Source organism: Aestuariivirga litoralis (genome assembly GCF_015714715.1).
Lineage (GTDB): Bacteria > Pseudomonadota > Alphaproteobacteria > Rhizobiales > Aestuariivirgaceae > Aestuariivirga > Aestuariivirga litoralis_A.
In genome coordinates this window covers 951668-1007280 of the sequence record NZ_WAHS01000002.1, presented here as the reverse complement: position 1 = coordinate 1007280, position 55613 = coordinate 951668, and the positions used below count along the sequence as shown (strand labels likewise).

General features: G+C 58.4%; 47 protein-coding genes, 2 tRNA genes and 1 pseudogene (1 of these 50 cut by a window edge). 22 read left to right on the top strand and 28 right to left on the bottom strand.

Going from position 1 to position 55613, the window contains the following annotated elements; genetic code table 11:
* Positions 1-774, top strand: a 774-nt coding sequence (locus F8B91_RS16690) for a glycosyltransferase family 2 protein (protein WP_196504966.1), incomplete at its 5' end; no start/stop codon positions are given.
* Here the strand turns inward: F8B91_RS16690 and F8B91_RS16685 are convergent.
* The 8 genes from F8B91_RS16685 to F8B91_RS16650 form a co-directional block, all read right to left on the bottom strand.
* Positions 771-1748, bottom strand: coding sequence for a type II secretion system F family protein (locus F8B91_RS16685; protein WP_196504965.1), 978 nt, complete (start codon positions 1746-1748; stop codon positions 771-773). The genes F8B91_RS16690 and F8B91_RS16685 overlap by 4 nt on opposite strands.
* Positions 1749-1758: 10 nt before the next feature.
* A complete protein-coding gene (locus F8B91_RS16680) occupies positions 1759-2751 on the bottom strand; it encodes a type II secretion system F family protein (RefSeq protein WP_196504964.1) in 993 nt (330 codons plus the stop codon).
* 17 nt (positions 2752-2768) lie between these two features.
* Entirely contained in the window at positions 2769-4241 is a 1473-nt protein-coding gene (locus F8B91_RS16675) for a CpaF family protein (protein ID WP_196504963.1), read from the bottom strand.
* 3 nt (positions 4242-4244) lie between these two features.
* On the bottom strand, positions 4245-5501 hold the full coding sequence (locus tag F8B91_RS16670) for an AAA family ATPase (RefSeq protein ID WP_196504962.1): 1257 nt from the start codon (positions 5499-5501) through the stop codon (positions 4245-4247).
* A 20-nt stretch (positions 5502-5521) separates the two neighbouring features.
* Positions 5522-6199 (bottom strand): CpaD family pilus assembly protein, encoded by a 678-nt coding sequence (locus F8B91_RS16665; RefSeq protein ID WP_196504961.1) that lies wholly within the window; start codon positions 6197-6199, stop codon positions 5522-5524.
* 13 nt (positions 6200-6212) lie between these two features.
* Positions 6213-7691: a type II and III secretion system protein family protein gene (locus tag F8B91_RS16660; RefSeq protein WP_196504960.1), complete on the bottom strand. Its 1479-nt coding sequence runs from the start codon at positions 7689-7691 to the stop codon at positions 6213-6215.
* A 26-nt stretch (positions 7692-7717) separates the two neighbouring features.
* Positions 7718-8545, bottom strand: a complete 828-nt coding sequence (gene cpaB, locus F8B91_RS16655; RefSeq protein ID WP_196504959.1) for a Flp pilus assembly protein CpaB — start codon at positions 8543-8545, stop codon at positions 7718-7720.
* Positions 8546-8664: 119 nt separating this feature from the next.
* Positions 8665-9180 carry an A24 family peptidase gene (locus F8B91_RS16650; protein ID WP_196504958.1) on the bottom strand — a complete coding sequence of 172 codons (516 nt, stop codon included), beginning with the start codon at positions 9178-9180 and terminating at the stop codon, positions 8665-8667.
* A gap of 161 nt (positions 9181-9341) precedes the next feature.
* Between F8B91_RS16650 and F8B91_RS16645 the strand changes: the two genes are divergently transcribed.
* The 3 genes from F8B91_RS16645 to F8B91_RS16635 all read left to right on the top strand — a co-directional run bounded on the left by F8B91_RS16645 (position 9342) and on the right by F8B91_RS16635 (position 11133).
* Entirely contained in the window at positions 9342-9860 is a 519-nt protein-coding gene (locus tag F8B91_RS16645; protein WP_196504957.1) for a pilus assembly protein N-terminal domain-containing protein, read from the top strand.
* A gap of 116 nt (positions 9861-9976) precedes the next feature.
* The gene (locus tag F8B91_RS16640) at positions 9977-10555 is read left to right on the top strand and encodes a TadE/TadG family type IV pilus assembly protein (protein ID WP_196504956.1); all 579 of its coding nucleotides are present in this window, start codon (positions 9977-9979) and stop codon (positions 10553-10555) included.
* Positions 10555-11133, top strand: a complete 579-nt coding sequence (locus F8B91_RS16635; RefSeq protein ID WP_196504955.1) for a TadE/TadG family type IV pilus assembly protein — start codon at positions 10555-10557, stop codon at positions 11131-11133. The genes F8B91_RS16640 and F8B91_RS16635 overlap by 1 nt, the downstream gene beginning before the upstream one ends.
* Positions 11134-11137: 4 nt before the next feature.
* Here F8B91_RS16635 and F8B91_RS16630 read toward each other — a convergent pair whose 3' ends face one another.
* A complete protein-coding gene (locus tag F8B91_RS16630; protein ID WP_196504954.1) occupies positions 11138-11713 on the bottom strand; it encodes a MarR family winged helix-turn-helix transcriptional regulator in 576 nt (191 codons plus the stop codon).
* A gap of 177 nt (positions 11714-11890) precedes the next feature.
* On the opposite strand from F8B91_RS16630, the gene F8B91_RS16625 reads away from it, so the two are divergent.
* The 15 genes from F8B91_RS16625 to F8B91_RS16555 all read left to right on the top strand — a co-directional run bounded on the left by F8B91_RS16625 (position 11891) and on the right by F8B91_RS16555 (position 27504).
* A tRNA-Ser gene (locus tag F8B91_RS16625) sits at positions 11891-11980 on the top strand.
* 199 nt (positions 11981-12179) lie between these two features.
* Complete coding sequence (locus tag F8B91_RS16620) at positions 12180-13919, top strand: adenylate/guanylate cyclase domain-containing protein (protein ID WP_246715311.1); 1740 nt, start codon at positions 12180-12182, stop codon at positions 13917-13919.
* 147 nt (positions 13920-14066) lie between these two features.
* The gene (locus F8B91_RS16615) at positions 14067-14906 is read left to right on the top strand and encodes an undecaprenyl-diphosphate phosphatase (RefSeq protein ID WP_196504952.1); all 840 of its coding nucleotides are present in this window, start codon (positions 14067-14069) and stop codon (positions 14904-14906) included.
* A 257-nt stretch (positions 14907-15163) separates the two neighbouring features.
* Positions 15164-16915 carry a 30S ribosomal protein S1 gene (rpsA, locus tag F8B91_RS16610; protein WP_196504951.1) on the top strand — a complete coding sequence of 584 codons (1752 nt, stop codon included), beginning with the start codon at positions 15164-15166 and terminating at the stop codon, positions 16913-16915.
* 199 nt (positions 16916-17114) lie between these two features.
* Positions 17115-17399 (top strand): integration host factor subunit beta, encoded by a 285-nt coding sequence (gene ihfB / locus F8B91_RS16605; RefSeq protein ID WP_196504950.1) that lies wholly within the window; start codon positions 17115-17117, stop codon positions 17397-17399.
* Positions 17400-17401: 2 nt separating this feature from the next.
* On the top strand, positions 17402-17749 hold the full coding sequence (locus F8B91_RS16600) for a lipopolysaccharide assembly protein LapA domain-containing protein (protein WP_246715309.1): 348 nt from the start codon (positions 17402-17404) through the stop codon (positions 17747-17749).
* Positions 17746-18651, top strand: a complete 906-nt coding sequence (locus F8B91_RS16595) for an ornithine cyclodeaminase family protein (protein ID WP_196504949.1) — start codon at positions 17746-17748, stop codon at positions 18649-18651. Before F8B91_RS16600 ends, F8B91_RS16595 begins: the two co-directional genes overlap by 4 nt.
* Before the next feature lie 20 nt (positions 18652-18671).
* A complete protein-coding gene (gene pyrF, locus F8B91_RS16590; RefSeq protein WP_196504948.1) occupies positions 18672-19367 on the top strand; it encodes an orotidine-5'-phosphate decarboxylase in 696 nt (231 codons plus the stop codon).
* Positions 19364-19996, top strand: a complete 633-nt coding sequence (locus F8B91_RS16585) for a phosphoribosylanthranilate isomerase (protein WP_196504947.1) — start codon at positions 19364-19366, stop codon at positions 19994-19996. Before pyrF ends, F8B91_RS16585 begins: the two co-directional genes overlap by 4 nt.
* A 9-nt stretch (positions 19997-20005) precedes the next feature.
* Positions 20006-21217, top strand: coding sequence for a tryptophan synthase subunit beta (trpB, locus tag F8B91_RS16580; RefSeq protein ID WP_196504946.1), 1212 nt, complete (start codon positions 20006-20008; stop codon positions 21215-21217).
* Complete coding sequence (gene trpA, locus F8B91_RS16575; protein WP_196504945.1) at positions 21214-22032, top strand: tryptophan synthase subunit alpha; 819 nt, start codon at positions 21214-21216, stop codon at positions 22030-22032. The genes trpB and trpA overlap by 4 nt, the downstream gene beginning before the upstream one ends.
* Positions 22029-22922: an acetyl-CoA carboxylase, carboxyltransferase subunit beta gene (accD, locus tag F8B91_RS16570; protein ID WP_196504944.1), complete on the top strand. Its 894-nt coding sequence runs from the start codon at positions 22029-22031 to the stop codon at positions 22920-22922. The genes trpA and accD overlap by 4 nt, the downstream gene beginning before the upstream one ends.
* Before the next feature lie 332 nt (positions 22923-23254).
* Positions 23255-25816 (top strand): GcvT family protein, encoded by a 2562-nt coding sequence (locus F8B91_RS16565; protein ID WP_196504943.1) that lies wholly within the window; start codon positions 23255-23257, stop codon positions 25814-25816.
* Positions 25817-25820: 4 nt separating this feature from the next.
* Complete coding sequence (locus F8B91_RS16560) at positions 25821-26207, top strand: nuclear transport factor 2 family protein (RefSeq protein ID WP_196504942.1); 387 nt, start codon at positions 25821-25823, stop codon at positions 26205-26207.
* A complete protein-coding gene (locus F8B91_RS16555; RefSeq protein ID WP_196504941.1) occupies positions 26197-27504 on the top strand; it encodes a bifunctional folylpolyglutamate synthase/dihydrofolate synthase in 1308 nt (435 codons plus the stop codon). The genes F8B91_RS16560 and F8B91_RS16555 overlap by 11 nt, the downstream gene beginning before the upstream one ends.
* Here the strand turns inward: F8B91_RS16555 and trxA are convergent.
* From trxA to F8B91_RS16510, 9 genes and pseudogenes are all read right to left on the bottom strand, one after another.
* Positions 27501-27821 (bottom strand): thioredoxin, encoded by a 321-nt coding sequence (gene trxA, locus F8B91_RS16550; RefSeq protein ID WP_196504940.1) that lies wholly within the window; start codon positions 27819-27821, stop codon positions 27501-27503. The genes F8B91_RS16555 and trxA overlap by 4 nt on opposite strands.
* Positions 27822-27958: 137 nt before the next feature.
* Positions 27959-31168 (bottom strand): annotated as a pseudogene (gene addA, locus F8B91_RS16545) (double-strand break repair helicase AddA); the annotation flags it as partial.
* Positions 31165-34158 carry a double-strand break repair protein AddB gene (addB, locus tag F8B91_RS16540; protein WP_196504938.1) on the bottom strand — a complete coding sequence of 998 codons (2994 nt, stop codon included), beginning with the start codon at positions 34156-34158 and terminating at the stop codon, positions 31165-31167. The gene addB and the pseudogene addA, both read right to left, overlap by 4 nt.
* A 3-nt stretch (positions 34159-34161) precedes the next feature.
* Positions 34162-34869 (bottom strand): nucleotidyltransferase family protein, encoded by a 708-nt coding sequence (locus F8B91_RS16535; RefSeq protein WP_246715308.1) that lies wholly within the window; start codon positions 34867-34869, stop codon positions 34162-34164.
* Entirely contained in the window at positions 34859-36328 is a 1470-nt protein-coding gene (gene tsaE, locus F8B91_RS16530) for a tRNA (adenosine(37)-N6)-threonylcarbamoyltransferase complex ATPase subunit type 1 TsaE (protein ID WP_196504936.1), read from the bottom strand. The genes F8B91_RS16535 and tsaE overlap by 11 nt, the downstream gene beginning before the upstream one ends.
* A 5-nt stretch (positions 36329-36333) precedes the next feature.
* Positions 36334-38265, bottom strand: a complete 1932-nt coding sequence (locus F8B91_RS16525; protein WP_432432047.1) for an ATP-binding protein — start codon at positions 38263-38265, stop codon at positions 36334-36336.
* A gap of 656 nt (positions 38266-38921) precedes the next feature.
* Positions 38922-40640 (bottom strand): ATP-binding cassette domain-containing protein, encoded by a 1719-nt coding sequence (locus tag F8B91_RS16520; protein ID WP_196504934.1) that lies wholly within the window; start codon positions 40638-40640, stop codon positions 38922-38924.
* Positions 40633-41598, bottom strand: coding sequence for a DUF6492 family protein (locus F8B91_RS16515; protein WP_196504933.1), 966 nt, complete (start codon positions 41596-41598; stop codon positions 40633-40635). The genes F8B91_RS16520 and F8B91_RS16515 overlap by 8 nt, the downstream gene beginning before the upstream one ends.
* Positions 41591-43084 carry a glycosyltransferase gene (locus tag F8B91_RS16510; protein ID WP_196504932.1) on the bottom strand — a complete coding sequence of 498 codons (1494 nt, stop codon included), beginning with the start codon at positions 43082-43084 and terminating at the stop codon, positions 41591-41593. The genes F8B91_RS16515 and F8B91_RS16510 overlap by 8 nt, the downstream gene beginning before the upstream one ends.
* Before the next feature lie 300 nt (positions 43085-43384).
* Between F8B91_RS16510 and F8B91_RS16505 the strand changes: the two genes are divergently transcribed.
* Positions 43385-44554: an LptF/LptG family permease gene (locus tag F8B91_RS16505; protein WP_196504931.1), complete on the top strand. Its 1170-nt coding sequence runs from the start codon at positions 43385-43387 to the stop codon at positions 44552-44554.
* Here the strand turns inward: F8B91_RS16505 and cmk are convergent.
* Positions 44551-45156 carry a (d)CMP kinase gene (gene cmk / locus F8B91_RS16500; RefSeq protein WP_196504930.1) on the bottom strand — a complete coding sequence of 202 codons (606 nt, stop codon included), beginning with the start codon at positions 45154-45156 and terminating at the stop codon, positions 44551-44553. The two genes, F8B91_RS16505 and cmk, sit on opposite strands and share 4 nt — an antisense overlap.
* Positions 45153-46493 carry a 3-phosphoshikimate 1-carboxyvinyltransferase gene (aroA, locus tag F8B91_RS16495; RefSeq protein WP_196504929.1) on the bottom strand — a complete coding sequence of 447 codons (1341 nt, stop codon included), beginning with the start codon at positions 46491-46493 and terminating at the stop codon, positions 45153-45155. Before aroA ends, cmk begins: the two co-directional genes overlap by 4 nt.
* A 147-nt stretch (positions 46494-46640) precedes the next feature.
* Here aroA and F8B91_RS16490 point away from each other — a divergent pair, with 147 nt between their 5' ends.
* Both F8B91_RS16490 and F8B91_RS16485 read left to right on the top strand, forming a co-directional pair.
* On the top strand, positions 46641-47063 hold the full coding sequence (locus F8B91_RS16490) for a TIGR02300 family protein (RefSeq protein WP_196504928.1): 423 nt from the start codon (positions 46641-46643) through the stop codon (positions 47061-47063).
* Between the two features lie 142 nt (positions 47064-47205).
* A tRNA-Ala gene (locus F8B91_RS16485) sits at positions 47206-47281 on the top strand.
* A gap of 374 nt (positions 47282-47655) precedes the next feature.
* On the opposite strand, the gene F8B91_RS16480 is transcribed toward F8B91_RS16485, so the two are convergent.
* From F8B91_RS16480 to F8B91_RS16445, 8 genes are all read right to left on the bottom strand, one after another.
* Positions 47656-48642: an SIS domain-containing protein gene (locus F8B91_RS16480; RefSeq protein ID WP_196504927.1), complete on the bottom strand. Its 987-nt coding sequence runs from the start codon at positions 48640-48642 to the stop codon at positions 47656-47658.
* Between the two features lie 23 nt (positions 48643-48665).
* Complete coding sequence (locus F8B91_RS16475; RefSeq protein ID WP_196504926.1) at positions 48666-49403, bottom strand: ATP-binding cassette domain-containing protein; 738 nt, start codon at positions 49401-49403, stop codon at positions 48666-48668.
* Positions 49404-49412: 9 nt separating this feature from the next.
* Complete coding sequence (locus tag F8B91_RS16470) at positions 49413-50618, bottom strand: alanine racemase (RefSeq protein ID WP_196504925.1); 1206 nt, start codon at positions 50616-50618, stop codon at positions 49413-49415.
* A 10-nt stretch (positions 50619-50628) separates the two neighbouring features.
* A complete protein-coding gene (locus tag F8B91_RS16465; protein ID WP_196504924.1) occupies positions 50629-51579 on the bottom strand; it encodes an ABC transporter permease in 951 nt (316 codons plus the stop codon).
* 67 nt (positions 51580-51646) lie between these two features.
* Positions 51647-52711, bottom strand: coding sequence for a substrate-binding domain-containing protein (locus F8B91_RS16460; RefSeq protein WP_246715307.1), 1065 nt, complete (start codon positions 52709-52711; stop codon positions 51647-51649).
* Between the two features lie 16 nt (positions 52712-52727).
* The gene (locus F8B91_RS16455) at positions 52728-53786 is read right to left on the bottom strand and encodes a substrate-binding domain-containing protein (RefSeq protein WP_196504923.1); all 1059 of its coding nucleotides are present in this window, start codon (positions 53784-53786) and stop codon (positions 52728-52730) included.
* Between the two features lie 22 nt (positions 53787-53808).
* Positions 53809-54963, bottom strand: a complete 1155-nt coding sequence (locus F8B91_RS16450) for a M20 family metallopeptidase (RefSeq protein WP_348641812.1) — start codon at positions 54961-54963, stop codon at positions 53809-53811.
* A gap of 107 nt (positions 54964-55070) precedes the next feature.
* Positions 55071-55613, bottom strand: the 3' portion of a protein-coding gene (locus F8B91_RS16445) for an ROK family protein (protein WP_246715306.1). Its footprint extends 564 nt past the window's final position; 543 of the gene's 1107 nt are visible here — the last part of the coding sequence; its start codon lies off the right edge, out of view; its stop codon occupies positions 55071-55073.

The following is a 55613-nucleotide window of genomic DNA, read 5'->3' as shown; positions in this document are numbered from 1 at the left end:
TTGGCCCGGCATTTCGCCGTGGAATATGCGGTGCAATTCCGTTTGATCCTTCCCGCCCTGGCGCGCTACCGAATGCCCCTGCCATTAGGCGGCACGTCAAACCATTTCCGCAGTTTCGTGTTGCGCGACATTGGGGGATGGGACCCCTTCAACGTAACAGAGGACGCCGATATCGGCCTGCGCCTGGCACGGCTGGGCTACCGGACCAGCGTGCTGCATAGCATCACCTATGAAGAAGCCAATATAAGACTGGGCAACTGGCTGGCGCAGCGCGCACGCTGGCTCAAAGGTTTCATGCAGACCTGGCTGGTTCATATGAGATCGCCGCGGCGCCTCCTGCGCGAATTTGGGTGGATGGGCTTTCTTGCTGTACAATCCACCTTGTTCGGCGTGGCCCTGTCGGCATTGGTCCACCCGGTCTTTGTGGCCATCATGATCTGGCAGATCAGCCAGGGCAATTTCCTGCATCCCGGCCTTATTTCGCCTTGGCGCGAACTCAGTTATTTCTATCTAGGCACTCTGGGCCTGAGTTATGGATTGATGATGACATGCGGCGCTGCGGCGAGCCGTGGAATCAGGCTGTCCGGTCGGGTCTTCGTCATCGCGACAATGCCCTTTTATTTTCTGCTCACCAGTGTAGCCGGATGGATGGCGCTATGGCAGCTTATCCGGAATCCATATCATTGGAACAAGACACGGCACGGTCTCTCGCGGATGGCGCCGATGCAAATGAGCCGCGTGCCCCTGATCCGGAGCCAGCGTATTTCGAGCTAGTGCTTGATCGCCATGACCATGATGACGGATGGGCCCAGAATGACGATGAAAATCACCGGCAGGAAGAACAGGATCATCGGCACGGTCAGTTTAGGTGACAGGGCTGCGGCCTTACGCTCGGCTTCAGCCATGCGTTCTTTGCGGTTTTCTTCAGCAAGAACACGCAAGGCTGAACCCAGTGGCGTACCATAGCGTTCCGACTGGATCAGCGCGGTCACCACTGATTTCACGGTTTCCAGATTGGTGCGCTTGGCCAGGTTTTCCAGCGCCTTGCGGCGGTCTGGCAGATAGGCCAATTCGGCCACGGTGAGCTGCATTTCCTCGGCCAACGGAATGGACTGCGTGCCGATTTCTTTGGCGACGCGCTGCATGGCGGGCTCCAGCGCCATGCCGGACTCAATACAGATGAGCATCAAGTCCAGTGCATCAGACCAGCCCTTTTTAATGGATTTGGCCCGCTTGGACGAAATGTTCCTGACCACGATGCCGGGAATATAGGAGCCGAAAATAATGGCACCCATCACACAGAGCAAACGCATGCTGAGTGTCATGGTGCTGCCGGTCACACTGGACGTATAAACCAGCACGCCAATGGCGCCGACAATCGGAACAATTGCGCGCAGAGCCAGGAACATCGTCAAGTGGCGTTCGCGGCGCAGGCCCGCCGACTTCAGCATGTCCATCGTGCCTTCGGCTTCGAAGGCTTTACGCAGATTAAGCTTGGCCACAAGCTGAGCATAGATGCCGACGTTTTTCTTTTCACGCAGGCGCGTGGTTGAAAGTTCAAGCGTGGCCTTCTGCGCGGCACGCAGTCGATCACGTTCCGAAGATACGATCTTGACGCGCGCACCCAATTTGTCGGTTTCAAGATAGGGCGAAACGATTGTGTAAGCGGTGGCGAAGGCTGCCAGCGAGGCAAACAGAATGACTAGGCCTTCGGTTTGGGTCACGAGTGAAATGAGATCTGAGAACATCGCTTCTGCCTCAGATCTCGAAATTGATCATTTTGCGCATGATCAGAATACCGATGCACATCCATACACCGCTGCCGATCAGCAGCATATGCCCGGTGGAGGTGTTGAACAAAGGTGCCAGATAATTCGGATTGAAGAAGGCCATCATGCCGCAGACGATGAAAGGCAATGAGCCGATGATGGCGGCGGAAGACTTGGCTTCCTGCGACACGGACCTGATCTTCTGCTTCATCTTCTTGCGGTCACGCAGCACCTTTGAGAGGTTGCTCAAAGCTTCCGAGAGATTGCCGCCGCTCTTGGATTGAATGGCCATCACGATGGCCAGGAAGTTCACTTCCGGCAAAGGAATACGCTGGGTCATGCGCTCAATGCCCTGATCGATGGTGATGCCTACGCGTTGGCCTTCCACCACTTCGACAAATTCCGGACCTACAGGCGGGCCCTGTTCAGTGGCGATGATCTTCATCGCTTCGTTCACCGGCAGACCAGAACGCAGGCCACGCACCAGTACGTCGATCGCATCAGCGAAATCGTTGAGGAACTTGTTCTGGCGGCGGCCACGCAGATAGCCCAGCACCCAGCGCGGCAAGCCGAATACACCGGTAAAGCCGATCAAGCCCACGGCCCACAGTGGCGCACCAAAAACGAAGGACCCGGCGGCCAGCATGAAGCCCGACACTGCAGAGAACAGGATAAATGTGCGCGGTGAAATCTCAAGACCCGCCTGTTCGAGACGTTCTGTCAGGTTGAGGCGCTTCTTCTTGCCAGCCACCTGATCGAGACTGTCCTGAATTTGCTTTCGGCGAGAATCCTTGTTTTCCTCGGCATTGCGGCGCGCCTTGCCACCACCGTCGATGCGTGAATTGTTGGCGACAGCCTTTACGCGGCTGGTGGCGGGAGAGCCGCTGAACAGCGGAAACAGAATGGCGAAAATCAGCCCGCCTGCCGCTACCGCGACAACCAGGATGAAAACGGTGCCTGTCAGGTCATCTCCAAAGAACATGGTTCAACCTTATCCCGTTACTTGCGGCCCGCCGCGTCATTGCGCGCTTCAGCCTTTTCCATGGCTTCAGCCAAGCGGCGTTCTTCGCCATAATAACGTGCCTTGTCCCAGAAGGCGGGGCGGGCAATGCCGGTGGAGCGATGCGCACCAGCCACCTTGCCGTCAGACGCTTCGCCTTCGATTTCATAGACGAACAGATCCTGAGTGATGATCACATCACCTTCCATGCCCGTCACTTCGGTGATGTGGGTGATCTTGCGCGAACCGTCGCGCAGGCGGCTGGCCTGGATGATAATGTCGATTGAGCCGACGATCATTTCCTTGATGGTCTTGGACGGCAGCGAGAAGCCGCCCATGGTGATCATCGATTCCACACGGCTGATGGCTTCGCGTGGGCTGTTGGCGTGAAGCGTACCCATTGAGCCGTCATGGCCGGTATTCATCGCCTGAAGCAAATCGAAGGCTTCAGGTCCACGGACTTCGCCAACGATGATGCGTTCGGGGCGCATACGCAGGCAGTTCTTCACCAGATCGCGCATGGTGATGGCGCCTTCGCCTTCCAGATTGGGCGGGCGGGTTTCAAGACGCACGACATGGGGCTGCTGCAGCTGAAGTTCGGCTGCGTCTTCGCAGGTAATGATGCGTTCATCCGAGTCGATCGAACCGGTCATGCAATTCAGCAAAGTGGTTTTGCCGGAGCCGGTACCGCCGGAAATCAGGATGTTGCAGCGGACGCGGCCTATGATTTCGAGAATCGTGGCACCTTCCGGCGTGATCGAATTGAACTTGACCAGATTGGCCAGCTTCAAGCGATCCTTCTTGAACTTACGAATGGTGAGGGCGCAGCCATCGAGCGAAAGCGGTGGTGCGATCACGTTGACACGTGAACCATCGGGCAAGCGCGCGTCGCAGATGGGGCTTGCTTCATCGACACGACGACCGACTTGCGAAACGATGCGCTGGCAGACGTTGAGAAGCTGGGCATTGTCGCGGAAGCGCACGCCGGTCTTCTGCATCTTGCCATCGACTTCGATGAACACATCATTGGCACCATTGACCATGATATCTGCGATGTCGTCGCGTGCCAGCAAGGGCTCCAGAGGGCCGTAACCCAGCACGTCGTTACAAATGTCTTCGAGCAGTTCTTCCTGCTCGGCAATCGACATGACCACGTCTTTGAGTGAAATGATTTCGTTGACGATGTCGCGGATTTCATCGCGCGCCGCGCCACGGTCAAGCTGGCCGAGCTGCGTCAAGTCAATCGCGTCGATCAGCGCGTTGAAGATGGTGGTTTTGATATCATAGTAGGATTCAGATTTCTGCCGCTCGATTGACACGGCAGGCGCTGCTGCCACGGCCGGGCGCGCGGTGGGCTTCACATCAGGGATGCTGGGTGCTGCTGCGGCAGGATGCGGGGCAGCCGGCTGGGCCGCCGGTGCGGGCGGAAGCCTGAATGATGGTGCGCCTTCTTCGGACTTCTTGCCGAACATGAATTAGGCTTCCTTCTTTTTCAGCATCGAGAGTACCGATGACAGGCCGGATTTCTTGCCCGCCTTGGCAGCGGATTTTGGCGAGCCAACCAGACGTTCGCTGAGATGGCCGAGCAGTTCAGCGGATTTGGATTTGGGTGCCACTTCCAGGATCATCTGGCCGTTGCCCTGTGCGAGGCCAAAGGTTTGCGGATCATGCGGGATTGAAGCTACCGGCTCGAGGCCGAGCGCCTTGGCAAATTCGCTTGCTGGAATTTCCGGCCGCTTGGGCATGCCAACCTGATTGAGCACCAACAACGGCTGACGGTCATTGGGGCGCGCCGGCTTGAGCAAATCGAGAATATTCTTGGTGTTGCGCAGCGACGGCAATTCCGGCGTGGCGGTGACCACAATTTCATCGGCGTTCAGCAGCGTGTGCTTGACCCAGGGCGACCAGGCATTGGGCACATCGAGCACGATGACGGGCGCTGCCTGGCGCAACACGCCGAGCACGGTTTCCACCGCGTTGGATTCAATGCTCATGTCACGGTCGAGGGCACCCGAACCATTGAGCAGATTGAGCTTCTTGCCGAGGCGCGACATCAGGCGTTCCAGCAGGATCGAGTCCACGCGGTCCGGTGAAGCGAGCGCTTCATAGAACGAGCCGCCACCGTCCTGATTGTAGTTCAAGGCTGCCGTGCCGAATGAGAGATCGAGATCGGTGAGGATGGTTTCCAAATCAAAGCTATTGGATGTGGCATAGGCCACGTTGTGGGCCAAAGTTGACGAGCCCACACCGCCCTTGGCGCCAACAAAGGCGATTACCCGGCCCAAAGGTGCGGCCTTGGGATCATTATAGAGGGCAGCGACTGATTCAATGATGCGCAGCGAGTCGAGCGGCGCCACCAGGTAATCGCTGACGTGATTTTTCATCAGCTCGCGGAACAGCACGATGTCATTAACGTGACCGATCACCACCACCTTGGTGCCGGCGCTGCAAACTTCAGCCAGCTGGGCCAGTTGGTCCATGATCACGGCGGATGCGCCGCGCGATTCCACTATTACCAGATTGGGCGTGGTTTCATTGGCATAGTGTGCCGCCGCACCGAGGATGCCGCCGGAATGAATTTCAACATGGGCTCTCGACATGCGCCGGTCAGCGGCGGCCGAGGCCATCGCGTTTTCGGTGCGCGGGTCTTCACAGAACACGCCGATATTGATGCGCGGCACGATGGCCACGGGCAGAAGGTCGGATGCGGTGTGTTCAGCAGCGATGCTCATATCAAGTGATCCGGTAATGCTTATGGGGTGTAGCCATAGTTGGAAGGAATGGTGACTTCGTTGACCGAGCGCTCCTGGCGCTGGACAGCGAGAACAGAAGTGCCAGCCTGCTTGATGCTTGCCGGCTTCGGAACGTCCAAAGTTTCAGGATTGGCCACCATGGCGGCAATGTTGGACTGCACGGCGCAACCCAGATTGGGATAGCCATCATTGCTGGCCGTGGTGGTCAGGTCCTCACTCCAGTCGCCGCAGGTCTTGGTCTTGGCATAGGAAGAGACAAAGGAAATCCGCACCGGACCATTGCCGGCGCCGCGATAGGTTTCAAAATGAACTCGGTCCTGCTGAACGCCTTCTTCCGAGAGGACGCGGGCAACTTCGCCTGCGATCTGGAAGGACGGCCCCTTGCCGGAGGGGCGCGACACGGTCATCGGCGTGACACCGGCGGCCTGCGCCTGATGCACAAAGGAACGGACCGCATTGGTCTGTTCAAGGCTCAATCTGCCGCCGCGGGCATCGATCTGGAGGATCTGCGGGCCTTTCACCACTTCAATCGGGAAACGGTCTGAACCGCGCGATGGGGCAGGATCAGTTGATCCGGTCATCATCTGGTCAGCCATGCAGCCCGAAAGCGTGAACAGCGAAGCCACGAGTAGGAGCGAGGTGGTGAAGCGAGAGAAGGAAACTGTGTGATGTTGCATTTTCATTCCTCACTCACTCAACAATGTAGCCAACCTGGCCACCGTAACGGCCACGCGGAGCCTCTTTATCCTTGGAGCCATAGACGCGGTTCAGGCGGCCAAAGAGAACCGACTGCACGTCGGTTGCGTCATTAAAATTCTTCGCGGGAGATTCGAGCTGCTTCTGCGCCACGCTGCGTACAATGTGCGGCGTGACCAGCACGACGAGCTCCGTCTGGTTGCTGATGAATTCACGGCTGCGGAAAAGTGCACCGAGGATCGGGAGCTTCTTCAGGCCCGGCGTGCCATTGATATTCTGGCGCGTCGTGTCGCGAATCAGACCGGCCAGCATCATCGAGCCGCCATCCGGAATTTCAAGAACGGTGTCAGCAGCGCGGGTGGTGAGCGCGGGGACGCCACCGGCCTTGTCCAGCGAACCAAACTGCGGCTGGGTCAATTCGCTCACCGCTGTGTGGATCTTGAGATTGATGCGGCCCTCGGTCAGCACCGTGGGGGTGAAATCAAGGCCCACGCCATAGGGCTTGAATTCGATCGAGCACTGGCGGTCAGTGTTTGAGATATGGCAGGTCTGGTAGGGAAATTCGCCACCGGCTTTGAAAGAAGCCGCCTGGCCAGAAACGGCTGTCAGGTTTGGTTCGGCCAGCATGCGCAGCACGCCATCGCCTTCCATCGCACGGATGATGCTGGTGAAGCTGTTGCCAGCACTGTCGGCGGTGCTGATCCCATAGCCGGCACCCGGTGCCATTTCGACATTGGTGAAGGGATTGATGTTGGACAGGTTGAAGGCGAAGGAGCCGGCATTGATGGCAGCGCCGAAATTCACGCCCCACTGCTTCAGCACGTCACGCTGGATTTCGACGATCTTCACCTGCAGCATCACCTGGTCTTCACCGGCGATCTTGATAGTGTTGACGATCAGGCCACCGCCCGTGGTGGTGGTTGATGTGCTGGTGACGGTGACTTCGGCCTGGGCAATATATTGATTGGCCAGGTCGATGGCGGTTTTCGCTTCCTGGGCATTCATGGCGATGCCGCCCAGCACCACATTGGCGCCCAGCACATCAACGGTGATGTGGGTGCCAGGCAGCGTGCGGCGGATCAGGTTCTGCAGGGCCATGGTATCAACCGCGACCTCAAGGTCGAGCGCCATGATCTGCTGGCCACTGCCATCAAAGAAGAAAATGTTGGTGGAGCCCATCTTGCGGGCAAACAGATAAGCCGTGCTCTTGTTCTTGACGATCACGTCGACAATTTCATTGTTGCCGATCACCACGTCCTTGGCATCAGCCGGCAAGCTGACCACGGCAGACTTGTTAAGGGCCAAGCGGAAGAAGCGCGAGCTCTGCGACTGCTGGGGCGTCATGTCGGTGGCCTTGGCCATGCCGGCGGTAACGACCTGCGGCAGGATCACCGCCATCAGCAGGACGGCAATCCGGGCTGCGGCCTTGAGGCCAGAGCGAAGAGCGTAAGAAGAAGTGTTGATTTTGGTCATGTCAGTTGCTCGCACACACTCGGCCATCACAGATCGGCCGCATCGGATTCATTGCCAGCCCGCACCACGATGGGGCCTGCACCGCCATCGCCGGACTTGTTCTTGAAACGGCCTTCCAGTTCAGGCTCGATCTGGTCGGGCGACTTGCCCTCATTCTCGGCAATCGAGCGCAGGGCGAGCGAAAGCTCCCCGGTCGATTCGGCCTGGGCAATGGCCTCGGACTGTTCGGATGAAAGCTCGAGCGTTGCAGTTTCGCCCTTGTCCACCGAGACCTGACCGCCATCATCGGCCTGCTTGAAGATCTGGTTCACGGCCAGCACACGCACATTGCTGATCACCACCTGGCTGCGCGCGGCCTGCATGCCGGATTTCTTGTCGGTGAATTTGCGCGTCAGGATGACGTCAACACGGTCATTCGGCAGGATGAAGCCGCCGGCTGATGAGCGCGAGGAAATGGCGACCGAAATGGCGCGCATGCCCTTGGGCAGGATGGCGCTCATGAAGCTGCTGTTGGATGGCAGCAAAATCTTTTTGTCGATGATGGGTTCGCCGCCATAGATCGGCACGCGCACGCGCGCCAAGGCCAGATCGGTTTCCGCCGAGGGCTTGGCATCCCGGGTGATCATGGCGGGCATGACATTATCCTTGGGCCAGGCTTTCCAGCTCAGGCCATCAGACAACTTGTCGCCCATCTGAAGGTCTTTGCCGGCCACCAGCACGTCCACAGTCTCAGATTTGACGATGACTTCCTGCTGGACAACTTGCTTGCGGCTGAGCAGATTCTTGGCCATCAAGCCGGCAACAGCTGCGCAAATTACAGCTCCGGCAAGCGCCACTACACGCATCTTACTCATCAAATCACCTCACATACTCACGGACGGGACAGCGCCCACGACGGGCCAACATTGCCGTGCAAAGGTCAAATTATGGTTAAAGAATCCAAAATCCTTAGGCTCACGCCCAGGTGCAGCGCCTAGTTGATGGCGTTCATCCACCAGGTGTCCTTGAAGGCAATGATGCCGCCCAAGGCGAAGGCAAAACCGTAAGGAACATTGGGGCCCAAGGCCCGCAGCTTCTGGCCCAAACGTGCAAAGGGGGCTGCATCACCCTCAATCTCCCATGTCACCATGAAGGCCGACCAGAAGGCCACGGCAAGCGCCAGAACGCCACCGGCCAGCGCCGTCATGAACAAGAAGGGCAGCATGGATGCAGTTCCAAACCAAAGTCCAGCCGCAGCCATCAGCTTGGCATCGCCACCACCGAAAATCCCGGCCTGGAAAAAAAGAAAGCCGACCACAAAGAGAATGCCACCGGCTGCCAGGTGCGAGCCGAATTCCGGCCAGGGCATGTGGGCAGCCAGCGCCATCGGGAAAAACAGGCCAGCGGTGAGAAGTGTGAGCCAATTGGGGATGCGGAATGACATCACATCGCTGGCAGCGGCCAGGATCAGCAACGAAGGAAGAAGGAATACACAAAGATTTTGCAGCATGGCTCATCCTCATAACAAGCGGGGCTTTGGCTCGTTCTGCATTTCACATGCGCAGCGTAAAGGCGGGGTTAACCTTCAGGGTTTAGTTTTAGTGAGGAGCAGCGTTTGCATTTTGCTGCCGTGTCAGTTTGTGAGTTGCCCCGTTGGGCCGGAGTTTAAAGATGAAATTTGCCTCAGGCCTGAAATGGGCCTCCGCCGCCGTGCTGCTGATTGCGAGCGCAGGTTTGGCCCATGCCGGCATGCCTCTCGTTGTACAGATGGATCAGAGCCAGCTTCTGGAATTGCCCGCCGATCCGGGCACCATCATTGTCGGGAACCCGTCGATTGCCGACGTTTCGCTGAATGGCCGCCAGCTTTTCGTGCATGGGCATTCCTTCGGCGAGACCAATCTGATGATTTTTGACGGCAAGGGCCAGAAAATCGCAGATTTTGAAGTGACCGTGAGCCATGACACGCAGAACCAGCTCAGCCTCTATATGGGCAACAACACCAATGGCCCGACACGCTACACCTATTCCTGCGCGCCCAATTGCGAGCAGAACATGATGGTGGGTGACAACAACACTTACCTGCAGCAGACGCTTACGGGCAATGCATCCAAGCTGGGCTTTGCCACGGGCACCAAATCCGCTGGCGGCGGCGGGGGCGATGCAAGCGGCGGCAGCGCGGGCGCACAATAAGCGCCACTCCACCGTCATTTCCTTAAAATTTACCTTTTCTTTTCAGGCGGTGGAAACATTTCGCCCGCTACAATTCGTGCTGGTCTCAATGACGTGAAGACAGGACTTGTGCCCATATGCTGAAGCGATGGATTGCCAAATGCTGCATCTCCCTCAGCCGCTTTGAACGTTCGGAGCGGGGTGTGGCCGCCATTGAATTCGCTTTGCTGGCACCGCCGTTTTTCCTGATCCTGGGTGCGATCATGGAAACCGGCCTGATGTTTTTTGCCGAATACACGATCCAGACGGCGGTACAGGATTCTGCCCGACTGGTGCGCACTGGCCAGGTGCAGGGCGTGCTTTCCGCTTCGCAATTCAAGGCCAAGATCTGCAATCTGGTCAGCGTCATTCTGGATTGCACCAGCGGTGTTACCGTCTATGTCCGCTCGGCCACCAATTTTGCCACCCTGAAATCCACCGTGCCAGACTTCCTGACTATTGGCCCCACCGTCGGCAGCACGCAAGGTGCGAGCGCTTGCTATGATACCGGCACCACATCAAAGCCCGCTGTGGTGGTTGCCACCTATGACTGGAAGTTCAACATGCTGGGCATGAGCCAGCTGAGCAATATTTCCGGTGGCACCACGCGCCGGCTTGTCGGCTTTGCGATTTTCCAGAACGAGCCGTTCCCCTCGTCAAGCACATCGAGCTGCTGATGAAACAGATGTTCAAGCGTTTTCTCAAGGCACAATCTGGTGCTGCCGCTGTGGAAGCAGTGCTCATCCTGCCGTTTTTGTTCATCCTGTATTTCAGCTTGCAGGACTTCACCGCGCTGGTGACCTTCAACCGCAAGATCACTTTGACGTCGGCCACCCTCAGTGACACGATCGCGCAATATCAAACCACTGTGGTGCGCAGCGACATTACTGATATGTTCAACGCCGTCGGCATGATCATGCAGCCCACGCCTTCTGCCAATGTGCGCGTCAATCTCTATGGCTACTACCTCAATGGCACCACGCCCACGATCAGGTGGCAGGCGAATAATGGCTCTGGCCCGACCTGCGCTGCGCCCGATACCAGCACCTATGCGACCTTGATGACCTCTGGCAATGACCTCGTGGTGGCTGTCACCTGCATGAACTACACGCCCTGGGTGGCGACGTTCTTCGGCCAATCGCTGGTGGGCGGTACGACCTTCCTGCTCAGCCAAACGATCGCCTCGCGTCCGCGTGCTTCAGCCACTTTGAGCTGTGTGACCACATCGGGCGGCACCACCGCCTGCAGCAGCTAAATCCTCACGCGTCCTTCGGCGAACGGTAGCGCCAGCACAGGCGCTGCATGTCATCCTCATTCAGCTTGGCGCCGAAACTGGTGCAGGCCGACTGATCATCCCCCGGCATGAAAAAGCGGCATGAGGGGCACGTGCCAAAGCGCGGCTGATCCTGGCGCTTGGCTTCGCCCGCCAACAACTCATCCAATGCCTTGCCGAAACGGCGCCTGGTCTTGTCGCCCAAATCCTCAATGTCGGTTTCCAGGCTGAGCAGCGGATCCTTGGCGAGAAGATTGCGGCCCTCTGGCGTTAGCACCAGCGACACCGAGCGGGCATCGCCACTGCGTTCCACCGAAGTGACCAGCCCGCGCCGCACCAGCGCACGAATGGTTTGCGAAACCGTGCCCTTGGTGGCGCCGAGATATTGCGCCACCACGATGGGTGCGTTGGAAAAACGGTTGGCACGGGCAAGAAAGCGCAAGGCTTCCCATTGCGCCGGGACCAGACTGCCGGAATGGCCCGCCGCGCGGATGAGGCGCGCCAGGCGTTCGAGACGTTCCAGATCGCCTTCTGCGGCCTGCTGTTTTTCGGATTTTGACATGCCTGCCTTTGACATTGTGCAACTCAGCCAGTTTTTACCCGCTGCGGCAAGCCCCCACGAAAATTCTCCCGCCATTTCAACAAGGCTTGAATGCGCTTTGATAATCGGCTAGGCGCAGGGTCCCGCAAAAGAATATATGTTTTGCGAACCAGCGCCTCACACTTCGAGTCGTATTGCGGAGAGATGGCCGAGTGGTTTAAGGCGCACGCCTGGAACGCGTGTTTACGTGAAAGCGTAACGTGGGTTCGAATCCCACTCTCTCCGCCACTTTTTCTACATGGGCTGGAAGGGATCGCGCCGGGATCGCGGGCCGCATGATGCGAATCCAGGGAAATTGGTTAGTTGTCTGAGGCATATTGCTCGACAATCGCAAACTGCTATTCTCCACGGCAAGGAGTACCACCAAGTGGCGGCGAGCAGGCGTCTAGTTCCAATTTTGTCTGCAGATGTCGTGGGTTACACCCGGATGATCGAAGCCGACGAGTCTGCCGCGCACGAGCTTGTGTCGAGGGTTTTCCGCGAGCGCGTCGAACCGAGCATGACCAATGCCGGCGGGAGCATCTTCAAAACGATGGGCGACGGCATCCTGGCCGAATTCACCAGCCTGGTATCTGCCATGGAATGGGCCGCTCAACTTCAACAAGAACTTTTCGATTCACCTCTGAGGGCGCCTGACAGTTTGCCGCTCAGATTTCGGATCGGAATTGTTCTCGCCGATGTCATGGAGGAAGGTGCGGATCGTTTTGGGGAAGGCATCAATCTGGCGGTGCGCGTGCAAGCGAGGGCGCCACCTGGCGGGATGTGCATCACCAAGTGGAGTCACGAATACCTTGCCGGCAAACTTGATTTGGTTTTCGACGATATTGGATCACAACCCCTCAAGAATGTGACCAAGACCGTGCGGCTCTTCGTCTGGCATCCTGATCGGCGGGTGCAGCAGGCTGCCGTCAAAGAGGCATTCGGCGCACCTTCCCAAGCGACGCAGGATTTTGGCCGCCCATCCCTTGCCGTGCTTGCTTTTGAAAATATGTCCACCGACCCGGAACAAACGCATTTTGCCGATGCTGTGGTTGAAGAGCTGACGGCGACTTTGTCTCGCGTGGGAGATTTCCTGGTCATCGCCCGCAACTCCGCGTTCGCCTACAAGGGAACCAATGTTGACGTCCGCCGTATTGGGCAGGATCTCGGCGTGCGCTACCTTCTCGAGGGCAGCGTGAGAACCGCTGGCGAGCGGGTGCGGATCACAGCTCAACTTATCGAAGCGGAAACGGGATCGCATATCTGGGCGGGCAAGGAAGAAGGCACGCGTTCTGATCTATTCGATCTTCAAGACCGTATCGCGGAGATGGTTGCAGGAGCCGTGTACCCTTCGGTGCGTCGCGCCGAGATTGAAAGAGCACGCAAGAAGCGGCCGGACAATCTTGAAGCGTATGACTTGGTGATGCGAGCACTTCCATATCTCTGGGCACACCGCATGTACGAGAATCCGGTCGCCATCCAGCTGCTCGATAAAGCCCTCAAACTCGATCCAAACTACGGACTTGCGGCAGCCCTATGCGCGTGGGCCCATGCTCAGCAGGTGGCTTATCAGTGGACTGAAAACAATGGCGGTGAACGCCTCAAGGGGTTAGCGCTTATCGAACGGGCCGCTGCATCGGTACAGGACGATGCCACGGGCCTCACCGCGCTGGGAACTGCGGTGATGTTGCTGGAGGGCAACGCCGCACGCGCGCTTTCTTTCGTCGACAGGGCGCTGAAGCTTGACAAGAACCATGCATGGGCCTGGATGCGGCGCGGTTTCGGTCTTGTCTATGTCGGAAAGCCAAAGGAGGCCTTGGAGTCCTTCGCGCGTGCTGAACGGCTTTCGCCGCTCGACCCGTTCGCCTTCAACATGCGTGTCGGAATTGGGCTTGCTCACTTCTCCCTTGGAGATCTGGAAGAAGCCATGCGTTTCGCCCAGATGGTACTCGATGAGCGGCCAGGACTTTCCTGGCCACTGCGTGACATGGCGGTTTATAAGGCTACCGTCGGAGATTTCGAGACGGCGAAGCGCGCCCTCGCCACGTTCGCCGATGGGCGTCCGCCCATGGATGTTGCGAGCGTTCGTGACAGCCTGAAGTTTATGCATGCGCCGTTGCTCGAAAAGTATCTCGCAGGACTTCGTCTCTCAGGTTTACCCGAGACGCATCCTCCAAAAGAGTCATGAATGCGCCTGTAGCTATCCCAGCTTAGGAGGGAGGCCGATGGGGCAGATACTCGCTCTGCCCCTTTCCTCATCCTGACTACTGGCAACCTGCGGGTCATTACACCAGCTTAAGATGCAATGACGGGGTGCCGGGTGTAGGCAGCGGGCATGACGCTGCTCAAAATACTTATCCTCTCCGTCATCCAAGGTTTTACTGAACTCCTGCCGGTTTCCAGCTCGGCACATGTGATCGTCGCAGAGCGATTGCTGGGGCTTGACCCCACTGCGCCGGAGATGACGCTGCTTCTGGTCTTGCTGCACACCGGAACCATGCTGGCGGTGATCGTGTATTTCCGAAAAGCATGGCGCAATGCCTATTTCGCTTCGTCTGCCGCATTGGGGCGCATGGCGCTCAATCTTGTGCTGGCCACGGCCTTGACCGGCCTTGTCGGACTGGCCCTGCAGGCGGCCATCAAGCATTGGTTTGCGGGTGACGCGGTACAGTTCGAGATTGAGCAGATTTTCGGCAATCTGCATCTCATCGCTGCCAGCCTGGCATTGGTGGGAGTGTTGATCATTGCATCTTCTTTCGCGCGTCCAAGAAGTGATGGAAGCTTCACCCTGGCGCGTGCCGGAATGGTGGGACTGGTGCAGGGCCTGTGCCTGCCGTTGCGTGGCTTTTCACGTTCAGGTGCCACGATCTCCACCGCACTCATCAGTGGCATACCGCGGCAGGCGGCGGAGGAATTCAGCTTTGCTTTGGCGGTGGTGCTTACGCCTTTTGTGGTGGGCCGCGAAGCCTGGCGTTTCCTGCATGCCAAGTCTGGTCTCGTTGCGGGTGACTGGCTGGGTTTCATCTGGCCGGGCCTGCTCGGCCTGTTGTTCAGCTTTGCTGCGGGGCTGGTGGCGTTGCGCTGGCTCTCCAGCTGGCTGGGTACCGGCCGGTGGCACTGGTTCGGCGTTTACTGCCTGGCGGCGGCCGGCTTCGCGTGGTGGCTTGGCAGCTGAACAACTCAAGGTATTTCCGCCTTGCAATTGCCCCTTTCCTGAGCTATCCGCCCAGCCACTGAGAACAGGAACCTTTAGGTGCCTGCTGAACGGGGTGCCGGGCCAAGCTCGCCGCACCCCAAATTGTTTCAGAGAAAGCGCGATAGCTCAGTTCGCTGCTCCCTCCTGAAACGCTCCAGCCGCTGCCTCATGCAGCACGCGCCGTTTGGATTGCCCAGCTGAATGCGGGCCCTCGCGCGTATAGAAAGCAAGACCTCATGGCGAAATCCGCCGTTTCGATGAACCCCACCAAATCCGATTTTGAATCTCTCCTCGAGGAGAGCTATGCCGACCGCCCCGTATCCGAAGGCTCCGTCGTCAAGGGCAAGGTCCTGGCGATTGAAAATGACCTGGTGATCGTTGACGTTGGCCTGAAGACCGAAGGCCGCATTCCGCTGAAGGATTTCGACCAGCCCGGCAAGCCTGCCGACATCAAGGTTGGCTCTACTGTTGAAGTTTACCTGGAACGCATTGAAAATGCCTTGGGCGAAGCCGTGCTCAGCCGCGAAAAGGCCAAGCGCGAAGAGGCCTGGGTGCGCCTGGAAGAAATGTCCACCAAGAACGAGCGCGTCGATGGCGTGATCTTCGGCCGCGTCAAGGGTGGCTTCACTGTTGATCTCGGCGGTGCTGTGGCCTTCTTGCCCGGTTCGCAGGTTGACGTTCGCCCGATCCGTGACGTTGGTCCGCTGATGCATGTGTCGCAGCCCTTCCAGATTCTAAAGATGGACCGCAAGCGCGGCAACATTGTTGTCTCGCGCCGCGCCATCATGGAAGAGACCCGCGCTGAACAGCGTTCGGAACTCGTGCAGAACCTTGCCGAAGGCCAGGTTGTTGACGGCGTTGTGAAGAACATAACCGATTACGGTGCATTCGTTGACCTGGGCGGCATTGACGGCTTGCTGCACGTCACTGACATCGCCTGGAAGCGCGTGAACCATCCGTCGGATGTGCTTGCCGTTGGCCAGACCGTGAAGGTGCAGATCGTCCGCATCAACCCGGAAACCCAGCGCATTTCGCTGGGCATGAAGCAGCTCGACAAGGACCCATGGGATGTGGTGGCTGAAAAGTTCACCGTTGGCACCAAGGTCAAGGGCAAGGTGACCAACATCACCGATTACGGCGCATTTGTTGAACTGGAAGACGGCATTGAAGGCCTCGTCCACGTTTCGGAAATGAGCTGGACCAAGAAGAACGTGCATCCGGGCAAGATCCTGTCGACCTCTGAACCGGTTGAAGTTCAGGTCCTGGAAATCGACTCGTCGAAGCGTCGCATCTCGCTGGGCCTCAAACAGGTGCAGCAGAATCCGTGGGTTTCCTTCGCTTCGAAGTATCCGAAGGGCACCGTGGTTGAAGGCGAAGTCAAGAACATGACCGAGTTCGGCCTGTTCGTTGGCCTCGATGGCGATGTGGACGGCATGGTCCATCTCTCCGACCTCGACTGGAAGCGCCCCGGCGAAGAAGCCATCAAGGACTTCAAGAAGGGCGATATCGTCAAGGCCCAGGTTCTCGATGTGGACCAGGAAAAGGAACGCATCTCGCTCGGCATCAAGCAGCTCACCGAAGGTGGTGCTGGCGCTGGTGCGGCAAGTGCATCCGCTGGCGGCGCTCCGCGTGCTGCTGCCGGTGGCACGCCGCGCAAGGGCGAGAAGGTCACCTGCGAAGTGATGAAGGTGGAAGACGGCGGGCTTGAAGTCCGCATCGTCGGCACCGACATCACCGCTTACGCCAAGCGTGGCGACCTGGCCCGCGACCGCAGCGAACAGCGCAGCGAACGTTTCGCCGTGGGCGAGAAGTTCGATGCCGTGATCGTGGCCATGGATGCCAAGGCCCGCAAGGTCAACGTTTCGATCAAGGCGATGGAAATCGCCGACGAGCGTGAAGCCGTGGCCCAATATGGCTCGTCGGACTCGGGCGCTTCGCTGGGAGACATCTTCCAGGCTGCCCTGAAGAAGAAAGAAGAGCAGAAGTAATCACGCACACTTTCTTTAAGTGTTTGAGGCCGGGGAACAATCCCCGGCCTTTTTTGTTCCCTGATGTGATGTGCACCTAAAATGTAACAACGTCGGATTTAGTTAGAATTTTATCGCGCGAAATGGATTCGAACGCTGCTTGACCTTTCGGGCGTTGGCACTAAAGTCATGAAATCAAATCGCTTAGGAGGAAGAGCCCGTGATCAAGTCTGAACTGGTCCTCAAAATAGCTGAAAAGAACCCCCACCTTTATCACCGTGACGTGGAACGTATCGTCAACCGGGTATTCGACGAAATCATCAACACGATGAAGGACGGCAACCGGGTGGAATTGCGCGGCTTTGGCGCTTTCTCGGTCAAGGAACGCCGGGCCCGCACTGGCCGCAACCCGCGCACCGGTGAATCGGTGGAAGTCACTGAAAAGCGTGTGCCCTTTTTCAAGACCGGCAAGGAGCTGCGCAACCGGCTCAATGGCAAGGACTGACCTTGCGCCGGATTTTCCGCTGGCTGATCGGCCTGCCCCTTTTCATCATCGTCATGGGTTTTGCAGTCGCCAACCGGCACTGGACCCAGCTTTCACTTGATCCCTTCCACGAAACAGCACCGAATATCGCGGTAGAGCTGCCTTTGTGGCTGCTGCTGTTTGTCGGAATTTTCATTGGCGTGTTTGCCGGCTGGTTCTTCTGCTGGCTGGCGCAGGGCAAATATCGCCGGCTGGCGCGCGAGCGTGCCCGTGAGGTCACAAGGCTGAATACTGAACTGGCCGAGGCGCGTCAGGGGCCACAAAGAATGGATGCACAGATGCTGGCGCCACTTCCGGGCATCATGCCGTGAAGGTTTTTACCGCGGCCGATCTCGCCGCTTGCAGCTACGGCGATTACATTGAGGCCTTGCGCACAGCCTTTCAGGGCCAGGTGACGGCACCACAGCGCTTTGTGGACGATACCGGGCCTGCCACCACCTTGCTGATCATGCCGGCCTGGGATCAACGTTTCACTGGCATCAAGACAGTGACTGTGAAGACTGACAATGGCCCGCTGGGCCACCCCACCGTACAAGCGTCCTACCTGCTGATCGACAACGAAACGGGTGCGCCCGTCGCTGTGATGGATGGCACCGAACTCACAAGGCGGCGGACGGCGGCGGCATCGGCTCTGGCCGCAGATTATCTGGCAGCCAAGACTGCATCTACGTTGCTGCTGGTGGGCGCTGGCGCACTCGCACCGCATTTTGCCCGTGCGCATGCGGCAGTGCGGCCGATCAAGCGCGTGATGGTTTATAACCGCACACCGGAAAAGGCCGTTTCCGTGGCGCAGGAGATTGGCGGCGAGGCCATCTCTGATCTCGAAGCCGCCATGGCTGAGGCCGATATCATCACAGGCATTACCTCTGCCACTGGCCCGGTGATCAAGGGCGCCTGGGTTAAGCCCGGCACGCATATTGATCTGGTCGGCGCCTACAAGCCGGAATCACGCGAGACGGATGCTGCTGCGGTGGCCATGTCGCGCGTGTTTGTGGATACGCGAGACGGCGCGCTGCATGAAGCGGGCGATTTGCTGATGGCGCAGAAGGAAGGCCAGTTCAAATGGGACGCGATCCAGGCTGATCTGTTTGAGCTGACACAGGGGAAGATGCTGGGCCGCAAGACCGATGCGGAAGTGACGCTGTTCAAGTCATCCGGCACCGCGCTGGAAGACCTGGCAGCAGCGGCGATGGTGTATTTGCGCGCGTCCTGAATTCGCGCTAGGGCAAGCCCATGCCCCAGAACAACCCCATCTGTGTTGCCCTTGATACGCCTGATGTTGCCAAGGCCCGCGCCTTGGCGCGCGCGGTGAAGTCGCATGTGGGCATGCTGAAGATCGGGCTGGAATTCTTCTACGCCAATGGTGCGGCGGGTTATGAAGCGGTAGCGGCTGAGGGCGTGCCGATCTTCCTTGATCTGAAGCTGCATGACATTCCCAACACCGTGGCGCAGGGGCTAACTTCGCTGCTGAAGCTGTCGCCCGCACCGGTCATCACCAATATTCATGCCGGTGGCGGCCTCGACATGATGAAGGCAGCGAAAGATGCAGTGGGCGACAAAGTGAAGCTGATCGCGGTCACCATCCTCACTTCTTTGTCGGACGAGAATATCTGGGCGGCAGGTTTTGATACCCGCAAGACCGATGAGCATGCGCTCAATCTGGCGAAGCTGACGCATCAGGCCGGGCTTGACGGTGTTGTGTGCTCGCCACTTGATCTCGCCGCCATCCGCAAGGAACTGCCGCGCGACTTCCTGACCGTGGTGCCCGGTATTCGCCTCGCAGATGCCGCCACGCACGACCAGAAGCGCGTGGCCACACCGAAGGCCGCGGTTGAAGCAGGTGCAAACGTGCTGGTGATCGGCCGCGCCATTACCGGGGCTACCGATCCCGCCAAGGCGGCGGCTGATATTTTTGCGAGCCTGAAATGATCATCGTCAAGATCTGCGGGCTTTCTACGGCAGAGACAATGGCTGCGGCGCTTGATGCCGGGGCGGATATGATCGGGCTGGTTTTTTATCCACGCTCGCCGCGCAATGTTTCGCTGGAGCAAGCCACTTCGCTTGCGGAACAGGCACGGGGCCGCGCCAAGATTGTGGTTCTCACCGTTGATGCCGATGACATGTTGATCAAGTCGATCATCAATGCCGTGAGGCCGGACTACCTGCAGGCGCATGGTAGCGAAACGCCGGAACGGGTGGCGGAGATTACCTCCAAATATAATGTACCTGTGATCAAGGCCATCAAGGTAAAAGAGGCCGGTGATGTGGCCTCTGCCAAGGCCTACAAGGATGTCGCCGCACTCATCCTATTCGACGCCAAAGCCCCGGAAGACCTACTGCCGGGCGGCAATGGGCTATCCTTCGACTGGAACCTGCTAAAGGGCAAAGACGGGCAATTCATGCTGTCTGGCGGGCTCAACCCCGACAATGTGCCCCATGCCATCGCGCTCACCAAGGCCCCCATGGTAGACGTGTCCTCCGGGGTGGAAACAACCCCCGGAAACAAGGACATGGCCCTCATCAGATCATTCATTGCGCGGGCGAAATCCGCCCGCTAGAACAAATCCATGACAACCGAACCCAATTCCTACCGCACGGGGCCCGACGAAAAGGGCCTGTTTGGCATCTATGGCGGGCGCTTCGTGGCCGAGACCTTGATGCCGCTCATCCTGCAACTGGAGCAGGCCTACAAGGCCGCCAAAGCCGACCGCAGCTTCCAGGACGAGCTTGATTATCTGCTTGAACATTATGTGGGCCGGCCCTCACCGCTCTATTTCGCCAAGCGCCTGACCGAGCATCTGGGCGGCGCCAAGGTCTATTTCAAACGCGATGAGCTGAACCATACGGGTGCCCACAAGATCAACAATGTGCTGGGTCAGATCCTTCTTGCCCGCCGCATGGGCAAGAAGCGCATCATCGCCGAAACGGGTGCGGGCCAGCATGGCGTGGCCACCGCCACGGCCTGCGCTCTCTTTGGCCTCAAATGCGTGGTCTATATGGGCGAGGTCGATATCGAGCGCCAGAAGCCCAATGTGTTCCGCATGAAGCTTCTGGGTGCCGAAGTGGTGCCGGCCAAGTCGGGCAGCCGCACGCTGAAGGATGCGCTCAATGAGGCGCTGCGCGACTGGGTGGCCAATGTGGAAGATACATTCTATTGCATCGGCACGGTGGCTGGCCCGCATCCCTATCCGGAAATGGTGCGCGATTTCCAATGCGTGATCGGCAATGAAACGCGCCACCAGATGATGCGGCAGGAGGGCCGGTTGCCGGATTCACTGGTGGCCGCGATTGGCGGCGGGTCCAATGCCATGGGCCTGTTCCACCCCTTCCTCGATGACAAGGACGTGGAAATCTACGGCGTGGAAGCGGCCGGTCACGGCCTGAAGAAGAAACATGCCGCCTCGATCACCGGTGGCAAACCGGGCGTGCTGCATGGCAACCGCACCTATCTGCTGATGGATGAGGATGGCCAGATCACCGAGGGGCACTCGATTTCGGCAGGGCTCGACTATCCCGGCATCGGGCCGGAACATGCCTGGCTGCATGACATGAAGCGCGTGAACTATGTCTCCGCCACCGACAAGGAGGCGCTGGCCGCCTTCCAGCTGTGCTGCAAACTGGAAGGCATTATTCCGGCGCTGGAGCCCTCGCATGCTTTGGCGCATGTGATGAAACTCGCGCCGCAGAAGCCCAAGGACCATTTGATGGTGATGAATTTGTGCGGCCGTGGCGACAAGGACATTTTCACCGTGGCCGACATTCTGGGGGTGAAGCTGTGACCGCCCGCATGGATGACAAATTCGCGGCTCTGAAAAAACAAGGCCGCGCCGCCCTCGTTACCTTCGTGACGGCTGGCGATCCCGATGCCGCGACCTCGCTCAAGATTGTCGAAGGCCTGCCGAAAGCGGGTGCCGACATTATCGAACTCGGCATGCCTTTCACGGATCCGATGGCAGATGGCCCCGCCATTCAGGAAGCGGGCTTGCGGGCCCTGCGGGCCGGCGCCACGATGAAAACCACGTTGAAGCTGCTGAAGGCGTTCCGCGCCAAGGACAAGACCACGCCCGTCGTGTTGATGGGCTATTACAATCCGATCTATGTCTACGGCGTCGAGAAGTTCCTGAAGGATGCCAAGGCTGCGGGCTGTGACGGCCTGATCGTGGTCGATCTTCCGCCGGAAGAAGACAGCGAGCTGTGCATCCCTGCGATGGAGGCCGGTCTCAACTTCATCCGCCTGGCCACACCCACCACTGATGATGCGCGCGCACCTGCCGTGTTCAAACACACATCAGGCTTTGTCTATTACGTCTCGGTGCTCGGCATTACCGGCACCAAGGCACCGGATTTGAAGTCTGTCGCCGCCAATGTGAAGCGCTTGAAGAAGCACACATCGCTGCCCATCTGCGTTGGGTTCGGCGTGAAGACGGCAGAACAAGCGCGCGCCATTGCGCAGAATGCCGATGGCGTGGTCGTGGGCTCAGCCCTCGTTTCTGCCGTGGAAAAATCGCTCGACAAAAAGGGCAAGCCCACCGCGTCAACGCCCAAGGCCGTGCACAAGCTGGTGGCAAAGATTGCCAAAGGAGTCCGGACATGAACTGGATCAAGAATTTCGTCCGCCCGCGTATCCGCTCGATCCTGGGTCAGGAAAAACGCGAAGTGCCGGAGAATATGTGGATCAAGGATCCTGATTCCGGCCAGATGGTTTTCTACAAGGATCTGGAAGCCAATCTTTTTGTGTTCCCTGGCTCCAACCACCATCACCGCATGCCCGCCGAAGGGCGTTTCACCATGATGTTTGATGGCGCTGAATTTGAAAAGCTGGTGGCCCCCATTGCGGTGGCCGACCCGCTGAAATTCCGCGCCGAGAAGCGCTATGTCGATCAGTTGAAAGACGCCAAGGCGAAGGCGGCGGCAGAAGATTCCGTGCAAGCCGGATATGGTGAAGTGAACGAGCAGCCGATGGTGGTTGCAGTGCAGGACATGGGCTTTATTGGCGGCTCGCTCGGCATGGCCGCTGGCGATGCCATCATCGCCGCGATGCGTTATGCAGTGACCAAGCACTGCCCCTTCGTGATGTTCGTCGCTTCCGGCGGCGCCCGCATGCAGGAAGGCATTCTCTCGCTGATGCAACTGCCGCGCACGACGATTGCCGTGCAGGAACTGCGCGCCGCCAAGCTGCCTTACATTGTGGTGCTGACCAACCCGACCACTGGCGGTGTGACAGCGTCTTACGCCATGCTGGGTGACGTACATCTGGCCGAGCCTAATGCCCAGATCGGCTTTGCCGGCCAGCGGGTGATCGAACAGACCATCCGCGAGAAGCTGCCGCCGGGCTTCCAGCGTTCGGAATATCTCAAGGATCACGGCATGGTGGACATGGTGGTGCATCGTCATGAGATGAAGAGCACTGTGAGCCGCATCGCGCGGCTGCTGATGAAGCAGGACGCGCGGGTGGAAACGACGGCGCTGGTTCCGGCAGAATAAGTCGTCGCCTTCTCCCGTTCGAAGAATGGGAGAAGGTGCCCGAAGGGCGGATGAGGGCCTGTGTGATCCCAGCCTGGCTTCCCAATTTGTTTTCAAGCGATATCCAAAACTGGTCTGGCAGCAACCAGCCCCACACCCGCCTATCGGCACCCTCTCCCATCTACGACGGGAGAGGGCGGCTGTACTGACGCCTTGCGTCGGGCGGTAAGGGCGAACGCGGCAAAAAAGTCCTTTGCCTCCCGCCGCCCCCTCAAAAAAAATGTCGCTGATGGGCTGTAGCGACACCCCGGCAGGCCGTAAGGTCGCCTGAACAGCAATCAGGATTTCTCACCATGGCAGCGTTTCCGAACAAGGCGAAGGTCGTCATCATTGGCTTGGGCGGCATTGTCGGCGCCTCCATTGCGCATCATCTGATCGAGCGCGGCTGGACTGATATTGTCGGCATCGACAAATCCGGCGTGCCCACTGATGTCGGCTCCACCGCCCATGCCTCGGACTTCTGCTACACGACTAGCCACGATTATCTCTCGGTCTGGACCACGCAATATTCCATCGATTTCTACGAGAAGATGGGTCACTACGCGCGCATCGGCGGGCTGGAAGTGGCGCGCACCGGCGATGACACCTGGATGGAAGAGATCAAGCGCAAGCTGACCTCCGCCAAGGCCTTTGGCACCCGCGCGCATTATGTTTCACCCGCCGAGATCAAGAAGCTCTTCCCGCTGATCGAAGAAGACAAAGTGATGGGCGGCATGTTCGACCCGGACGCCGGCCTGGTCATCCCGCGATCGCAGACTGTTGCGGGCAAGCTGGTCGACCAAGCGGAAAAATCCGGCAAGCTGCAGGTCTTCGCCAATACTGAAGCGAAATCACTCATCGTCGAGAACGGCCATATCAAGGGCGTGGTCACCCATCGCGGCACGATCATGGCCGATCACGTCATTGTCTGCGCTGGCATCTGGGGCCGTCTGATTGCCAATATGGTGGGCGAAGATTTGCCGGTCATGCCGGTCGATCATCCGCTGACCTTTTTCGGACCCTTCAATGAATTTGCGGGTACCGGCAAGGAAATTGGCTATCCGCTGCTGCGCGATCAAGGCAATTCCGCTTACATGCGCGACACTGGTGATCCGACCACGGCCGAAGGCGGCCAGATCGAATGGGGCTATTACGAGCCGACCAACCCGCGCCTCGTCCATCCGCGCGAGATCCTCGAAAAGGCCCAGTCGCGTCTGTCGCCCTCGCAGCGCGACCTGCCGATGGAACAGATCATGGAGCCGCTTGAGCGCGCCATGGAACTGACGCCGATCCTCGGCGAGCTGGGCTATAATGAAAGCCATTCCTTCAACGGGCTGTTGCAGGTTTCCGCCGCTGGCGGGCCTTCCTGTGGCGAAAGCCAGAAGGTGCGTGGGCTTTGGTATTGCGTCGCCATATGGGTCAAGGACGGCCCGGGTTATGGCAAGCTGATCGCTGACTGGATGACCGATGGCCGTACAGCGGTCGACAATAACTCCATCGACTACGGACGCTTCTATCCGCACCAGTTGACCGAAGAGTTCATCCACGGCCGCACGTATGAAGCTGCACAGAAGATCTATTTCCCTGCCGTGCATCCGCGCGAGCCCTATGCCTCAGGCCGCAATATCAAGCGCTCGCCCTTCTATGAGCGTGAAAAGGAACTCGGCGGCTATTTCATGGAACTGGCCGGCTGGGAACGCGCCCATGGCTATAAGGCCAATGAGCATCTGCTCGAGAAATATGGCAACCGCATTCCGGTGCGGGCCAATGAATGGGACAACCGGCATTTCTGGCGCGTGTCCAATGCCGAGCATCTGGCGATGAGCGAAGATGTCGGCATCGTCAACCTTTCGCATTTCCACATGACGGATATCGAAGGCCCAGACCATGTCGAGCTGCTGGAATATCTGTGTGCTGCGAAAATTGGCGGAGACGCCAATGTGGGCAAGGGCATCTACACCCACTTCCTCGATGATGAAGGCATGGTGCGCGCCGACTTCACGGTGTTCCGCCTGCCGGATCGTGGCCGCCTGGTGAACGGTGCCGATGCCGGCGTGCGCGATGTTTATTACATGAAGCGCATCGCTGAAGATCGCGGCCTCAACGTCACCATCACCGACACGTCGGAGAAATACATCACCATCGGCATCTGGGGGCCCAATGCCCGCGCGACGCTGAAGAAGGTGGTGGCTGATCCCGCTGGTCTCGACGTTGAGAACTTCGCTTTTGCCGCGATCAAGCAGATCCAGATTGCCGGCAAGAACGTGACCGCCTTCCGCATTTCCTATGTCGGCGAACAGGGCTGGGAACTTCACATGAAATACGAAGACGGCCTGGCCGTCTGGGATGCACTGCGCTCGACGGGTGCAATGGCCTTCGGTGTGGAAACCTATTCCAACACCCGCCGCATGGAAAAGAGCCTGCGCACGCAGAACTCTGACTTGCTGACCCAGTACAACCTGATCGAAGCCGATCTGGCACGTCCGAAGGTCAAGGAGAACGACTTCCGCGGCAAGGCCAAGCATCTTGAATACAAGGCGAGAGCCAACCAGCCGGCGATGCTGTGCACGCTGGTGATGACCAATAATGTTGATGCAAAGGGTATCGCCCGCTACCCAGTGGGTTCGATGCCGATCATCGACCCTGCCACCGGCAAGACGCTGGTGGATGAGTTGGGCCGCATTTCCTACACGACCTCTGTCGCCTATGGCCCGACCATCGGCAAGAACATTGCGCTGGGCTATTTGCCCTGGGCTTACTGCCAGGTGGGCCGGAAGCTCGAAGTGGTCTATTTCAACGAGAGCTACCCGGTGGAAGTTGCTGCCGTCGGCTACAAGCCGCTCTATGATCCGGAGAACCTCAAGCCAAGGACCTAGTAAAATGAGCAACGAGCGCGAAGCTATCGAAGCTGTTGTAAACGACTATCTCCAGGGCATGATCTATGGGCAGTATGACCGGCTAAAGGGGGCCATGCACCCGCTGTGCATGCAGGCGGGGCATTACAATGGGCACTATGAGTTCATGCCGCGTGACGAATTTGTGGAAGCGATAAAGCCGGAGCCGAAACTGCCTGTTGGAGCGGACTTCCCTCTTACCATCTCGATGGTTGACGTCACGGGCGACATTGCGATTGTCAAACTCACAGATGATTGCTTCGGCACGACATGGACTGATTACCTGACACTCATCAGACATGATGAAAAATGGCAAATCGCGATGAAGGCGTTCTACGATCACGCGAACGACAAAGCTTACAATGCGCAGTGATGCCATCCTGATGCGGCTTCTGGAGCTGCATCCCAAAATCATTGATCTGTCACTGACGCGGATGGAGCGGCTACTTGAGAGGCTCGACCATCCGGAGCGCAAGCTACCGCCAGTGATCCACATTGCTGGCACCAATGGCAAGGGCTCAACCCTCGCCATGGCGCGTGCGATGCTGGAAGCGGCGGGATGCAAGGTTCACACTTATACTTCACCACATCTGGTGCGTTTCCACGAACGCATCCGTCTCGCTGGCGAATTGATTTCGGAACCGGCGCTGGTTGCCTTGCTGGAAGAATGTGAAGCGGCGAATGGCAAAGAGCCGATCACCTTCTTCGAGATCACTACGGCTGCGGCTTTCCTGGCGTATTCACGAACAGCAGCAGACTATCTGCTGCTGGAAGTGGGCCTCGGCGGCCGCCTCGATGCGACCAATGTGATCGACAAACCTGCCGTCACTGTCATCACCTCCATCGGTCTCGACCATCAGCAGTATTTGGGTGATACGATTGAGGAGATCGCACGCGAAAAGGCGGGGATTCTGAAACGTGGTGTCCTTGGTGTGCTGGGTGTCAATGAACCGAATGTACGCGATGAGATCGAGCGCGTTGCAGAGAAGATCGGCGCGCCAATCACTGTCGCCAATCAGGACTGGCAGAGTTTCACGCAACACGGCCGCCTCGTGTTCCAGGACGAGAATGGATTGTTGGATTTGCCATTACCCGCGCTTGCCGGGCCGCATCAGATCGACAATGCCGGGAATGCGATTGCGGCGCTTCGCGCGCTGAAGGATGACCGCATCACCGAGGAGGCAATTGCGGTCGGATTGAAATCTGTCACTTGGCCCGCGCGGATGCAGAAACTTGGGTCGGGTTATCTTTCAGCGAATGGTGCCGAAATCTGGCTTGATGGCGGGCATAATGGGCCTGCTGGACCGATGGTTGCACAGGCCATGCGGGACATGCCGAAGAAGCCGCTGGTGCTGATCTGGGGCATGCTCAACACCAAGATTTCCGGCGCCTTTATCAGCCACTTCAAAGGGCTGGCAGAGGAGGTGATTGCGATCACCATTCCGGATGAGATCAATGCGATATCGGCAGAAGAATTGGCGGAAGTAGCGCGTAAGGAAGGGCTCAAGGCCTCCACCGCAACGTCCATCCAAAACGCCGTGGAGCAGGCCTGCTTATCGCATCCTGCTCCACGACTTCTGATTTGCGGCTCGCTCTATCTGGCGGGCCATGTTTTGGCACTTCATTCCGGCGAAGAAGCCTCCGCCATCAGTGGTGCGGCGAAGCGTTAGATCGCTGATTCAATCCAGTTTTTCAGCGCATTCTTGGGGCCGGCACCGACCTGGGTGGAGGCCAGCTTGCCGTCCTTGAACACCATCAAAGTGGGGATCGAGCGCACGCCATATTGCGAAGGGGCACCCGGATTTTCGTCAATGTTGACCTTGACGATCTTGGCGCGCGGGCCGAGTTCCTTGGCGATTTCTTCGAGGGACGGGCCGATCATTTTGCAAGGGCCGCACCATTCTGCCCAGAAATCAACGACGACCGGGGTGGTGGAATTCAGCACTTCGGCGGCGAAGGTGGCATCGGTGACTTTGTGGGTGGTCATGGCATTGCTCCTGGAATCTGTAACTTGGAGTGTACAGGTAGGATTAGTGGGGGGTGGCGTCAAGTATGGACGCTAGCACTTGTGTGCAATGCAGGCAGGATTTCCAGGCGGGCCGTTTCAGTCCAGAAGATTGCTGCCGTGATGGGGCGGCCGGGATAGGCGACTTGCAAGAGCGCCGTGTATCCTGCCAATTGCTTTGCATAATCAGATGCATGCGCCTTGGTGCGGTCAGTTTTGTAGTCCAGAATCCAAATGCCTTCCGGCTCTATAGTGAGGCGGTCGATGCGGCCCGATACTTCTCTTCCATCCGGTAATTCGCCTGCAATATCGACCTCGCCGCGGCTGCTTTCGGTGAGGAATTGTTGCATTTCGCTAGCCAAAAGGGAGGTGGCTGTAGCGGTTGCGGTAGCTTCGGTGAGACCCAGCTTGGCGGCGCGGCTCTTCGCCAAGGCCAATCTTTCAGCAGCAGGCACATCTGCCAGTTCTTCCAGCAGACGATGCAGCGCGCGGCCGCGCTTGGCGGCGGCGGGGTCGTAGTTTTTCTCGCCCACAACCGCCTCGGTGAGACCCATCGGGCGTGGAGCAGATTCACTCAACACAGCGGCCTTCATCCAAGCGGGAAGCACGGTGCCGCCCTTGCTGGCCGTCGTACCGGCTTCGAGATGCACATCGGCAGCGCCTAACCGGACCGGATTCTCCGGCGTGGGGTCACCGAGTTTTTGCGTCAGGGTACTCCACCACGTTCCATCATCTCTTGTCTTCCGCGCATGGCCGAAGACGTAAAGTTCATCGGCGGCGCGCGTCATGGCGACATAGAGAAGGCGCTCGTTTTCGAGCTGCTGTTTGGTTTCATCGAACGCCAGCCAGTCTTGCAGCGAGGGCAGAGAAGGTTTGGAACCGGAGGGAATCCAAACAGGCAGCCCTGCCAAACGCGGCAGCGCGGCGGTGCCCGGTGCGGCGAGGACCACCTGTTTGCTTTTCGATCCGCCGCCTTGCGCGCGCGCATCGGCCAGGATGACGATGGGCGCTTCAAGGCCTTTGGCGCCATGCACCGTCATCAGGCGCACTTCGCCGGCATCCTGTTCCAGCTCGCGGCGAATGGTAGTTTCGGTGGAGGCGAACCAGCGCAGAAAACCAAACAGACTGGGGCCGTGGTCGCGCTCGTGATCAAGTGCCAGATCAAGCATGGCATCACTGGCTTCGATGGCTTCGGTGCCGAGGCGCGCCATGATGGCTTTTCGCGATTTATCCAGGATGGATGACATCAACGCGAAAGGTGTTTCGGTGGCCACGCTGCTGAGAAGCGTGTCGAGCCAGATGCGATTTTCACCTTGCAGGCGATCATAGAGGCGCTGGCTCTCGCGGCCATAAGCGAGGAGGAACAGTTCTTCTTCGGTGAGCGGCTTTGGCACCAGCGGGCTTTTCAGAATCACTGCGAGCGCGTGATCGTCTTCCGGCAGCAGCAGCCAATGCAGCAGCATCTGCACATCCTGCACGATGAGGGATTGCAAAAGGTTCAACCGGTCTGCACCCGCCACCGGCACATCACGGCCGCGCAATTCGGCCAGCACCATGCGGAACAGCGGGCCGCGTGAGCGGAACAGGATCAGAATGTCCCCGGCCTGTACCGCGCGGTTTTGCCCCGCCAGTTTGCGTGGGTGCTGCGGATCAAGCCAACTGGCGATTTTCTCCGCGATACGCGCAGCCAATTTGCGCTGGGGTGATGAGGCGGGCGGACGGTCCACCGGCTTGGTCCAAGGTTCGTCATCGGCTCTGTCATCGGCCTCGACCAGCGGCTGGATTTCAACAATGCCCAGATCATCTTTGCGCGAGGCCGTGTGCTCGCGCTTGCCATCTGGCGAGAATACCTGGTCCACCGCTTTCAGGATTTCATCAGTGCTGCGGTACGAAACCAGAAGCGGCACTTCGATCAGCGCGCCTACGGGCTTGACAAGCGTTTGCCGCGCCTGGCCATAGGCCGAAACATCAGCACCCTGGAATGAATAGATCGATTGCTTGCCATCACCCACCACAAACAAAGTGCGCGGGCCGGGGCGCGGCTTGGCCAGCCCGGCGAAAAATTCAGTGGCGAGGGCATCAATCATTTTCCATTGATCGGGGCCAGTGTCCTGCGCTTCATCGAGCAAGATGTGGCTGAGATGACCGTCGAGTTTATACAGCACCCATTGGGTGGCGCGCGATGACGCGAGCAAGCGCGCGGTGCGGCTGATCAGATCGTTGAAATCATATTTGCCGCTGGTGCGTTTGGCATTTTCAATGTGCGCGAGAATGGCGGCGGCGAGGACGAGTGCATCGGCGCTGGCGTGGATGACTTCAAGCGTTTTGGCGACCTGCAATGCGCCATGCAGCCGTTCCTGTTCGGCTTTCAGGAAAAACGCGGTGTCCGGCACTTCATTGCGGGTTTTGACCGCGAGCAATTCCTTGCGCGGCTCCAGCTTGTCAGTGAGATAGAATTTGAACAACGGCGCTTCGCGCGATTCAGACTGGGCGATCTCTGTCAGGCTGATGGAGGCATTCACATTGCGGTGTGGGGCGAAGGGCCTCAGCACTTCTGCGTGGTGCAGGTAAGCGTCACGGTCGATCAGGCGCACAGCCGCTTTCGCATCTTCCCAATTATGACCGCTTTCGAGGCCCAGCGAAATTTTCAACGCGGCTTCATAGGTCTCGCGGGTGAGTTCGCCTTCGCCCTGATCCCATTTGCGCAGGGCTTCCACAAAGCTCTTGATCAGTTCAGCAAACTGGCCTTCGCCCAAGCGGTCGGCCAGATGGATGAAGGCGGCGGAAAGCTGCGGTTCTGTTCCCGACTCAGCCAGCTGCAACACTTCGCGCGTGGCGTTCTCCTGCATCTCGTCACTGTCACGCTGGTCCATGACGCGGAAGCCGGGGGCGATCCCGGCCTCCACCGGGAACAGATGCAACAGGCGTTCGCAGAAGGCGTGGATGGTCTGGATCTTGAGGCCGCCCGGCGTTTCCAGTGCTTCGGTGAACAGAATGCGGGCGCGGGAGAGCACGGCTTTGTCGTGGCCATCGGCACCCATGAGCGTGATGGCCTCGGCCAGCTCTGCATCACTCATCGCCGTCCAGCTACCCAAACGCTTGAACAGGCGGGCCGACATTTCTGCGGCGGCGGCCTTGGTGTAGGTGATGCAGAGAATCGAATCCGGCGCTGCACCCGAAAGCAGCAGGCGAATGACGCGCTCCACCAGCACATGGGTTTTACCGGAGCCGGCATTGGCCGAGACCCAGACGGATTGTTCAGGATCAGCCGCGCGCATCTGTTCCGGCGTGGCGGCCAGCAGCTTTTTTGGTTCCGTGGACGCGCTCATTCCTTTTGCGCCTCTCCGGCCAATTGCCATTCAAGATAGCGCGAGAGGTGATCGTAATCCTCGTCGGCATCATCCTTCTCGCTGCGCAGGCGCGGCAGATAGGGCAGGCTTTCCTGAAGATAGAAGCCCAGCAGCGTCTTGAGGCCTGCGAGATGATTTTGCGCCAGCGCTTCGATGCCGGGGCCATCCTTGGTAACGGCTGACTCTTTCCACATTCCATCGCGGCCGCGGCCGATTTTTACATAGAGCGCTTCGCGCACGCCCTTCGGGTTCATGGGTTTGAAACCGCTATCCAGAAGAATTGCCGCTTGCAGCGTCATTTGCGGATTGAGGCCGGCATCCACCTGCTTGGGCGACGGCGGCTCACCGGTTTTGTAATCGATGATGCGAGCTTCACCATTGGCCAGCACATCAATGCGGTCGGCACGCGCTGTCAGGATATGGGCTTCTCCATCCACATCGAAATCCATGCGGCCATTCAGCTCGGCGTGGATTTTGGCGAGGCCGTGTTTCAGCTCTTCTTCCTCCTTCACGAGGAAGGCGGCGACGCGGCGGAAATGCGGTTCCCAGAAACTCTTCAGCGCAGCATCAAGGCCGTAAGCGGCGAATTGCTTTTCACCTTCTTGTAGCAGCAGTTCCACGCCCGAAGCCTGTGCCTGATTCCATGCGCCGATTGCATCGTGGAAAATCGTGCCGCGCAGCGCCGGGCTGGGCGCGGAGATGAAATCGGGCACAGGCTCGAGTTTCAAAATGCGCCGCGCGTAAATGGCATAGGGGTTGCGGATCAGCCGTTCGATTTCAGTGGCGCTGAAGCGCTTGGGGCGGGTGGCCACGGGCGGGTTGAAAGCGGGTTTGATGATCGGGCCTTGCAGCGGCTCGGTGCCATCGGGCTGCTCGAGGCTTTGGGCGAGGCCCAGCCATTGTGCGGCTTCGGTGTGATCGCGTTTGACTTTGGCCACGGCCAGAACGGCATCGAGGCGCAGCAGCCAACGCGAGGGTGAAGCGGGCGCGTTGCTCAGACGCTTCGACCAGGTGAGAACGCATTTGGGGTGGCTGAAGCCTTGCTCGAAATCATGGGCGGCGAGGCCGATGTCTCGCTCCGGCTGCGGGAAGTTCAGAATCTTGCGCATGTTGCGATTGAGCCAGGGGCCGGGATCGCTTTGCGGGGGCCACACGCCTTCATTGAGGCCGCCGAGGATCATCACATCGGTGGGGATGAGGCGGGCTTCGAGGGTGCCGAGGATGGAAAGGCGCGGGTGGTCTTGCGATGTGGTGCGCGCTGTTTCTTGGCGCAGGAGGTCGCGCAGGATGAGGGCAGCTTCGTTGATGCTGAGCGCAGAGCGACGCCAGGATTCGGATTGCAGCTGTTCGAAGAAATCCAGCAGCGGTGCATTGTCTTCCGCCTGCCAGAGTTCCGGTGTGATAGCTTGTTCGAGTGCGCTGGTGATTTTCTTCAACTGCTCGCCCAGTGGCTGTGGCTTGGCATCGCGCAGGGCGGCGACGGCGTCGATTTTCTCGGCGAGGGTCTGGAGTTGTTGCCAGGTTTCATCACTCATGCCCTTGAGTAAGGGATGCGGATGGGTGTCACGCGCGTGCTGGATCTGCGCTTGTTTGGCATTGGCGGCGAAGCCTTGGCCATCCACCAGGCGGCCGCGCAGCACGGCGAGTTCGAACTGGCGCAACAGAGGTTGGTAATGCGATTGCTCCATGCCCAGCGTGACAGATGGGTGGCGCAGGAAGGCGAGAATGTCTTCGCCTTCGAATTGGCCGAGCAGCGCTTGCAGCAAGAGATCGAGTGCGAGGCCCAATCCGGCTTGCGAGAGTGGGCGGCCATAGGAGTCGGCGATGCTGATGTTCCAGCGCTTCAGCTCCTGCGTCACGCGGGTTGCGAGGTCGCGGTCTGGCGTGACGAGGATGGCGCGCTTGTTCTTGTGCTCCAGCACTTCGCGCATGATCAGGGCGATGCTGCGCGCTTCCTCATGGCGGTTGGCGGCGGCGATTTCGCAGAGGTCTTGCGTGGCGGCGGTGAGCGCCTTGGTTTGCGCGGGCAGTGTTTCGTGCCAGAGGGCGGCTGTGGCGGTGGGCCGCATCATTTCGCTGGCGAGGAGGTTGCGCTTTGCGTTGGGCCCAAGCGGTTGCACATCGGCGCGGCGGATTTCCAACTGGTCCAGCAATTGCTTCAGCGCGAATTGCGCATGTTCCTGCGGCAGGTTGGCCCAGGAGGCATCATCGGCCAGCAGATCGAGGCCCGGCAATACGAGTGCGCCTTCAGGATGACGTGAGATGGCGGCCAGCAGATCGCGCGTGGCCGGGATGGTGCCGGTGGAACCTGCCGCGATGATCGGGCCCTTGTGCTGACCCGATGCGATGCGCGCGGCTTCGAGGCGCAGCATCTTGCTGCGGCGGGCGGCGGCACCCATCGTGCCATCGCGCGCGTGCAGCTTGGGCAGCTCAACGCTGAGCAGTTCGAGCAGGCTGATGATCGCCTCGCGGTGTTCGGCTTCTTCGATATTGTAGAGATCGGGCAGCTTGGAGAGATCGCCATCCTGGGTTTCCACCGTGGTGACGAAATCGGCGAGGCTGCGCGCGAGGCCGAGGCATTGTGCCGGGGCGGCGGCGATTTCCTGGGCGAGTTCGATTTCGGGATGCTCGTCGGCCCATTGGCGCGCCAGGCGCGAAAGTTCCAGCGTGACGGCGATGGAGGACAGGGCGTTCGGAAGTCCGGCAGAGACCATGCCGTCTTCGAGGCGGTCCTCATCGAGATCGCCGATCGGCTGGATGCGCGGCAGGACCAGCGCTTTCTTCCCGCTCTTCTGGCGGAGGATGTTTTTGAAGGTGCTCACGGCGCGGCGGGTGGGCAGGAGAATTGTCCAGTCGCTGGGTGGCAGTGTGCTGTTCTCCAGCGGGAAGCCGGCGAGCACTTGCTCGGCCAGGATTTCGAGGAAGTTCGCGCCGGCGGCGATGGTGAAAACGCGGGGCAGCGTGGCCATGGATCAGGCCTGTTTCAGATAGGCCTCGGCGGCGTCGATGGCATCCGGGGTGCCGACATGGAGCCAATGCCCGGCATGGGCAATGCCGAACAGGCGTCCTTCAGCAATGGCCTTGTCCCACAGAATGTTCATCGAAAACTTGCCTGGGCTGGTGCCCGCGAAAAGGCGGGGATGCACTATATAGCCACCAATATAGGCCAATGCATTCTGCTTTTGGCGGGTGAGGCGGCCTGCGGAGTCGAGCGCGAAATCGCCTGCGCCGTCATAGCCGGTGGTTTGGCGCGGATCGCAGAGGAGCAGAAGGCAATCCATCGCGGCGTCATCCCAGGCTTCGGAGAGACGCTGCAAGGCTGGAGTGCCCTGCTCTGTCCAGAAGCAATCCGAGTTCAGGACATAGAAGGGATTAGCGCCGAGGCGGGGAAGTGCGCGCACGATGCCACCGCCGGTTTCGAGCACGGCATCGGTTTCATCCGAGACTTCCATCTTGAGGCTGGTGACGGAATGCGCCCAGGTTTCGATCTGGTCGGGCAGGTAATGCTTGTTGACCAGTGCGCGGGTGACGCCTGCGGCGACGAGTTTGTCCACGCCGTAATCGATGATCGGCTTGCCCGCTACCATGAGCAGGGGCTTCGGCGTGGTGAGGGTGAGCGGGCGCATGCGAAGCCCAAGGCCCGCAGCGAGGATCATGGCAGTCGAGGGTTTAGTGGCCAATGTGCAGGGCTTCCGGCATGTGGGTTTCGTACCACGCTTTGAGTTCATGCAACACCGGATGTTGCAAGTTGCGGGCGAGGTAGCGCGAGACGCGGGGCATGTGCTGCAGATAATGCGGCTTGCCATCACGGAAGTTCAACCGTGCAAAAATACCCAGGATCTTGCTGGCGCGCTGGGCGCCGAGGATGGCATAGCCGCGGGCAAATTCATCCTGATCGAGACCCGGGCGCAGGCTGAGGTAATGGGCGTAGAGCTTATCGGCCCAGTCAAAATCAATATCGGTGCGGGCATCCTGCAGCAGCGAAGCGAGATCGTAGGCGGGGTGGCCCAGCAAGGCGTCTTGCGTATCGATGAGGCCCACACGGCTGAGGCCTTGGCGTTCCGGCAGCCAAATCAGATTGGGAGAATGATAATCGCGTAGGACCCAGACGGGATTTGCAATCTGGGTTTCGGGCAGCAGCTTGCGCCAGATGGTTTCGAAGGAGTCGCGCAATGCCTGCGGTGGTTCCGATTTATGTACATGCTTGTGAAACCAGACCGGCAGCAGATCGACTTCGATCAGCTGTGCTTCGATGTCGTAAGGCGGCAGGGTTTGCGGCCAAGGGCGCTGGGCGATATCGGCCAGAACGGCGATGGCGGCGTTCATGGGTTCATCCATGTTTTCGCCGCTGCGCATCATGTCGCGGTACACGCGGCTGCCGAGATCTTCCACGAGTGCAAAGCCATGGGTGAGATCATGCGCGAAGATTTTCGGTGCGCCATAGCCCATGGCGCTGAGCTGTTCGTTCACGGCGATGACATTGTGCAGGCCTTCGGCTGAATGGGCGATCACCGCATAGGGTTTGCCGTCTTTAACATTCGGACCATCGACGCGCGGCGGCATGTCCATCAGCAGGCGCGTTTCATCACCTTGCTTCACCTTCTCATAACGACGGGCAGAGGCATCACCTTCGAAGAAGTGTCGGGTTTGCGGATCGATTCCGCTGGAGGTGAGGAATCTTTCTAGCGCCGCGTTGCGTGTGAGGATTTTCTGCCACAGGCCCTGCGGCGTGAGCTTGATGGTACGCGTTTCACCACTGCCGGAAAATTGCAGATGCAACGTATCTGGTGAAATGGATTTCTGCGCGGCGCGCGGCCATTCGATGAGCAACAGGTGACTGGCCGACAATTCATCCAGACCGAGTTCATCTGCTTCAGCATCGGCACTCAGGCGGTAGAGATCAACATGGGCGACTAGAACGCGCGTGTTGTCGTAGATTTGCACCAGCGAAAATGTGGGGCTGGGAATATCGAAATCTTCCGTGCCGCCTGCCAGGGCGCGGATGAAGGCGCGGGCGAAGGTGGATTTGCCGGCACCCAAATCACCCTCCAGCAGCAACACCATGCCGGGCCTTGCATAGAGTGCCAGTGTGCGGGCGAAGTTTTCGGTGTCTTGCGGCGAGGCCGACGCAAAGATCATGCCGCTCACGCAGCGGTGGATTTGAGCTGCGGCCGCGCCTGGCGCACCGGCCCGGCAATCGGGATGGTGCAGACCACCGTGGTCCCCTGATCCAGCTTGGAGACTAGCGAGACCTTACCACCATGCAACTCGGTGAAGCTCTTGACCAGCGCAAGGCCAAGGCCCGGGCCGCGGTGGCTGCCGGGCAAGGGCTTGGACTGGAAGCGCTCGAAAACCTTGGGCTGGAATTCAGGATCAATGCCTCGGCCAGAATCGGCCACCCAGATCTGCACAGAGTCGCCCTTCTTGCGGGCACCCATCTTGATCTGGCCACCGGCGGATGAGAAGCCCGCCGCGTTGGAGAGAAGATTGGCCAACACTTGTTCGAGACGTGCGGCATCGCCCATTACGGTTGACACATCAGCGCCCACTTCGATGGAGATATCAAGCTTGCGCTTTTCCAAAGTGGGCACAAATTTCTCTGCGGTTTTTTCCAGAAGCTCGGTAACATCCAGCTTCGCCAGTTTCAATTCCATCTGACCCGCATCGATAGCGGAGAGATCGATGATGGCATCAATGGTGGTCTTCAGATGTTCGGACGATTGGCGGATGGCACCAACATATTCAGCCTGTTTCGGCGTGAGATCGCCCAGCATCTTGAGATCTAGCGCTTCGGAAAAACCGATAATGCTGTTGAGCGGGGTTCGCACTTCGTAGGACACGTTGCTGAGGATGGTATTCTTCAGCTTGTCCGCCGCCTCCAGAGCTTCGGCACGGTCACGCAGTGCGCGTTCAATGCGCACTGAATCTGAAATATCCGAGAAGGTGAGCAGCGCGTTGCCATCAGGCAGCGGCACGGCGCGGTAACGCAGCACGCGGTCATCCTGCTCGATGCGGCCATCATGTTCCTTACGCTTGGCATCAAGGCCCGTGACGCTGAACTTGATGTCTGCCCATGCCGACTTGCTATCCGCCGAGAGGCCCGGCAGCTGTGCGAGCTCATTCACATGCGGCTTCTTCTCAAGGAAGGCCTGATCCAATGACCAGAAGCGCAGGAAGGCCGGATTGAAGAGACGCAGGCGGCCATCAGGCCCGGAGAGCGCCACGGCCTCAGCCAGATTATCGAGCGTTTCGCGCTGCACTTCGAACAGCTCATTATATTTGCTCTCGAGCTGATATTCCTTGGTGAGGTTTTCGTAGAGATAGCTCACCCCGCCGAAAGGATGCTGTTCAGCGATGACGCGCAAGCTGCGGCCGTCCGGCAGATACCAATAGTCTTCGCGTGGCTCGATCTTGGAATAGGCCTGCAATTGCTTGGCGCGCCATTCGCGGTAATTGGCCTGCTCAGGCAGAAGGCGCATGGCGCGCATCTTGTCCAGCACTTCGCCGTCAGTGGGTTGGCCGCTGAGGAAACGCTCATCCAATTGCCAGAGCTGGGCATAGGATTGATTGAAGAAGCGCAGGCGCTGATCCGGCCCGTAAATGGCTATCGCGGTGGAGAGCTTGTTGAGGGTGGAGGCATGCGCCTTGATGTGGCGGTCCAGTTCTTTCTCGGTTTCCTCCAGCGCTGTCACATCCAGCGCAAAGCCGATCACGCCATCTTCCGCCGGCATTTCATGGAAATTGAGGGCACGGGCATTGCCGCCGCTGATCAGGCGGGCACGGCCCAGAAGATGCTGCTTCTTTTCGGCTTTGCTGCGATCCATCGCATCGGGACGCGCCAGCGAAAAATTCTTCTTCAGCACCTGTTCCATGGGGCCGGCTTCGGCGGCATCGACATAGGCTTTGTTGATCCAGCTCAACTGACCCCTGCGGTCGGCCAGCCAGATCGGAAACGGAGCTGAATCAAGAATGGCGCTGAGGCGCTGCACTTGGCGGGCCAGCTTGTGCGCATCATAAAGCGTTTCGCTGTTTTCCAGGCGCTGGCCAGTCAGCGGCCTGAAACGCAAAGTGGCCATGGTGCCGGCGGCGCGGCCATCGGCCTCGAACAGATCACCCTGCAGGGTTTTGACGCCGAAATTAAAGGCGCTGCCTTTGTCACGCAGGGAAGCAATTTCCTGGGTGAGGCGGGCGGCGGAATCACGCTCCAGCCAGGCGGCGAAATTCATTACGCCATCGATGCTTTCCGGCAGTTCCGCCAGGCCGTGCAGCACGCCGATCATGCGTTCGGGTTTTGGCGCATTGGTAGGCCAGGTGAGCAGGATCTGCGATTCGGAATTCAGTGCCGCTTCTGCCTGGTTCAGCAGGTATTCGGCCTCGCCCAATCTTTGCCGGGCTGCGGCCAAGGCGATGTCGCTGGTGCGGTTGCGGAAGCGCATGACGATGGCTGAGGCCAGGCCCAGCCCGCCGATGGCAAGGCAGGCCCAGCCTGTCGCAGAGAAGCTGCCGACCGACAGTGCCGCCATTGCCGAGGCCGATGCCGGCACAGGCAAGAGGCCAGCAGTGAGCAAGGCTCCCACACCCGCACTCATGCGCAAAAGTCTCGCAATATCGTTGTCCAAATTTCTTAAACCCACCCGTCGCCAGGCAATCCGAATCACCCGCGACAACCCATGGCTCAAGCTATAGACGTAAGCTTGCGCTTCGTGAATCCGGGTTTTGGGTGGAAAGCGGATTAGGCGCGTTTGCGGCGCGCCGGCACCTTATCGAGCACCGCTTTGCCTTGCTGGATCTTGTAGATGCGGTCGGCAATGTTTTTCCAGGCCGGGCGGTGGGTGATGGCCAGGATGGTGAGCGTGCCTGACAGTGACTGGATATTGCGGCAGATTTCCTGCTCGGTCTGGTCATCCAGCGCGCTGGTGACTTCATCGAGCAGCAGAAGTTTCGGCTTATGCACCAAGGCTCTGGCCAGCGAGATGCGCTGGCGCTGGCCGCCAGAGAGCTTGGCGCCCATCGTGCCGATATCGTTGTGGATGCCCTTGGGCAAAGCCTGCACGAATTCCAGACCACCGGCCAGCTTCAGGGCGGCGAGAATATCAGCATCGGAAATGCGCCGGTCGCCCAGCGCGATATTGTCGGCCACCGAGCCTCTGAGCAAGGTGAGCTCCTGCGGCACATAGCCGATCTGGCGGCGCCAGGATTGCAGCCTGATGTCTTTGAGATCGGTCTTGTCAATCAGGATGCGGCCTTTGGTGGGCCGGTTGAAGCCGATGATCAGGTCCAGAAAAGTTGTTTTGCCAGCGCCCGAGGGGCCGACCAGAACTGTAATCTTGCCGGCGGGCACTTCCGCATTGATATGCGAGAGGATGGATTTGGGGCCGTAGGCGAAGCTGACATCATCGAGATGAAGCCTGGTGTTCAGTGTGGGCTCAATGGTGCCCTGGTCAATTTCCTCTTCGGCTTCACCGCGGTGGATGGTTTCCATCACGCCGTGATAAGTGGCTGCCGCGACGACGGCATCCTGAAAGGATTGCTGCACGCGCTTCATCACATCGATGATCTGGAAGAACACGATGCCGAAGACCAGGAATTGCGACAGCGGCACCTTCATCACGCTGACCGCCAGCCAGACGCCGCCCAGCAGCAGGAAGGTGGAGATGATGTCCTGCAGGTTGAAGCTGGCCTGGCGGCTAACCACAACCTGAATGAGCGTCTTGCGCAGGCGTAGGATATGATCGCCGAAATTCTCGATGAAGCTTTCCTGGCGGCCCATGGATTTGAGCGGCTTCATGTTGTTCACCACATCCTCAAGCTCGGTGTTGAGAGCGTTGGTGGATGTGAATTGTTGCTGGCTGACACGGTCAGCGATGCGGACAATGGCATTGAGCGGCAGGATCACGAGAATGAGTGCCAAAATGGTGAGCACCATCAGCTGCGGCGAGATCAGCACCGCAGCCGTCACCAAGCCCAGGCTGGAGGCGACATTGGTGACGAACACCGTGGCCTGCTGATAGGCCTGGCCGGCTTGGCCGGACTGGGCCGAAATCTGCGAGGCCACTTCGCCGGGCTTGTGATCGGTGAAATAGGCCCAATTGGCATGGACCATGGCGTCCAGCATGCGGGTGCGGATGCCAGTGGTCACATCGGCCACGGCAACGCCGACAAAGCTGAGTGAAACGAGCTGGATGAGTGACTTCACGACCATGCCAAGGCCAATGAAAATCAGCAGATGGTCAAAGCTGGGATTGATGCCGAGCGTTTGCATGAAGGTGCCGATGAAGCGTGCGACATAGGATTTGTCCTGGCCACCATCGGCGGTGATCTGTGCCACCAAGGGCACGATGGCGCCCATGCTGAACAGATCGGCCGTCGAGGCCAGCAGCATCAGCAGGGTTACGAGAAGTGGCCTCCCGCCGGGGGCGCTCCAATAAATCGAAAGGACGCGCCTAAGCACCTTTTTCGCCTGAATATCTGGCCGGCGGATGTTGCGTGCCCTTGCCATACAGCGCCTGGGCGCGCTCGAATTCCGATTCCAGCTGTTTCACGCTCACACCCAGGAAAGACTGGACACCGATGGCCACTTCGTAGGGCTCCAGTTTGCGGCAAAAGTTTTCAATGTCGGTCACGACCAGTTTCTTGTCATCCCAGATGGTGGTGCACATCTGGACGGCATCTGGATAGAGGCGCTCATCGCGGTTATGATCCACTTCATCCACATAGAGCCCATAGAGCATGTATTCAGAGAGCTGGATGCGGTTGCGGAAGGCGCGGTACCATGAGCCGCCATAACGCGCCGCCAGATGCGCGCACATGTCGAGCACTTCCTGACGGTGCCAGGTGACAAAGTTATCGACATAACCGTTATAAGCACCAGTATCGGCCAAGCCCAGCATCTTCAGGCTGGTGCGGGCGAATTTGGGATTACGCATGTCATCTATCTTCAGACGTGGCGGGTGCTGGTAAAACCGCAAGCGGCCATTCCGCACCATCTGATCAGTGTGATAGGGCCGCAGGAAGAAAACATCGGAATCGAGATAGGCCAGGCCCTGATGGGTGACCTTGGCCGCCATGCCGATCTTCACCATCTGCTGCATGTGCCAGCCGATCGACAGGCCGGTCTCGCGCGACCACCACACGCTGCGTCCGCCGAGGAAAGGCAAAGTGAGGATCAGATGCATCTTCACCGGCACCACGTCCTCTGTCAGCCAGACGCTGCGCCTCTCGCTGGCCAGGTGCTTGAACATTTCGAAATGCGGCTTGTCCACGATGACATAGTGGTGCCAATTGCCATCGAGGAATTCATCCATGCTGCGGCAGAGCAGAAGGCAGCGCTCATAATCGCCGGCATAGCTGGGTGTTACAACGCCCCAGCTGACGCCAGAGCCTTTTCCGCCCTCAGGCGCTTCAGGCATGCGAAGCTTCCCGCCAGCTCAGCAGCGACACGACCGAAAAGCCGATGGCGTAGAACGCATAGACACCCGTGAAGGCGATGGCGTGGTGCTCATAGGTGAGGCCGAGAATGATCAGGCCCACAAACATAATGGCCAGCGCGGTTTCCAAAAAAACCACGATGGGCACGCGCCGGATATTATAAGCCTGCTTGGTTTTGATCTCGCCCTCATTCGACATGATGTTGAGTTTGGGCGTGCGCACGAAAGGCGTGGCCTGCCCGATCAACCCCTGCAGCACCGCACGCGTCAAATGAATGCACAAGCCAGTGGCCATCGCCATGAAGGTGATCGTTGTATAGAGCAGATTCAGCGGGCTCTTGCCGGTCCAGCCAAAATCACCACTGCGTTGCGACGTGTAGAAGGTGAAGACGGTGGCCACCATCGTCAAACCAATGAGAGTGTTGAGTATGGTTGCAACACTGGCAAAATCCGCCAAGCCCAAGAAGGGGAGAGCCGCCGCAGACAGGCCGAAGCATAGCAGGAACAAGAAAATGAAACTGTTGAGCATGTGGAAGGAGCCGACAATCTTGGTGGAAAACGCAGCATTGGAGTTCCACAAATTGTTCAGAGTCTTGCGGCCGGTTTCTGCGGCACCCTTGGTCCAGCGGAACTGCTGGCTGCGCACGGCACTCATCTGCACCGGCAATTCTGACGGTGTAGTGATGCTTTCGGCAAAGATAAATTTCCAGCCCTTGATCTGCGAACGGAAGCTCAAGTCCAGATCTTCGGTCAGTGTGTCGCTCTTCCAGCCGCCGGCATCTTCAATGGTCTTCCTGCGCCACATGCCGCCGGTGCCATTGAAATTGATGAAACTGTCGGAGGCCTGGCGCCCGCCATGCTCAACCGAGAAGTGGTTGTCGATGGCAAAGGCCATCATGCGGGTAATGAGCGAATAGTCGGCGTTCAGATGTTCCCACCTGGTCTGCACCATGCCGACATTGGAATCAGCAAAATAGGCCACCACCCTCTTTACAAAGTCAGGATGCGGCAGGAAGTCGGCATCAAAGATGGCAATGAATTCGGAATTGTCGAGCTTCAGGCCATAATCGAGCGCGCCAGCTTTGAAGCCCTTGCGGTCAGGACGCCGCACATGTTCGATATGGATGCCCTGCTTGGTGAGTTCAGCAATGACGCGGGCGGCAATCGCCGTCGTCTCGTCATTGGAATCATCCAGCAGCTGAATGGTCAGCTTATCCTTAGGATAGTCCATCTGGGCCATGCAGCGCAGCAGACGCTCCACCACGTAGCGCTCATTATAAATCGGAAGCTGAAGCAGAACGGTTGGCAGTTTGCCGCTCCAGGGCGCTGGCTCCACCTGCGAAGCGTGGCCTTGGGCTTTGGCGCGGGTATAACGGAATGCAAGCCAGGCCTGCGCCAGCGCGAAGACCAGGATTACTGCGCCCGAAACGATCCCGACTGCTCCAATGATGATTTGCAGTGCTAACAAATGCCGTGGTCCTAAAAACTCAAGGAGCCATCTTGCCGTATAAGGCAGGGCCCTTCAATCTGGTTCAGCCTGCCCCTTACAAATTGGGCAGCGCAGTGTCAAATTAGCATAGTTTCCCGGGCGGAGATTGCAGTTGAAATCAACTCTCAAGACTGTAAACACAGGCTTGCGCGGCTGCGGCCGGAATGAGGTCATTCCGCCGGGGTGAAATTGCGTTTTGGGCGGGCTGTGTTTTCGTCTTTTTAATACGCGGCACACTTGTCAATCTTTGCGGACCGCGCGTAAAAGCACGGCTTGGCCATGGCGATATTCACTTCCGGAATTTTCACACGCGTTGACCGTTATGTGCTGTCGGTGATCTCCACACCGATGCGCAATATTTTCATTTTCGTCGTCGTCATTCTGGAATGCGTGCGCTTCCGCCTGGGACTGGGGCTTGCCATCCACCAAGACAAATTTTTTGCTCTCATTTTTACTTATATGGGCCAGTGGCTTGCGCTCTATTCCGGCCTGGCCCTGCAAATGGCTCTCGCCGTTGGCATGATGCTGGGCATTGCAAGATTGGCGCAGAACCGCGAGCTCGACGCGCTGCATGCGCTGGGTTACAGCCTGCACCGGTTGATGCGGCCGGTGGTGGTGATGGCTGTGCTGGTAGTGATTTGCGATTTCTTCATCTTGGGCTGGCTGCAGCCGATCTCGCTTTATAACAGTGGCGCCTTTGTGCATCAGGTGCAGAAATTCGTGAGCCTTCTGCCGGAAGGTGGAGACCTGTTTGTAACGAGCAACAACAAGACCGTTTTGATCGACAACATCACTCCCAAGAGCAATAGTTTCGGGAAGATTTTTGTTTTCGAAACCTATCCGGATGGAAAAACCATCGCCACTGGGGGAGCCAAGGGGCATCTGGTGATCGTGCCGGATGATCCCAAACAATATTACGATGTGTCTGATGTGCGCATGTTGCAGGTAGTGATTGGAAAAGATGCCATTGGCCGGGTGTTGCCGGATGCCTATAATGCCTCGGCTTCTTCGCAGGCCAAGGGCCCGGTGGAAGCCATTGATACAAGCAATTTCCGCAAGCGCGGCAATTCGGAATGGGAAATGACTTTTCCTGAATTGGCGAGCATGCGATCGCCGGTGCCGGAATTCGCTCCCTACATCAAGAAATCTGCCATTGTGGCGGAATTCAATTACCGCATCGTGCAGCTGCTTTATATTCTGGTGATTCCGTTCATTGCCGTGCTGTTTGTGGTGGAGCCACGGCGTAATCCCGGCCCGTTCCGCTTTCTGCTGGGGCTGCTGACCATTCTGGGCTTTCACCAGTTTCTGGGGCTTGGCACCGAGATGGCGCGGAAGGGCGAAGTGCCGGTGTGGCTGACCGTGTGGGTGCCATTCCTGGTGCTCACAGCCTATGTGTTCTGGCGTTTCAGAGCATTGTCGCTCAAGCCCGGGTTTAATACCGCGCGCTAATAGAGTTCGATTGCGCCTAATACCGCCTGCAGCGCTTCATCCGGAGTAAGTTCTGAATTATCGATCAGGATCGAATCCTCTGCCGGTTTCAAGGGCGCAACAGCACGGTTGCTGTCGCGCTCATCGCGGGCCTTTATGTCGGCGGTGATGGCGGCAAGATCTGAGGTGGGATGTTCGCGCAGGCGGCGGCCGGCGCGCGCCTCGACCGACGCGGTGACAAAGAATTTGAAATCCGCATCGGGGCAGACGACCGTGCCGATGTCGCGCCCGTCCAGCACAGTGCCAGGTTTTTTCTGGGCAAAGTCGCGCTGCAATTTCAGCAAGGCGGCGCGCACTTTGGGCAAGGCTGCAATCTTCGAGGCATAAGACCCCACGCCTTCGCCGCGCAATTCGGAATCCTGAAAGCTGGATGGATCGAGGCTGGCGGCAATGGCTGCAGCGGATTCTTGGTCCGTGGGATCAAGCCCGCGCCGCTGCACGGAGAGCCCGACCATCCGGTACAGTGCTCCCGTGTCGAGGTAATGATAGCCGAGCTTGTGGGCCAGAGCGCGCCCCAGCGTGCCCTTGCCCGAGGCCGATGGGCCATCGATGGCGATGATCACTTGGGGCTTCCGGCGCTGATGGCGGCGCCCAGGCCGTTCAGCAATTCAGTGAAGCCCGGAAAGCTGGTGGCGATGAAGGCACCATCATCAATGCCTGTAGGTTGAGGCGCGGCCAGGCCCATCACCAGAAACGACATGCCAATGCGGTGGTCCATATGGGTGACAACCACGCCGCCACCTTTTGCGGTGCCGCCCTGCACTTCCAGCCAATCCTTACCGGATGAAGTCTTGACGCCATTGATATTGAGGCCGGCTTCCACTGCGGCGAGACGATCACTTTCCTTGACGCGCAATTCTTCTAGGCCCTGCATGCGCGTGGTGCCCTTGGCGAAAGACGCGGCGATCGCAAGAATGGGATATTCATCAATCATCGAAGGTGCGCGGTCTTCCGGCACGGTGATGCCTTTCAGCAATGATGCCTTCACATGAAGATCGCCCACTTCCTCGCCGCCGGCCAGCCTGCGGTTTTCAATCGTGATGTTACCACCCATTTCGATGAGGGTATCGATGAGGCCGGTGCGCGTTGGGTTCAGCATGATGTTTTCAATCACAATGTCGGAACCCGGCGTGATGAGTGCGGCCACCATGGGGAAGGCGGCGGAGGATGGATCGCCCGGCACGGCGATGACCTGGCCTTTGAGCTCATGGCCGCCTTCAATCGAGATGTGGCGCGCGCTGCCTACTTCCTTCACTTCGAGCTTCGCACCAAAGGCCTTGAGCATGCGTTCGGTATGATCTCGCGTGGCCACAGGCTCGATCACCGTCGTGATGCCCTTGGTGTTGATGCCGGCCAGCAGCACGGCAGATTTCACCTGCGCCGAGGCCATGGGCAGTGTGTAGGTGACGGGCTTGGCATTGGCTGCGCCATGCAAAGTGAGCGGCAAGCGGCCACCTTCTGCGGTTTCAAAAACGGTGCCGAATTGCGAGAGCGGTGTGGTCACGCGGCCCATCGGGCGCTTGGACAGCGAGGCATCGCCCACGCAGCGTGCGACGAGCGGCGTTGAGGCCATCAGGCCCATGGCGAGGCGTGCACCGGTGCCGGCATTGCCAAAATCGAGATCGCCCTTGGGCGATTTCAAACCGCCGATACCCACGCCTTCGATCAGCCAACTGCCATCTGCCTGCCGTTCGACCTTGGCGCCCAGTGCGGCCATAACATTGGCGGTGTTCAGCACGTCTTCAGCCTCCAGCAGGCCCGAAACCTTGGTTTGGCCCTGAGCAATGGCCCCGAACATCAACGAACGGTGCGACATGGATTTATCGCCCGGTACCTTGATGCGGCCCTTGAGGGCTTTGGCGGTGCTGGACTGGAGGGGGCTTGAAGTTGGGTGGCTCATGATCCATTTCCGATACACAAGCGCCGCCGTCCTGTCACGCCCACTTGTCACCTCACTTGGCCCGTTTTTTCGGGTTTTGACATTCCCCTCCACCCGTGGCATGAGCGCCGCCATCACCCTCATTTTTCTCTCTTGAAAGGAACCGACGTGGTTAAGCCTGAGCTTGGAACCAAGCGGACATGCCCCAATTGCGCAACCCGCTTTTACGATCTTCTGAAAGAACCGATTACCTGCCCGAAATGCGGCACCAGCTTCATGGCGCTGCAGATCCTGCCATCCAAGACCGAGCTGCCGGGCATGGCCCAGCAGGTGGCCCCCAAGCCGCGTGAAAAGGAAGAAGGCGAAGATCAAGAGACCGATGGCGTTGAGCTGGTCAGCCTCGAAGATGCAGAAGCCGAAGAAAAGGGCGATGACGAAACCGCCGGCATCGAAGACGTTGATCTTGGTGAAGACAATGACGACGACAAGAACGATGATGAAGATGATACGTTCCTCGTCGAAGAAGAAGATGACGGCAATATGGGCGACCTCGTCGAAGGCGGCGGCAAGGAAGACGACGAGGAGCAATAAGCTCTTTGTTGGCCGGCAGACTTCGACCCCGAATTGGTTAAAAGGGGCCCGGAAAAATCTGCTTGCCACTGGCCCCTTGGCCTACTAGATCACCAATCGCGTTTGGGCGGCCCCGCTGCCCAAACCCCATTTCCTGAATAACGGGGTCATAGCTCAGCTGGGAGAGCGCTTGCATGGCATGCAAGAGGTCGGCGGTTCGATCCCGCCTGGCTCCACCATTCATTCCTACGCTAGTCCTAAATTCCTACATCGCTCGAAATCATCCTGCAATCTTAAACGGTTAGCGGGAGGCATTAGGCAGTTTTCGGTCTCTGCAGAGACTCAGATAGGCTTTAGTGGCGCCGATATGGGGCCTAGTCTCAGGCCTCGTTTAAAATTTTCCCAAATGGCTCTGTCATGAAGTTCACAGACGGGTTCGTCACACCCAAGAGACGGGTTCGACACACCCAAAATGATGCTGAACTCGCTCCACATTGCGATCTAAAATATTCCTCAAAAACGGAGTTCGCCACTTTCAAGACGCCAGATTCAAAATCCAATCGTGCTGCACTGTTTAAAGGAATGACGCAGGCAAAAATTGAAGCAGGAAAGCTCAGACGGTGAGCGTAGCTTTGGAAAGATGCGGCGGACTATCAGGATCGAGGCCCAAATCCAAGGAAAGTTTCTGAACGAGATCGTAAAAGGCCATAATTTGGAGAACTGGCTGCACGGCAGGATGCAAAGCCGCTGCTTTCTTACCGACGCAAAAAGTTCGGATAGTGGCGCCACTAGCCGCAATGCGGGCGGCAGTTTCGTCCGCACGCATTTTACTCTCATCATTTCCAGCAAAAACCAAAGCTGTCAGGCCAGGGCGGGCCAGCGCCATCGGACCGTGACTGAATTCAGCGATACTCATGCCTTCGGCGGCTACAAGGCAGGTTTCCTTGAGCTTCAATGCAGCTTCCAATGCCACACTCAAGGTCAAACCTCGACCAAGACAAACGACATTGCGCGACTGCACGACTTCGTCAAGCACAGGTCCGCTGTCCTTCAAAATCGAATACAACAAAGGTGGCAGTTTCTTTAGATCGTCCAGCAGCTTTGTATCTTCAGTATGTGCGGCATGAATGGCACAAAGAGCAGTAAGAGTTGCCAAAAAGGATTTGGTGGCTGCCACCGCGCACTCTGGACCAGCGGCGACGTTTAGAACCCTATCAGCCGCTTCAGAAAGCGGGCTTGGAACAACGTTAAGCAGGGTCACAACAGCGGCACCGCCCCGCCTTCCGGCTTGAGCCAGGGCCACGAGATCAGGACTGGCCCCAGACTGGGAGATGGCCAGCATCTGCGATCCCTTCAACCGAAGCTCCGGCTTGTAGAGCGAGCCTAATGATGGACCAAGGCTTGCGACCGGGATTCCCGTTGCGATCTCAGTCAAATATTTGAAGAACAACGCAGCGTGATCTGATGTGCCGCGCGCGCAGGTGACGAAGAAGACCGGTGGACTTTCGCGCCAGGCTTTACCGAGTTCTGCATAGTGCTGGCTGTGCTCTCGGAGCTGCCTTTCAATGACATCAGGAATCTCATCGATCTCGGCGCGCATGCGTGCGCCTGGGTGATTAGCGATCACTCCGACACCCCGGTGATCATCGCCACGATTTCATTCTTGTTGGTGTCAGAGGTTTTCCTCACGCCAATCTGCTGGCCGCGGCGCAAAACACAAATTCGGTCGGATAGGCGAAAGACCTGATCAAGACTGTGACTAATGATAAGGATGGCGAGATTTCTGGCTTTCAAAGCTTGAATTGTCGACTCCACACGCGCCGTTTCGGCAACGCCTAGTGCAGCTGTAGGCTCATCAAGAAGCACAAGCTTTCTGGCCCAATGGGTGGCACGGGCAATGGCAACACCCTGGCGCTGGCCTCCAGAAAGATCACGGATCGTTACTTTTGCGGAGGGAATGCGTACGTCAAGTTCCTTCACCAACTTTTCCGTCTCAGCAATCATGCGGCCCCGGTCAATAAGGCGGAGGGGGCCTTTAACAGGCTCTCTGCCCAAAAATAGATTCATATAAACAGGTTGCTGATCAGCCAGTGCCAGATCCTGATACACGACCTCAATGCCGCGTTCGCGCGCCACCGACGCATCGGGAAAGCTGGCCGGCGCACCATCAAGCAAGATTTCACCGGAGGTAGGCCCGTGAACGCCTGAGATGATCTTGATAAGCGTGGACTTGCCAGCGCCATTGTCGCCAACGAGTGCGACGACTTCGCCGGCTTTCAAGTCAAGGCTGAAATCCTGAATGGCGGTTACACCACCAAAAGATTTGTGAATGTTCTTGAGTTGCAGAACAGGCGTATCCATCTTTTCACCTCATGCCACGCGTGGCGGCCACGCCACGGTTTGACCGAAACAGTCCTCAATACAGACGACTTTGGGGTTGCCGCTGGCGATACCCGACACCGCTGCCACATTGGCACGCGTGACAAAGGCCTGGCCCCGGAAACCAAAAACCACCGTATCCCCGGACTTAAAATTATCGTTCGGCCTCGTCTTGATCATGCCGTAGTAATCGATGGCAGAGGGAACTGGTACTTCAACAGAACGCAGTGAATCGCCGTCGGTTGTAGGCGCTGACGAGACGAGTGCCTTCACATCGTAGTCAGGAAAAACCGGGTCAATGTAAAGGCCGCCGCCAAAACAGTAAGCGAGATCGCCATATTGGTGCGAAACTTCGGTCACATAGAGGACTGCAGGCAACTCAGGCAGATCCTCAACCGCATGAAGCGGCGTGGTACCATGCAGGCCGTTGCCAGGTTCCACTTGGGTGGCACCAGCTTCAGCGAGAGCTTTCAGCGTGACGGTAGAAGTCGTACCCGGTGCGTTGATTTCAATATGCTCATAACCAGCTTTGCGCAGCGCTTCGGCGGTGCGAGCCAGCGTGGTGAGGTTGGGGGTGTGTTTGATTTTCCGCGTGGCGTTGTCATAGAGCTGCGCAGGGAAAGTGGTGATCCCGGCAAAGCGGGAACCTTTGATTTTCGAAACTTGTGCCGCTGCGTCCACCGTTTGCTCGGCAGCAAAGCCACCTTCATGACCGCGATAGAACGTGTCGCCTGCGGTCTGTACGCGCAGAAGCAGCTCCTGCTCACGGCCAGTGGTCCTGGATGCCGCCGCGGCTTCTTCGGCCTTCTGTAATGAGAAAACCGTCCAGTAATCCGGCTTCATTGTGGCGGCTGCAGCTGCTTCGGCTTTAGGAATTTGCACGAGATGACCAAGATGGCCAATCTTCAACCCCGCGCGATGGCAGGCCAAGGCACAGGCCATGTCAACAGCGACGGCCCTCTCAATTCCGCCGCGCATCACTGCCGAAACAAAGCCGGAATTGCGACTTACCTGCTTGGTCATTGCGAAAACCTTGAGGTTCAGCTTGTCGGCCTCGGCCTTGAACACACGCGCATTGGACTCGATGGCATCAAGATCGAGCATATAGGTGTTGGACGGAATCAGGCCTTCCTGATGGAGCTTTTGGGCGGCCGTTATGAAATGGGGGTTCCGGCGGCGGATGACATCGAGAAACATGATTTCCCCTTCAAAGCCTGGGTTGACGGAGTGAAACGGCCACGGCGCACAGAACAATGATGCCCTTGACAATCATCTGCCAGGATACAGACAGGCCCATCAGAATGAGGCCATTCGAGAGCATGCCCATCATCAATGAGCCGACAAGTGCGCCGACAATCGTGGCGCGGCCGCCATTAAGCGCGGTGCCGCCGACGATCACCGCTGCAATCACGGTCATCAAGTCAGTTTCACCCAGAGTATAACGCGCGGCTTGCAGACGGCCGGCGTAAAGCAGCCCGCCCAGCGCACCAAGAATGCCGGAAAGCATCATGACGTAGACGCGCAGACGCGCCACCTTGATGCCAGAAACCAGTGCTGCCCGGGCATTGTCGCCCACGGCAAGAACATGCGCGCCAAATCGGGTGTGGCGTAGGACGACATGGCCAATCGCCGTTGCAGCAACGGTCCAAATGATCAGCGAGGGCACTCCCATCAACGTTCCACCACCGAAGATGCCGATGAATGTGTCACTCATTACAGGAATGGATTGGAGATTGCTGATCTCGCGCGCAGCCCCTGCGATGATGCCCATGGTGGCGAGGGTAACCAGGAATGATGGCAGGCGCACGTAAGCGACCATCAGGCCATTGATTGCGCCTGCCGCAGCACCTGTCGCAAGCCCGGCGAGAACACCCAAAATCCAGCTCTCGGAAAGACGCATGGTGATCGCTCCCACTAGAGATGCGAGCGCCACGATTGCGCCGAAAGACAGATCGATCTCACCTGCAGCCAGCACAAAGACGAGGCCCACGGCCATGACCGTGGCGGGTGCGGTTTGCAGAACGATATTTGACAAGTTCTGTGCAGTCAGAAACCCGCTGCCTGACAGCGTGACCGCGAAGAAAGCAAAGATCAGAACAAAACCGGCATATACGATCAGGCCCTGCAACTGACTTTTGGTGAAAGTGCCGAACATCATGGGAGATCCTGAGGCAAGTGGTGAATGGAGTCCGCGCCCACCGAACTGCAGGCGCGGCGACGAAGTCTCATTTGGCGGCTTCGAGCACCGATTTGGGTGGATCGCGGTGCAGTGAGGCTTGCCAGCCTTGGGCCACGTTATCCTTTGCGACAATGTCAGCACCGACCACCAAGAACGGCGGCGCTTCTTTGCCAAGCAGGCTCAAGGCACCAGCACGTGCCGCAGTGACACCGATATCATAGGCTTGGTCCGCGACCATGCCAGCAATGCTGCCACCCTTCATCATGTCAAGAGCTGCCGGCTCGTTGAGGTCGATGGTAACAACTCTTACGTCATTGCGGCCGAGTTGCTTGAGTGCGGAGAGCACGCCCAGTGCCGGTTCGGCCCACGGGGTATAGATACCCTGGATTTCTGGGTGCTGTGTAAGCATGGCATGGGCAATTTCCTCGGCCTTGGCCGGATCAGTCATGCCAGCCTTGGCGACCACTTCCATGTCCGGATATTTTTCCTTCAAGTTCCACAGGAAAGCCTGATCGCGTTGGTTGGTGACCGGAAAATCTGCATCGTGAAAAATGTAACCGACTTTGCCTTTGCCGTTCATCGCCTTGGCCAAAGCTTCGGCCGTCTTCTGGCCGATGATGGCGCGATCAGAAGTAACGAGGCTCACATAGTCGTGGCCGTATGTGAACCCATCGGCTGCATTGTCGATGAATACCAACTTGGTTTTGGAACCCTGAAGCGCTGAATAAGTCGCCTTGCCTACTGCCGGATCGGCGGGAAGGCTGATCAGCAACGAGGGCTTGAGCGCCATAATGGTTTCCACATCTGCCTTTTGGCGCGATGCGTCGAAAGAGGCATTTGTTTCCGCCACCACCTTGATGCCGAGACGAGCGAACTCATCCTTGGCACCCTGCGAGACCGCGTTGCTCCAATCATATAGCTCATGCCAGGAGAAGGCTGCAGTGTAATTGCCGGACTTGATCTTGGCCGCGTCTTCTGCAGATATCGTCACCGATGCGGCAGGCGTGGCCTTGGCACCGCCCGGGCCGATCGACTCGGGGGCGTCGGCCCAGGCTTGGGTGGCAAAGAAGGCGGCAGCGGCTAGAACCGCCGAGTACAAGAGTTTCATCATGATAACCTCCTCTATCTTACTTTGCGAGCAAGCTGGCTGGCGCATCCTTGTGCAGGGACTTCTGCCAGCCTTCGGCCACTGTGTCCTTGGTAACGGTCAGCGCCGGCGCGACGACAAAGGGAGGATTGTCCGCACCCAGCGCTGCCCGTTCACCGACCGCAGCCATGGCACGGCCAAGTTCGTAAGCTTCATCGGCGACGATGGCGGTTACGTTGCCGCCCTTCACCATATCGAGAGCAATTGGTTCGGATAGATCAAGTGTTACCAGCTTGGTGGTCTTGTTGCCGGCCGCACGCAAGGCGGAGAGCACGCCTTCGGCCGGACCTGACCAGGTCACATAGATACCAGCCAAATCAGGATTCTTCAGCAGCATGGCGGCGGCAATTTCCTGGGCGCGGGCCGGATCGCTTATGCCGGCCTCAGCCACCACCTGCATATCCGGATAGTCCTTTTTGATCGTATCCTTGAAGGCCTGATCGCGCTGGTTGGTTACATAGTAGGACGCATCATGGAAGATGTAACCCACTTTGCCCTTCTTGCCGACGGAAGCAGCCAAGGCATCGGCGGCATGCTTGCCCATTTGATAGAGATCATCAGTGACGATGGCTGCGTAGTCGGCGGGCTGTTTGTAGTCCTTCGGCAAGTTGGAAAGGAACACCAATTTTACGCCCGCATCCTTGGCTTTTTTAAAGGCTGCGGCGGAGGCTACGGGGTCCAGCGGCAGAGAGAGGATGATATTTGGCTTCAAAGCGAGAGCGGTCTCGACGTCCGAGGCTTGTTTGGCGCTATCGAAACCAGCCGACGTGGTAGCGACAATCTGAATGCCGGTGCGGGCGAATTCATCCTTTGCACCCGCAGTCACAGCGTTCACGAAATCCGACTGATCATGCCAGAGCAGCGCGGCCTTGAGACCCTTGGATTTCAGTGTAGCGGTCTGGCTGTCATCCACCGTGATTTTTGACGTCGGCGTTGCGGCCTCACCAGACGGACCCACAGTATCTGCTGCGGCGGCACCTGCCAATAGCGCCCAAACTGACACAGTGAATGCAAGATTTGTGATTAGTTGATGCTTCATAGTCCTTCTCCCTTTTTATCCGTCAAATCGTGACGGGGTTGCAGTAGCTCACGATGAATGCAGCCAGACCAACGATAGCGTCGTGATAATCCTTCAATGGGACGCGCTCTTCATTGGTGTGGCAAATCGAAATGTCGCCGGGTGCGAAATATACGGCAGGGGCTTTTAGCTGTTCGGTGATGAAGGGCATTTCAGACCAGAAGGGGGCACCTTCAATCCGGCCCGACCCTGGTTTCACCGCTCCAATGCACTGTGCCAGCAACCTGATCTCTTGGCGTTCCCCGTCGATGCCTGCAGGCGAACCGCCACGTGCATGATCGCGTCCCGCAGGATATAAAATCGAAAGGCCTATATTCTTTGGAACAACGCCGTGGATTGCTGATTCCAATTCTTTGATCGCGCCATCGATGGTTTCGCCCGGAAGCAATTTTCGGATGAGCGAAATCTTTGCTTCGCCTGGAACGGCGATAAGGCCTCCCGCCTTCAAATCCGTCACCAATGCAAACCCCGGTCCCAGCAAAGGATGGCTGGCACGCGCGCTCACTTCGTCCGAATGCTTCCAGATGGCGGTCAGAACCCTATGTGCTGCCTTTAACGCGTCGACACCAAGCTCCGGTTTGCCAAAATAGGCCGACCTTCCAGTAATCGTGATGTCGGCAATGAAGAAACCCATCTGTACCGGATAGATCGCCAGCTTGGTCGGTTCGGTATAGATGCAGAAATCGGGTTTCGGCATCATGCCGGCTTGGACCTGCCTTACATAGGTTTTGATCCCAGCACTGACACCGGTGTCCGGCTCGCCGCTTTCTTCATCGCCGACGAAGGCATAGGAAAGCGAGCCCTCCAATTTGATTCCGGCGCGGTCGATCACATCCAGCGCCATCAACGTCGTGCAAATTCCTGCTTTGAGATCGGCAGCGCCCCGCCCCCAAAGTTCGCCGTCGATGATTGTTGCGCCAAATGGGTCTTCTTGTGCCTTGCCCTCCCAGGCCGTGGCCCAGGTCCGGGCATGGACAACATCCGTGTGGCCGATGAAAGTGAGGTGAGGGCCGTTGCCCATGCGCGCGCCGTAGACATTCGGTCGACCGGGCAGAAAATCTTCGCACCTCGGCGCGAGGTCCAGGCGCTGCATTTCAGGCTTTAGCACGTCGGCCATCAGCCGTTCGTCGCCGGTCACGCTGGCGGCCTGCACCGTCTTGGCCAGAAGAGCCGTCGCGCGCGCAGGATCAAGGGCCAACTGCAGTCGGTGCAGCAGATCGGGCGAAAGGGCTTTTCCGGGGTTGCTCATTCTGCCGCTTTCCGGGTGAGCGCACTCTTTGGCACCGGGAGGCTTACCGCCGCACCGGGGATGGATTTGGCAAAAAGTGCCGTGTGAAGATCGCTGAGGCCAATCGCGGCGGCGCCAGCAAGGGCCGCGTGATTTCCCAATTCACTTGCTTCAATGCGAACTGGGAAGGGGAAGCATTGCGCCACGTAGCGTCGGGTAGCCTCCAGCAATTCCGGCTGCACGCCGATTGAGCCTCCAAGCAGCACTAGTCCCGGATTGGCGACCACCGAAATCGACGCAACTGCGCGGGCGATATAAGCGGCCGTCTTTTCAATTACCTCCCGGGCTTGCACATCACCTTCGCGCAGCCTCAAGAAAATGGCAGGAACATCGGCCTCACTGCCAGTCAGCCTCTCGTAGGCAGACCTAATGCCATGGGTGGCTGCCACCCGCTCGAAGGCACCCACACGCAAGGATTCCGGCTCAAAGGGATCAGAGCCAAAGGGCAAATAGCCAAGCTCACCGGCAAAGCCACCTGCACCCCGCAACAGTTCGCCGTT

Bases quoted from the DNA above. Each gene is read 5' to 3' on its own strand.
- trpB (WP_196504946.1), top strand. From the start codon at position 20,006: ATGACAACCGAACCCAATTCCTACCGCACGGGGCCCGACGAAAAGGGC.
- F8B91_RS16465 (WP_196504924.1), bottom strand. From the start codon at position 51,579: ATGATGTTCGGCACTTTCACCAAAAGTCAGTTGCAGGGCCTGATCGTA.
- F8B91_RS16470 (WP_196504925.1), bottom strand. From the start codon at position 50,618: ATGTTTCTCGATGTCATCCGCCGCCGGAACCCCCATTTCATAACGGCC.
- F8B91_RS16555 (WP_196504941.1), top strand. From the start codon at position 26,197: ATGCGCAGTGATGCCATCCTGATGCGGCTTCTGGAGCTGCATCCCAAA.
- F8B91_RS16565 (WP_196504943.1), top strand. From the start codon at position 23,255: ATGGCAGCGTTTCCGAACAAGGCGAAGGTCGTCATCATTGGCTTGGGC.
- F8B91_RS16455 (WP_196504923.1), bottom strand. From the start codon at position 53,786: ATGAAGCATCAACTAATCACAAATCTTGCATTCACTGTGTCAGTTTGG.
- F8B91_RS16560 (WP_196504942.1), top strand. From the start codon at position 25,821: ATGAGCAACGAGCGCGAAGCTATCGAAGCTGTTGTAAACGACTATCTC.
- F8B91_RS16620 (WP_246715311.1), top strand. From the start codon at position 12,180: ATGATCGAAGCCGACGAGTCTGCCGCGCACGAGCTTGTGTCGAGGGTT.
- F8B91_RS16460 (WP_246715307.1), bottom strand. From the start codon at position 52,711: ATGATGAAACTCTTGTACTCGGCGGTTCTAGCCGCTGCCGCCTTCTTT.
- F8B91_RS16635 (WP_196504955.1), top strand. From the start codon at position 10,555: ATGAAACAGATGTTCAAGCGTTTTCTCAAGGCACAATCTGGTGCTGCC.
- F8B91_RS16525 (WP_432432047.1), bottom strand. From the start codon at position 38,265: ATGGCCACTTTGCGTTTCAGGCCGCTGACTGGCCAGCGCCTGGAAAAC.
- F8B91_RS16680 (WP_196504964.1), bottom strand. From the start codon at position 2,751: ATGTTCTTTGGAGATGACCTGACAGGCACCGTTTTCATCCTGGTTGTC.
- F8B91_RS16650 (WP_196504958.1), bottom strand. From the start codon at position 9,180: ATGCTGCAAAATCTTTGTGTATTCCTTCTTCCTTCGTTGCTGATCCTG.
- F8B91_RS16645 (WP_196504957.1), top strand. From the start codon at position 9,342: ATGAAATTTGCCTCAGGCCTGAAATGGGCCTCCGCCGCCGTGCTGCTG.
- addB (WP_196504938.1), bottom strand. From the start codon at position 34,158: ATGGCCACGCTGCCCCGCGTTTTCACCATCGCCGCCGGCGCGAACTTC.
- F8B91_RS16670 (WP_196504962.1), bottom strand. From the start codon at position 5,501: ATGAGCATCGCTGCTGAACACACCGCATCCGACCTTCTGCCCGTGGCC.
- F8B91_RS16515 (WP_196504933.1), bottom strand. From the start codon at position 41,598: ATGCCTGAAGCGCCTGAGGGCGGAAAAGGCTCTGGCGTCAGCTGGGGC.
- F8B91_RS16475 (WP_196504926.1), bottom strand. From the start codon at position 49,403: ATGGATACGCCTGTTCTGCAACTCAAGAACATTCACAAATCTTTTGGT.
- F8B91_RS16640 (WP_196504956.1), top strand. From the start codon at position 9,977: ATGCTGAAGCGATGGATTGCCAAATGCTGCATCTCCCTCAGCCGCTTT.
- F8B91_RS16585 (WP_196504947.1), top strand. From the start codon at position 19,364: ATGATCATCGTCAAGATCTGCGGGCTTTCTACGGCAGAGACAATGGCT.
- F8B91_RS16480 (WP_196504927.1), bottom strand. From the start codon at position 48,642: ATGCGCGCCGAGATCGATGAGATTCCTGATGTCATTGAAAGGCAGCTC.
- pyrF (WP_196504948.1), top strand. From the start codon at position 18,672: ATGCCCCAGAACAACCCCATCTGTGTTGCCCTTGATACGCCTGATGTT.
- trxA (WP_196504940.1), bottom strand. From the start codon at position 27,821: ATGACCACCCACAAAGTCACCGATGCCACCTTCGCCGCCGAAGTGCTG.
- aroA (WP_196504929.1), bottom strand. From the start codon at position 46,493: ATGAGCCACCCAACTTCAAGCCCCCTCCAGTCCAGCACCGCCAAAGCC.
- rpsA (WP_196504951.1), top strand. From the start codon at position 15,164: ATGGCGAAATCCGCCGTTTCGATGAACCCCACCAAATCCGATTTTGAA.
- F8B91_RS16675 (WP_196504963.1), bottom strand. From the start codon at position 4,241: ATGTTCGGCAAGAAGTCCGAAGAAGGCGCACCATCATTCAGGCTTCCG.
- accD (WP_196504944.1), top strand. From the start codon at position 22,029: ATGAACTGGATCAAGAATTTCGTCCGCCCGCGTATCCGCTCGATCCTG.
- F8B91_RS16630 (WP_196504954.1), bottom strand. From the start codon at position 11,713: ATGTCAAAATCCGAAAAACAGCAGGCCGCAGAAGGCGATCTGGAACGT.
- tsaE (WP_196504936.1), bottom strand. From the start codon at position 36,328: ATGATCTTTGCGTCGGCCTCGCCGCAAGACACCGAAAACTTCGCCCGC.
- F8B91_RS16660 (WP_196504960.1), bottom strand. From the start codon at position 7,691: ATGACCAAAATCAACACTTCTTCTTACGCTCTTCGCTCTGGCCTCAAG.
- F8B91_RS16615 (WP_196504952.1), top strand. From the start codon at position 14,067: ATGACGCTGCTCAAAATACTTATCCTCTCCGTCATCCAAGGTTTTACT.
- F8B91_RS16505 (WP_196504931.1), top strand. From the start codon at position 43,385: ATGGCGATATTCACTTCCGGAATTTTCACACGCGTTGACCGTTATGTG.
- cpaB (WP_196504959.1), bottom strand. From the start codon at position 8,545: ATGAGTAAGATGCGTGTAGTGGCGCTTGCCGGAGCTGTAATTTGCGCA.
- F8B91_RS16685 (WP_196504965.1), bottom strand. From the start codon at position 1,748: ATGTTCTCAGATCTCATTTCACTCGTGACCCAAACCGAAGGCCTAGTC.
- F8B91_RS16665 (WP_196504961.1), bottom strand. From the start codon at position 6,199: ATGCAACATCACACAGTTTCCTTCTCTCGCTTCACCACCTCGCTCCTA.